Here is a 42,895-nt window from a genome sequence, read left to right as displayed (position 1 = left end):
CTTTCGCGCAAAGCCCCTTCCTAAACGACGGGACGATAGCGCTCATCATCACGCCCGAGCGGAACGCGTGCTGCTCGACAAACTTGAGGTGAATCTGATCCCGAATGTCATCGAGCTTGCACGGCGGAATTGCGAGGGATGTCTGGTGATCTCGACCATCTCGCCGCACGGCATGCCGCGCCGCATGGGCGTCACAGCCAAGGGCGCACGTCGCTGCTCGAGGCCTAAGTGACCGGAGCTTGCGTCGCGTACCTGGCCCGCACTTCAGCCGCAACGGCGTCAGCGAGAGCCTGCGGAATGGGCGATTGCGAGTTCTCCGAGGAGATCCAGTGCTGGCCGGTGAGACGGCCGTAGTCACAGAAGTCCACCTCGGCTTTCCAACTGGTCAGGCCGGTATTCGATTTGACGTGAATGGTAACGATGAGCCCGTCGACGTGAGTAGAAATCACTCGGGGAAGTTTCCGCGTGGTGTTGTTGACGAAGCCTCGGAAAGCTTCATCCGGGAATCTCGTGTCCCACTCCACGGGCGTACTGCGGCGTTTCGCCGTCTCTTTCGACGACTTGACCGCTGATCGGATTCCGAGCGCGGTCAGCGCGACAGCGCTAATTCCCATTAAAACCTGCGGAATCATTCTCTCCCCCATTGTGAGACCCGTTCAGCAGCCTATCCGCCGCGCAAGACGCTCGTGAAACGCGCACGCCGCACATTTTGCAAATAGGCGAGGACGCGTTGGCACCCCTCGGACGGCTCACCGGTGGATGTATCGTCTGGGGACCTGGATTAGCCGCCTGCCCTGGGCTGCAACAGCGCAGGAGCGGCGTACAGCGCGATACCTCGTGACCGAACAGAACGAACACAGAGTGGCGACTCCGGCGCGGAGGCCGCCCTATTCCACGGCGCGACTCTGATAGTCGGGCGAATGTGGGGGATGCGGCTGGAGCGCCCATGGCCCAGCACGACCTACCAGATCTCCGCCGCCACGATCTGACTCGCACCTGGTCGGTCGGCAAGTCGCTCGGCGAGGGTCGCTGCGCCTAGTCCAGCGGGAAGCGCTGCGGAGAACTTCAGTCCCTCGACAGTCTGCGGCGCGACCTGAGGGAGCGCCTCGTCAACCCTCAACCTGTGCAGTTTCCCCATGTCGGGACTCAGCACAAACCTGATTGCCTCGTTGTCCGCCGCGGCCGCATCAGCCAATCCACGCGGTAACGCGGCGAGCAGCGTCGAATGTGCCTTCAACCCGCCGAACGCCCACAGCACCGCTGAATCCTCGCCACGCTCCACCACCAGCCCGTCTTCGACCACATGATGACGTCGGAGCGCCCGCACTTCTGCGAGCCGTGCCACGGCGCGTTGCGACAGGCGCACCGGAGGATCAGCCCCCAGCAGGACGTCGCGCCGCGCTCGCACCATCTCGAATGACTCGGGCATCGGCACAGATCCCCAACGGACGCGGCCCTTCGTGAGGTCCTCGCGCACCACGACGACATGACGATCCCAGTCGATGGAATCGACTATCCATGCTCGCCCGGCAAGCAGCAGCGGCTTCCTGCCTTCGATTACCTGCGTGGTGAGTGACAGCGGCGCGATTGATCCAATCTCGCGGCGCCCCTCAAGCACGTTCATCTCGAGGTCTGCGATGAATGTCGACAGAAGCTCCAGGAAGTTCCGCCGTCCGAACTCTTTCTCGGCACGCGGACCGATGAACAGCCACGGTCCATCTGCCACAAGGAACTCCTGCGCGACGAGATACTCGAGCACTTCGTCAGCGCCGTCCATAACGTGCGACCCTGCCCACCACTCGTGCCACGATGCCCGAGCGAAACGTCCCTCCTGCAGAGCAAGTGCCAACAGCTGCTGAGCGGCGATGTGCCGAGGGGATGGCGGAGGAACCACCGGCTCCACGAACCCGGTCCCCCACAGATGCAGCATTCCGGCCGCACGCAGCAGCGTGTCGTTGTCGGTCGCGAGGAAGAGCGCGTTTCGCGTGGACCCGGCACGACGCCCGGTGCGCCCGAGCCGCTGGAGGAACGACGAAACAGACCTTGGCGAATCCAGCTGGATCATCCGGTCAAGGTCGCCGATGTCTATGCCGAGTTCGAGAGTCGAGGTCGCGACGATCACACAGTCGCGACCTTCAGCAAACGCGCGCTCGCTCCGCCGACGCTCGTCGACGGACAGCGACGAGTGCGACACGTATGTCTCGACCCTGTTGCTCCGCAACGCGAACGCGAGCTCTTCAGCCTGTGAGCGCGACTCGCAGAACACGAGCCGCTTCTCACCGAGGAACATCTGCGACAGCACAGTGGCCGCGTTCTCCACCGAGCCCACGAAGTCGAGCGCGACGTCCGGCTCGACTGACGAACCACCTTCACCGACCACCACTCGTGCCGGAGCGCCCACATCCGCATTCGATCCCTGCAACCACCGAAGCACGTCATCCGGATTCCCGAGGGTGGCCGAGAGTCCGATCCGCTGAATGCGCTGTCCGCACAGTCGTTGCAGACGCTCGAGCACCGCGACGAGGTGCCAACCGCGGTCGGATGCTGCAAATGCATGCACCTCGTCGGCGATGAGCGCGCGTACCGAGCGGAAGAGAAGGTGGTGCTCCACGCGCCGAGAGACGAGCATCGCCTCGAGCGACTCCGGCGTCGTCAGCAGGATGTCCGGGGGATCGCTCAGAATCCGACGACGCTCTCCATCACCGATGTCCCCGTGCCACAACGCGACGCGCCGCCCGAGCCACCCGGTGTACTGCTCGAGCCGAGGCAGCAGGTTGTTGAGTAGAGCCTTGAGCGGCGCGACGTAGATGACGCTGAGCCCCTGCCAGCCTTCGTCGACCATCCGCGACAGAACCGGAAAGGCCGCGGCCTCGGTCTTTCCACCAGCCGTCGGCGCGATCAACAGGCAATCGGCGCCCGACCGCACAGGCTCGATCGATGCCTTCTGCAGCGGTCGAAGGTCGTACCAGCCGAGCGTGTTCGCAACGTGATACTCCAGCGCACCGGTGAGATCTAAGTTCTCAGACATCGAGCTGGATGCTGTCGATCCCACCGACGGCGGCGCGCTCGTCGGCGTTGAGCTCACCGTCCGCCACGACCGCTCCTGACGGGGCGGGCGGCTGAAATTCAGGGAACTGCTCGACCTTGTCGAGGGTGTCCACGAGCTTCCGCAGATAGAGCCGCGGAGCGACACCGACCTTTCCGCCCAGCCGTCCGGCGATTGTGTCAGCGAGGCCCGCCAGATACTCGTCGGTCACCAGCGAGTCGATGCGGTCGGCCGCAGCGCTGCCGCTCGCGTAGATCTCACGCACGCGATCCCCGAGCTCCATCAAGCTCTCTCGCTGGAATCCGAGCAGCCTCACCTGTGGGGCACGAGGGTTGTCCCATCGGGGATCCCCGCTGAAGTCAACACCGATGCGCGCAGCCAGCGGCGGCAGCCGCTGCACACCTTGAGTGCCATCGAAAAATGCGGGCGTTCCGGTGATGAGCACGTAGAGACCCGGGAAGCGCCCGGCATCCACCTCGTCCAGCAGCTGACGCAGGGCGTTGAGCGACTTCTCGCGCACGTCACTGCGCACACGCTGCAGCGTCTCGACCTCGTCAAGCACGAGAACAAGTCCCCGATAGTCGGCGTCACGCAGCACTGCAAGCAAACCCTGGATGAATCCGAACGCACCGAAATGGTCAAGATCGCCGCGGATGCCGGCACCCCGGCGCACTGCCGCGGCGACGTGTGGCTGCCCGCCGAGCCAGGCGATGAGCCCGTCGGCCGTCTCGACATCTCTGCGAACTGTGGCGGCGTGATAAGCCCGCAGTGCCGCGGCGAATGCGGGCGCCGTTCGGGACACGACGGCCAGCCGCTGTTCGAGCAGCTGTTGCGTCCCCTCTGCGAGCGCGTCGCGGTCCGTCGCACTGACGCCTGCGACGACAGCGTCCTCTTCCAGCACGCGCAGCCACTCGTCGATCAGCTCGCGAAAGGCGCTTGGCGCAGTGGCCTCGGTCGCGAGGTTCTCGGTGACGCGGCGGTAGATGGTCTCCAAACGGTGCAGCGGCGTCTCGGTCTCTGAGATCTGCACTTCGGCAGTCGCGAACCCCCGCTGCTTCGCCGTCTCGAGAACCCACCGAGCGAAGAACGTCTTCCCCGCTCCATACTCACCGCGCACCGCTTTGAAGACGGCGCCTCCATCGGCGACACCTTCTAGTTCGTCGCCGAGCGCCGCCGTGAAGCGATCAAGACCGACCGCCATAACATCGAGCCCGCGCTGCGGCACCGTGCCGCGACGCAGCGCGTCGACGATCTCGCGCCGGCGTCGTGGGCTCACCGCGGTCATGGCCGACTCCCTAGCCCAAACTGCTCGCGCAGCAGCGCCTCGTCGACCGTCACCGTCACCTGATCGGCGTCGACGTCGACGACCGCGTACCCGTCGACGTTCAGCAGCCGCCGCAGCGACGCGAGCACCCCCGGAAGCGACGCCGCTGCGACGCCGGCGGCTACAGCGACCGTGTCACGGTGCGCGCGGCCCGAACCCGACACCAGCGCAGCTACGATCGCACGAACAGTCTGGTCGTCGATCGGATGCCGGCTCCCCCGGGCCTGTCGTTCGCGATAAGTCTCGCTGCGGACCAGTTGCTCATCGAGGGCGAGTGTCGGCGAGGAGTCCCCCCCCGCTTCCGGGAGCGCCTCGAAGAGCGCGGGAGCCTCCGCCACGGGCTTGCGAACTCGACGCTTCACGGGCGCAATGCGCCCGATTGGCGCAACACCGCCGGCTCCTGACCGTGCAGGTTCGTTCCACCACACCGGCTCCTGCGGCGGCGCCTCGACCCAGCCGCTAGGGTTCGCCGCACCCTTGGGCTTGGCGACGACGATCGGGATGGCGATCTCGGCGAGGGCGGCGCCACCGTGGTAGCCGGCGCGCTTCGCCGCGAACCGCACTCCGTCCGACACAGCCAGCACAGTCGCACCTCCGGGTACGAGCACGCGCGGGCCGCTCACGAGCACTTCGTCGGGCTGTACTGGGCCTGTGGATGGGTCGCGGAAGCGAGCCGCCGCGCCGGATGCACTGCGCAGTTCACTGCCGCGTTCGACCACGTGCCCGTGGTCCGAGGTCAGGATGACGACGCGCCCCGCATCCCGTGCCGCGTCCAGCAGCGCGGGCAGGTTTGCGATCTGACTCACAGGCCACCGCAGCGCATCCACTTCGGCGGTCGCGAGTGCGTCGTCGATGGTGTTGAGCACGACGCCGACGATCCTGCGTGCGGGGTCGGCGATCGCGGTCGTAACCGCGGGCGGGAGCGCGTGCCCCGCATCCGATCGGAGATCATCCTTGTGAAAGACGACTCCGCCGACGGCCGCAGCAAAGCGTGCCTTCTCGGTCTGCTGATTGCCTGCGAGCAACTCCCCCGCGAACAGGGACGTCCGAGAGTACTCCGTGATGGTTGGCAAGACCGCCACGGCGGCCCCACGTTGCAGACTCTCAGGGCGAACGAGTTCTGACCACCCGCGCTCGGGAAGCTCGGCGGCGAGCTCGGTGGCGGTCGCGAAGCTCATTCCGTCGAGCACGATGAAGAGCACGAGCTGCTGACCACTCATCGGTGCGACCGTGTGCACCAGAAGTTCTTCAGCGCCGGGAACCGCGGGGTCCGTGCCGATCGCGCCGGTCAGCAGGCGGGCCGCGGCCTGATCCTGTTCCCAGCGCGCTTGTTGCACGGCGGGGGCGAGCAGGCTGTACGCGTGCGCCAGCCCCCGGTCGTTGTCACCATCCCAGATGTCACCGAGTGCGCGCTCCACCCACGCACCATCTGTCGCATATCGCTGCACCGCCTCCGCGAAGTTGGCGGGAGACGTGCGTGGCTCACTCAGCCAGCGGACCAGCCGAACCGCCATCGCTGCCGTTCGCAGCGACCGCGCGATCGTCGGTGCTGCCTGGTGCCGCCCTACGGACGCAAAGGCGCGATCAACCTCGGCTGCGTCAGCCGGTGCGCCCGACTCTGCGGCCGCTTCGATGGCGGCGCCGAGAGAGGCGACACGCGCACGCAGGCCGGAGAGCAGGACGTCGGATGCCGCGGCGCCAGCCGCCCAGTCCAGCTCGACGCACAGCGCCTCGGCCTGCTCGAGGACCTCCCGACCGTGCACATCGTCCAGGAGCCGACCGATCAACCTCCGCGACGCGTCACCGACCCTCTGTGCCGCGACCGCGGATACCCCGGTGCCGACGTAGGGCTCGATCCGGGCGCGCGCCGCGACAGTGGCGGAATCGGGCGCCACTTCGCCCGATGACCACAACTCACCGCAGACCAACCCGACCGCGATCACCGACACGTGCCCGCCGCCGACCGCTGCTCGCAAGGCGAGTGCGAAGGCCGGGCCGAGGTGAGTGGATGCCGCGCGGACAAGCGCCTCGCGGGTCTCTGAGCCCAGCTCCCGAAGCCGCGCACGTACGCCGGGATCGTCGAGCGGCGTCAGACACGTGACCAGTTCGAGGTCGTCGAGTCTGCCAAGCCCGAGGAGCGCCACGATGAGCGCCCGCACCACGTGATCGGGGGTGAGGGACGCGCCCGGGGCCGGCGGGTAGCCTCGATCGGGCCGCACCGACATCAGCAGTCCCGGCATCCACGGCCCGAGGTCGCTCACATGGCGCGGCACGCTCGGATCGCGAACGCCGAACATCCCGGGGACCATTCTCCACTCGTCGAGTTCGCTCACGCGCTGACGATGCGCGTCGAGTACTACGGCAGACCCGAGTTCACGCTCGGTCAGCGCCGTGAGCACAACAACGACCTCATCCCGGACCGCCGTACGCATCGCGTCCAGAGCAGCCAATCCCGACACGCCCTCGACAACACGCACCGGGGTGTCGCGCACCGTAATCACAGACGGTCCCGACCATGTGGGCTGCGCGCGCACAAGCAGCGTGCGCGCTTGCCGGCTCGCCGAAGACAGCCACGCGTCGAGGTGTTGACGCAGGGCGATCTCAGAGACGGTAGGGGCTGCCATTGATCACTCGATCTTCCACGTGATGGTGACCTCGGCGCCGACGCTCGCCTTGCGGCCGATGTCGGCTTTCAGCTCCGCGAGCACACGGTCGAGGTCGGTGAGCGGTGCATGGCGCGTCCCCGAATTGCCGTCCGACACCTCCGGCGGCTCTCCCGCGCCCGGCGCCGGGTTCGGATCCCCGGACGTCACTGGCCCAGGCGTGGGCTGCGGCGCCACGGGGCCTGGATTCGGCTGCACAATGATTACCCGCGCCCTCGCGGCCACGTCCTTGAGTCTCGGCTCGAGCTGCACCACCGACTCGTCCACTGCGGCGGCGGCGCGCAGCTGGACGAGCGCCGCCTCGAACGCGTCATCCGCCCGAGACTGCGCCGCCGAGACGATGCCCCAGTCGAGTCCGCCCAGTTCGCGGGCGAGGCGTTCGGCTGACCCGAACGTGCGACCGAACGCGCTCAGCTCGCTCGGCAGATCAAAGGTCGCGATGGTCTCGACGAGATCTTTTTCGTTGCGAGTTCTCATCACCGCGGTGATGAGGTCATTCAATCGACGGGCCGTCGCGAGTCGTCCCGCGGTGGCCGATTCGGCGATGCCGAGCACGGAGCTGTGTGCGTCGAGCTGCGCGACGAGATCGGCTACGGCGCTCGTCGCGACCTCCGCCTTCACAGCGCCAGCAAACCGCGTGACGGCACGCGGCGTCAGATTCGTCTCCGGCGCCACGCCGAAGACCGCGCCTGCACGCGTCTTCGCGGCTTCCCAGTCCTCGCTCGTCGGCAGGTTCGCCTTGCGGCCGGCGGCACCGTCGGGCAGGGACTGCAGCGAGGGCTGTCCGACGCCGACGAATTCCCAGTTGCCCAGCGCCGCCCAGGTGAGCAGCACGGCGTTCTCCATCGCCGTCGTCATGCCCCAGCCGCTGAGCTTCGCACGCAGTGCCCCGACGGTGATCCCAGCTCCGAGTTCGCCCTCCCAGCGAGCGAAGTCAGCGGTCCAGCCGAAGTGCGCAGCGTCGACGACGACGACGTTCTCGTTCAGCGCACCAAGTCGGAGGGGCGCGACGATGTCGCGCGCCAGCTTCTGTTCGGCAGCCCCGAGCCCCTGCCGCCGACCGCCTGCCTCGATCGTTGCCGACACCAGCTCCATCGCGTCGCCCAGGCGGCGGAGCGTGACCTCTTCGCCACCCAGGTCGGGGTGGTCGGGAAACTCGTGCTTCCAGGCCGTGTCGAGCGCATGCTTCAGGCCTGTCAGGAGCGTCCCCGTCGGTGGCGGTGCGATCGAAAGGCCCTCGACGAGCGGCGAGAAGATCTGGTTGCCGGCGAGTTCCGTGTCGACGTTGAGGTCGTCGGGAGCGTTGACGCCGTATGCCTGCCGCAGGGCCGTGGTGAGCCCGTCGCGCAGGGTACGCTGCCGTGTCTCGAGGGTCTGTCTGGCCGGTCCTCGGTCGCCGAGCGGAAGATGGTCGGAATTCGCCTCGAACCGGCTGCCCGTGAGCAGGTAGTCAAGTAGCACGAGCTTGCCGAGATCGTCTTGCCGCGCGTCGGAGAGGAAGTTCGGGATCCACGCGATCGTGTTCGCCGTCCTCCCCTGGTCCCGCAGTTTCTGAAGCCGAACGACGTCGTACGCCGGTGAGTAGGCGCCACTGTCGTATGGAAAGTCGATGATGACCCGCCACTGCTCGTCGCCGTGGATCAGATCGCTGTCGAGCACTTCGGCCTCGTCGCGCACGTTGCCGAATTTGACTGTCACTGACCGCTTCTGGCCTCGCCACACGTGGCTCAGCGGCAGACCGACGAGACTGACGGATGCCGCCGGCAGCCCCAACTCGTCGGTGATGAGTCGGCGCACCAGCTCGCGCCGGGTCTGGAGGTTGTCTTCCGTGCTCACCCGCTCCAGGATCGAGTCGTAATCGACGCCGCTGAGCGTTGCGGTAATGATCGGGTCGTGGCCGTCGCCGATGCTGATCTCGCCGAACTCCGTCGCCCATTGGCGCACCGTGCCCAGCACCTGACCCGCCTCGTCGCCGGGGATGAAGGCCGAGATGGTGCCCCAGTTGAGCGCCGCGAGCTTGGCGGCGGTGAGATTCGTGAGCGACCGTGCTTCGGGGGCGAGGGCTGCGATGAGGACGGTCTTCGCGAGTCTGTCTTCGGTGATGAACGGATGCCCGCGGTCGAGGGCCGCGACCTGACCCTCGCTGAGCGCGTGCTTGCGCAGCAGGTAGGGACGCATCTTGTCACGGTAGAACTTCGCCGAGACGGCGAAGTGGCGCTTCATCTCATCGGTGAGCGGCTGCGAGCCGCCGAGCACAATCGGCGCATACAGGTCTCCGACCGGGATGACATCGCGCACGAGCAGAGTGTCGCGGCCATCTGCAAGCAACTCGGCCATGAGCTTGAGCGCCGTGCGCTCGCGCTGCATCAGGCTCGACAGCGCCACCATCGTGTCGACGAGTGCAGGGCTGAAGGGATAGACATCGGCGAACGCCTTCTCGTCCGAGTTCGCATCGTCAGAGAGCAGATACCCCCAAGCCGCATAGTCTCGCCTCACCTCGGCGAGCGCGGCGCCGAGCGTCTGCTTCGCCATGGAGTCGACAGGGCGAAGGAGTCGCTGCTGGACGATTTTAGGTAGGTCGGCGGCCTGCAGCCGGATCTTGTCGAACCGGTCTTCCCAGTAGGCGAACAGCTGGCCCTGTGCGACGCGCTGAGCACCGGCGACGTGCGTTCCGAGAAAGTCGCGCAGGTCACGCTGGCGAGCGAGGAACGACGTGATGGGAATCGGCAGGTTCGCTGCAGCATTTTCGGCGAGCTGCACGACCTTTTCGATCTCGTTCTGCACCCAGGCCTGGTCGGCGAGGTGCTGGCCGAGCCACAGCACGATCTCGTCGATCAGGAAGACAAGGCCTTGGTAGCCGAGACTCTTAGCGTGAGTGGTGAGCGCTCGAAGGCCATCGGCCATGGGCAGCCACTCGCCCGCACGGACATAGAACTGGTAATACGCGGCGACAAGGTCGCCAACGAGTCGATCACGATCCGGATGCCCCGGGGCGGCGTTTGCTGCCGCGTCGAAGCTTTCCGCGTCCCAGGCTGATCCCAGGTCCCCCCACGCCGCATCTCCACCGCCGAGGCCGGCGAAGAAGGCGTCGTCCCCGTCGCGCGCGCGCTGAGCCTTGGCGGCATCAAGCAGCCCATCGCTCGCATGGAGGATCGGGGCAGGAGCATCGGGATGCTTCGCCGCCACAGTCGCGAGGTACCCGCCGAACAGGGCGTCTTCGAACGACTTCGCGCCGAGCAGGTTGTAGTCCACGACCAGCAGGCGTCTCTCGAGAGTGTCCTGCCGCGCAGCGACGACGCCCTCGAGCCCCGGGATCTGGCGTGCCGCGATGTGCCCCGACAGCAGCAGATGCAGCACCGCCATGTAGTGCGACTTGCCGGAACCGAACGACCCGTCGAGGAACGCGCCGCGAGACGACTGTCTGCTCAATGAACCGGCGACGAGGTCGAGCCCTTCACCGAGAGCCTTGGCGATCGCGTCGGTCACGACGTAATCGCGGATCGTCTGCTCGTGGCGTGCGACACCCTCGTCGAGCTTGATGACGAAGTCAGCGGCCTCGACCCGCTGCGGCAAATCGATGAGATCCCGCAGCGGAGAGCTGAGCGTGAAGGTCATGCCTTCTTCCTTCCACGAGTCGCGGGGGCCGGGCGCCACGCGAGAACAGTGTCGGCACCGATACCGAGGCGACCGAGCAGCGCGGTGGTCGCGCCCGAGACCGCGGATGCCGGGCTCACACCCGAACGCGAGTCGATGTCGCTGTACCACTGATCGAGCCAGGGCTGCAGCTCGATCAACGCGCCAATCAGCGGAATGACCTGCTCATCGGGCGCGCCCGCCCTCGACAGTTCGTTGGCGAGGCGTGCGATCGCCTGTCCACGCTCGGAGTGGTCCCACCCGGCCCACCCATACAGCTCGGTGGTGTCGTCGGGGAGCCGGGCCCCAGGGAACGACAGGAATCGCTCTTTGGGCACATCAAGCTTTCCTCGCGCCGACCAGTAGCTCGTCTTCACGAAGTCTGCTTGCCCGTACTTGGGCGGCAGGGGGACCTCGACCCGCTCACCCCGGTCTTCAGCACGCTGCGACTCCCACGTACGCTCCCACGAGCGGAACTTCTCTATACCCGCGGGCTTGTACCGCAGCGGCGCGAACGTCGGGACGGCCTCTGCCGAAAGAAGCTTGCCGACCTCGATCGTCAAGTCGAAGTCAGCCCAGCCAGAGTGAATCGTCAGGAGTTCGCGCACTCGTTCGTCGCGTCGCAATTCATCCGCAACCTGCGCAGCGGAACGGACGAGGGGGCGTCCGGCTCTGTCTCGCCATAGTTCGGCAGCCTCCAGCCGGTCAAGCAGGGCATCCTTGACCGCGCTGGCGAGGAGGTCCTCCCAGGACGCACCCGCCCAACGTCGTTTGTATTCCGGGCGCTCTAGCAGCCTCAGAGCGGGGTTCTTCTGCTTGGCGATGAACCGCTCCTGCCAGAGGTCGCCGTACCAGTGCGGCCAGTTCTGGTTGGGCGCGAAAAGCGGTTCACGCCCGTGCCGTTCGAACCACGCAGTCTTCTCGGTGCCGGCGGCCACTGCACGCGCCAACCCCACATCCATGACACGCTCATTCGCATCAATGGGGACCATCTGCGTGATGGGAGGAGCCAGAGACTCGTCCGCGAGACCGTACGCAACGTAGGTCTGCCAATCGAGTTCTTCCTGGAGAAAGACGAGTGTACGGCGAGCCGCATCCCACCGCTCGTATGCCTCTGAAAGCGCTCGACGCACATCCGTTGGCGCGGAGGCAAGAACCGCTCGCGGGGAAGCCTCGACTTGAAGTCGCGCTTGCTCGTCCACCCGCGAAGCGACGCTGCGCAACAAAAGCGGTGGAAGCGGAAACTCCTGGAGCTTAGTGGCCGTGAACTCGTAGGTGTTCTTCCACGCCTCGTCACCACCGGCGGCGTATCCCGCATCGACTCTGGCCCCGCCCCCCTCGCCCTTGTTGTGACTGACTTGCTTGAGCCAGAAGCAGGCGGTAGAGGAATTGAGCACGCCGAGTAGGTCGAAGTGGTCGTCCTCGGTGGCACCCTCCGGCAACTTGATCACCGGCGCCGAACGGTTGAACACCTTGCCACCCCGGTCCAGCACGAAGTGGTTGTGCGTCGCCACGAACGCGAACGTGATTAGAAAATCAGCCGACAGCCTCCGTGGGTTCGGCAGGATGTAGGTTCCCCACCACGCACCGCGATCCTCGCGAGTCTGTTGGAACGCAAGCCCTGCGCGAAGTGTCGATCGGAAAGGCCAATATGTCTTCGCTGACTGCTGAGCTTCGGATACCGGATATGGATAGATAGCCTGCGAATCTGCGGAGACACTGAAATCACGCACTGTGTCACCTTCCACGAACAGGCGCATCGGCGTGCGTTCCCATCGCGTGGAGCCCACCCGCCGACGGCGAACGAAGAATTCATCGTCCCCAGTGATCGCGGCGAACCCCATCGACTCGACGACCTCGGCGAGATCTCTGCGGGACGCGGACTCGATAGCTTTTTTCAGATCTCCCGCTCCGCCACCAGATAGGGACCACGGGAAGCTGGCGAACCGCTCGCGGGGTATGTCAGCGACCGTCACGAACGGCCCGTCGTAGCCGGGCCGTTCGACATGGTCGACGATGTCGCGCCACACCAGGCCTTGTGCAGGCTCTGCGGGCTGTCCCGGCTCGCCGCGCACGCCAAGCACCGCCCGCACGTTGTCGGCCTGAGGCTTGCGGGGTCGGCCTGCGAGGATAACCGTCGGCGTTCCGTGGCCGGGGATGTAAGCACCCGACGTATCGATGATGTGACTGAGGTCGACGTACGACGGTCGCGTCCTACCGGTGTAGGCGCCGGAGAGGAACTGCTCGATGAGCTTTTTTCCGAACTCCCGCTTCATGAACGCGTTCGACGTGATCTGCCCGACGTGCCCCGCGCCGCCAGCGGCATCCGGTTGCTTCGCGAGCCGGAACAACAGCTCCATAAACGGCACGGAGAGTGCGTACTTGCCGTGACAGGTCTTGTACAGCTGCCGGTACGTGTCACGCAGTGCAGCATCGGGCGGCTGGATGTACGGCGGGTTCGCCACCACCACGTGGTACTGGCCGGGAGCGAGTATGTTCGCGTGCTCCTGTAGGTCTTCCGCCTGATAGGCGAACACCTCGCCGTCTCCCATGTCGAGCTTCGCCTCGGGGCTCTGCCCGCCGAGCAGGGAGTCTCCGATCGCGAGGTGATAGCGGAAGGCTGGCGCGGCAACCAGGGTGCGGATCCCGGCGGCCTTGATCGCGGCGACTGTTAGACGGAAGCGTGCGATCGCGATGGCGAACGGGTTGAGGTCGACGCCGTGGATCGTGTCCAGTGCACGCTGGGCGCGGTCACCTCTGTCGAGTCCCGGCGCTGCGGTCGACCACTCGGCCATGAGCCGATCGAAGGCACCGAGCAGGAAGTGGCCTGAACCGCACGCCGGGTCGATCAGCTTGAGCCCGGTGAGGCCGAACTCCTTGATCGCGGGCGTGAGGGTGAGATCGAGGATGAAATCCTCGACGAAGTCGGGAGTCTGCAGCAGAGCGAACGTCTTCCTCGCGTAGTCGGAGAGGTCTTGGTACAGGTCACCGAGGAAGCGCGTGCCGAGGGCGGGATCGCTGAAGTCGTGCACGAGCGCGCCGTCGGGAGTCGTGCGTCGAAAAAAGTCGCGCAGCCCGTCCGAAGCCGTCGCCGAGATCTCGGCGTTCCACACGGCCGAGTGATTCCGGTCGACCAGAGGTCCCCCGGCGGGGAGATCGACGAGCGTACCGAACGCCTGCTGCAGCCAGTCGCGCGAGGTCATCGTCGGCGCCGCGGCGTAGAACGCGGCCTCGTTCTCGACGGCTCGCTCCAGTCCATCGCCCGGAGCTGCGATCCAGGGCTGAGCGACCGGGTGGCCATCCTTGATCGCACCGACGAGAAGGTCGTTGTCTTCGCAGAACCGGATGAACACCGCGGCGATGATCCAAGCGACCCCGGCCTGTGCCACCTCGCCGTCGCGCCAGTCGATCCAGGCAAGTCCCGTGCGCTCACGTGCCTGTGCGCGCTGATACTCGTCCCGGAGGCGTGCGCCCCACGCCGAGTCGACGTCTTCTGCGCGCACGCGCAGATCGACCTCGAGCGTCTTGAGTTCGCGTTTGAGGTCGGCGAGAAGTGCGGCGGAGTCGATCACGAGTTGCCGGCCTTTCGGGTGAGAGCGGTACGGCCGTCGGCGATGGTCGGCGTGTGATTTGCTGCGGTACCGGACGGTGCGACGGCATCGACCGAGAGTTCCAGCCAGCCATCGGCCCCATACGGCATCGGCACGCCGTCGAGGTCGGGTGTGCTACCTGTCAGCGGACGGGGGAGAAGGAACCAGCGGGCAGCTGCACGCGAGGTGGACATGTCCATCACCGAGGTGATGAGGTCGACCAGTCCGAGGCGAGCAAGCACCGCCGCGTTAGTGAAAACGATCGGCTGCGACGAGTTCATGAACTCGTTCCACACCGGCACGATCGCGAGGCGCGCGAGCTGCTGCAGGTTGCGGTGGGCGCTAGTGCCGGCATCCGCTCTGTCGGCATCGAGCACCACCTGCCAGTCGATGCGCTTGTCGGCCGCCGTCGCTCGCAGTGCGTCGAGCGCGACATCCGCCAGGTCGACGACCCGCAGGTCGTACCCGTGGGCGAGCATCGTCGTCGCGAGCGACAACGGCCGTCGCCGAGAGACGACGAGCGCAAGTGCACTTCGGTCGCGAATGGACGCCTGTAGCCGGGCAGCCACGGCAGGATCGCCGGCCGCGCGTCCCCACGTCGTCGACGATCCAGTAGCAGTCGCGGACGCCGCATCAGTGGAACGCAGCGCGTACTTACCAAGCTCTGCACGCCACTCGAGGTGTGGCATCGCCGCCTTCACCGCGGCATCAAGTTCGGGGCGCGGCGGGATTCTGTCAATGGCAGGGAATCGAACGCGCACACGCTGCTCAATGGTCACCACCGCGACTTCACGCGTGGCGGCTGACCGCAAGGCATGCTCGACCGCCCGCGCAGGCGACAAGTCCGCCCGGTACGCCTCGCCCATCGACGACATCCGCCCGCGCGTCGATAGTCCGATCGCAAGTTGAGCGACGCGTGGGTCACTCAACCGCAACGGATTCTCGTCATCGGTTCGCAAGGCCTCCCGCAGGCGTGACGCGGTCACGACGTCGTCGGCCGCGAGCAGCATGTCCACGACCGCTGCACGGTTCAGAAGCGTCTCGAGATGCGTCTCTGCGTCGTCGAAGCTCATGCCTGAGCCGTCTTCGGGTGCATAGGCGACAACGATCCGGGCGCGATCCGCTGCCCGCTGGAAGACGAACTTCGGGTCTCGGTAGCGAGCATCAAGCTCAAGAATCGCCTGCACGACCGCGGTTGCGACCTTCGTGCGCTGCTGCTCGTCATCGATCGAAGATCCGTATTCGCGAAGCAGCTTCGCCGCAAGTTCGTCCACTGTTGCGATGGCTTCGAGATCGCGTAGCCAACGGGCCACATCGTCGGCCGCGGTCTTGAGCGTTCCGCCCTTGCGCAGGCGCTTGAAACGCTCATCGGGCGACTCGCCTGGCTTGGACGAAATGCCGCTGAGGAAGTTCTCGACCGCGCGCCGCCCGCTGCCTGTCGGAACCTCGGCTGTCGTGGTGGTGTGAGCGAGGCGGTCGCGCCACTGCCTGATGCGCGAGCTGATCTCACGACGCACCTGCTCGCCGCTCCCGCGGATCTGGTTGATCACCATGGGCGGCACGCCGAGCAGTTCACCGACGGTCGTCGCGTTGACGCGCGACACCACCGACAAGGCGCGCGCACTGAGACCGGCCTCGGCGAGCGGCGTGTCGAGGGACGCGGCATCCGCCCTTGCATCGTTCGCTTCTGCGACATCGTCGCCGAACGCGGCTCCGGCGAGCGCCGTCACCCAGGCGGCTCGCATCGCATCCAACGACGGATGCCGATCGGCCGCCTCGGGCGAGAGCGCCGTGCGGAAGAACGAGACGAGCCCGTCCGCCACGCCCGCGTTGAACATGCTGGATTGCACCACTGGGGCATCTGTGGCGCCCGCCGGCGCATCACCCGCCGGCCACCACACGGGATCGCCCGACGCCAGTTCGAACAACGTCGCGGCGATCGCGAACCGCTCAGCCGCCGAGTCGTATTGTCGACGCGCGCCCACGCCCAGGTAGGGGTCGAGGTAGGGCCGTGACCCCGACCTGATGTTCGCCAGTGGTTCTTCGGCGAGCGAGAAGTCGAACAGCGTGAGGCGCGGCTTGCGGGTGCCCGGGTCGGGCTTGACGGCGAGGTTGGACGGCTTGATATCGCGGTGGAACACACCGCGCTGCTCGAGATGCGCGACGGCCTCGAAAAGATCGGCGCCGTATCGCTCCAGCTGTTCAATCGTGGCGCGGCCCTCGAGCCGGATGCGGTCGGAGAGCGTCTCGGTGCCGGCATCCGTCATCAGCAAGCCCTGGCGGGTGCCGACGGCCACGGGGCCGTCAAGCCGCTTCACGATGCGCGGGTGATCAAGCCGGTCGAGCACCGTCGCCTCAAGCTGCAGGCGCGCGGCGGCCGCGTCGTCCTTCGCGAGCTTGAGGATGTCGCCTTCGCGGCCAGCCTCGTAGTCGAGCACCTCAAGCGCCACGCCCGTCGAACCGGCTCCGCGACGGCGGGCGATCTCGAAGCGGCCGCCGATGATCTCCCCCACCGACGCGTCCAGTGGGTCGGTCTGCACAGCGACCGGCTCGTCGTGGCTGGTGTCGCGTCTCGCATCCTCGAACGCGGACTGGAAGTCGGCGATATCCAATGTGCGGTGGATCTCGTCGAACGCCGTCGCCTGCGCGATGACGCCGGCCAGCCGGTCAGAGATCTCGGGCATCACCGAGCGCGGGTCGAGTCCCGAGGCATCCGACGCCACCAGCGCTTCGAGCGCCGGCAGATTCAGCGCCGGCGGCTTACCGGTCAACACCGTGAAGGCAACCGCGCCCGCACCGTAGACGTCAAGCGTCTGAGCTGAGGCGGGGGTAGCGTTTCGCAGGGTCTCGGGTGCAAGGTACAGCAGCGCGGCGGGATCGACGACTCCGACCAGATCGGTGATGCCCCGTGAGACCACCGTCGCGGTCGTGGTGCCGGAGTCGGGTCGACGCGCCAAGTCCCAATCACGGATGCGAACCGTGACAGAGCCATCACCGGTGTCTCGTATGCGCACACTCACGGGAGAAAGCGCCCGGTGCGTGAGCCGCTGGCCGTGCGCGAAGCGCACGAGCTCGGCGAGGTCCTGCACGATACGCTCGCGAGCCTCGAACGGGAGGTCGTTGGAGTGCTGCGCGAGGTAATCCTCGAGGCTCAGCTCGTCGGGGTCGTAAGCGAAGAGAAGCGCGGGGCCCTCCTCGGGGGTAAGCAAATCGAGGGGGCCGATAATCCCGGGGTGGACGACCCCGTCGGTAAGACGGAACTCGCGCCGGGCGCGCAGGTCCACGGCGGCGCGTGTATCGCGATCCGCGCCCTTCGGGTAGGGGAACAGCCGGATGCGGCGCTTCGTCACACCGTCGGGGTGCGTGACGAGGAAGTCCTGCCAGCCGGGGCCTTCGCCGAGCGGCTCGGCCGAATCGAGAGCGTACTGGCCGATCATGCGCTGGCGGGGACGCGGCAGCAGACCCGCGGCATCCATCAACGCATCGATCTGCCTCGCGCGCGGGAGGTCAATCGCTTCGCGCGTCGGCGGCTGCGCGAGGAGGACTGAAAACGCGCGATCGGGCGCCAACCCCTGAACGTCGAAACCGTTAAGCGCCCATACAGACTCAGCGCCGAACCGGTCGAGTCGAATCCGCGACCGGCGGCCATGCATGACGACCGACTCATTGACGAAGGGAACAACACTCGTGGGGAGGTTCGAGGTGCGCGCGAGATCCGTCAGCACGGAGCGCAGGCGTTTCGCCTTGTCGTTCGCCAGGAGGCGCGGATTCTTTTCGATTCGGTTCCCAAGGCTCCAAGTTCGCTGGTCACCGGTGATGTTGCCGTGCCAGCCTTTCAGCTCGACTAGGAACAGGCCGGTGCGGGTGAGCAGGAGGACATCGACCTCGTTGAGTCGCCCCTGGGTGTCAGTGAAGGTGACGTTCGCCCAGGCTCGAGCGATCCCGTCATCGGGGAGTAGTTGGCGAATCTTGTCCAGCGCCTCGGCTTCTTGCGCCTGGGCGGCATCGCCCATGACGCGCCACAGTGGTGAATCAACCCGCATCTACGCAGCACACCCCCAAGACAGCGACTCCTCCACAATATCCGGGACCACTCTGACACCCGCGGTTTAGGTTCGCGAGACGGGCGGGATCTCGAGGGCGACCAAATGTTGCGGGCGAGCAGGCCGGCCGAGCGCCCAAAGTACGGGTTGTCGAGCGGAACGCGGCCGTTGCTCGGATTGAGGGCGACCACACCCGTCTATGCGGCGGGCATACGCACCAAACCGTCGATGTCGGCGCCCAGGTGCACGACGCCGAAGCCGCCCGCGGCGGCCCTTCCGCGCCCGAGATCGAGCCGTCGACCGTCCACTCAAGTTCTATGAGCTGCGGGTGATGCCCGACAGGCGCGACACCCCGACGAGAACACGCGCTACTTGGGCATGGTGCTCGACCCGACGATGACGGCGCCCTGCTTGAGCACGCACATCCCCCTCACCGGAGAGTTTCGTTTAGGCACGACACTCGGTGGTCCCGCCCCCCATGTGGTCGAAGAGCGGCGCGTGCCGAGTCCTACCGCGCGCCGCCCCTCGCTCTCAGGCCCCTCGCCGCCGCTACTCGCCAGCGCCCAGCCCCAACAACCTCTCCAGCCCCTCCTCCGTAACGATCGGAATCCCCCAGGCCCGCGCCTGCCGCGCCTTCCCCGACATCGAATCGGGGTCGGCGGCCACGAGCACTTTGGCCTTCTTCACCATGCTGTCCTTTGGAATCAGACCGCGCTGGGTAAGGATGTCGAACCATGCCGCTCGATCTCGGCGCGTGTCGCCGGTGATCACGACGGTGTCACCCGGCGACAGGCGGAAGCCGGTGGTAAGGGTCGGCGCCGCGGCATCCGGTTTCGAGGCGGCGCTGGCGATCGTTTGCGCGTCGATCTCGAGCAAGCTACCGATCTTCTGGATATCAGCCCACTCGTCAGCGGTGAGCTGGTCGTCCGCCCAGGCCGCCGAGACCAACCCGTCGAAGTAGGCGCGGTGGATTCGGCGGACTGCCGTGCTCGAAAGGTTCAGGTCGGCGGCGAAACGGATCAGGTCATCGGTCTCCGTCGCGGACATGTACCGATCGAGGAGGACGCGATCGAGCAGAGCGAGGTAATCGAGATTCAGGGCGCCGTCGTCAACAGCGGCGTCAGTCGCGACGTCCACGTGCAACCGCTCGAGAACCGACCGCGGCGCCGTGTCCGAGTCCGTGCGCGCCAGCCAGGCCGTCGTATCGAACGGCTCATCCGGCCACTCACCCGGGGTCGCGAGCCACCCATCCCACCAGGCGGGATCGTGACCCGCACCGATGTAAGCGCGAAGGAGCGCCGCCGCGGCGAGGGCGTCGGCCGAGGCCCGGTGAGCGTTCTGCATCGCGTATCCGATCGCAGCGCTGCAGTCGGCGAGACTCCGATTGCCCGGCAGGAATGTTCCCGCGAGCTGCATCGTGCACATCCAGTAAGCGAAATCGGGACACGCCAGGCCGGCCTGCTCCATCGAGTGAGCCAAGAACCGTGCGTCGAAACTGGCGTTGTGCGCAACAGGCACCCGCCCGCGCAAGAGCGAAGCAATGGACGGGGCGAGAGCGCCGAACTCCGGAGCGCGCGCGGCCGCGGCGGCGCTGATGCCGTGGATACGCTGCGCGCCCATGTCGCGCATTGGATTGACGAGTGTTTCCCAGACTCCCTCGACGACACCGGTGGGCGACACGTGCACGATCGCCACCTCGACGATGCGATCGTGTTTCTGCGGAAACAGACCCGTCGTTTCGAGATCGACGACGGCGAACCCTCGCCCCATAATGCGCTCCTCACGGTGATCGACGTCACTCTAGCCGTCGGCTGAACGCGATCGTCGCCGCTCAGAAACGGGCGACATAGGCTCCCGACGGCGCAAGCTCGACCCGTCGGGTGGCCACCGCCACCGTCAGAGCCTCGGCAAGTCGCTCGGAGATCTGCGTCGTCATCCGCTTCCCACCGAACAGCCGCAGAGCTTCTCGCTTGATCTCGTCCTCGCGCACCCCACCGCCGAGCTCAGCGACAACGGCCATCGCGTTCGCGATCTCCTCCAGGGCCACGGACTCGAGCGGTCGGCTCTCCCCCGAAGCGCTCGTCCGGACATCTCGCCAGGTGGCGACATCCAGGTCCACCGGCCAGACGAACTGCTCGTCACCCTGGCGGGTGTGAGCATCCGGGATCAGCCGAAGAATCGACGCAGCCCGGGGCCCCGACACACGAGACAGTCCGAACGATTCCGCCACCAGCCTCACCAAGCGTGCTCGCGAGATTGGTCCCTCGGCGACGATCGCCTCCACGAGGACGGAGCGAACCCGCTGAGCAGCAGATGGACTCGGAAGCGCATCAAGCACGGCGACTCCCCCCGACGCGGTGGACGTCCAGGGCACGAAGGGGCGGACGTGCGGATGCGTCACAGTGACGGCATCCTCGTCGTCCTGTCCTGCCGGCATTGCCCCGCGCGGAGGCTCAAACGGCTCCTCCGCCGGAAGCGCGTCAAGATTCTCGACCCGCTCCACCGGCGCGTCTGACACAGACCGGACGCCGGCCTTGGCGGCCTCAACCGCCGCGACGAGCCGGTCGGCCGTGGCATCCGGATCATCCAGGCATTCCGGCAGCCACACCCTTTCGACCCCCGGCCACCGCATCAACCTGCCGAGGACATCAACGGGCAGGCCATCGCGGTCGGCCACCGTGCGGCGCGCGCGCCAGCCCTCACCGTCGAGCAGAACGGCGATGAGCGGCTGGGCGGGGTCGGACGCGGATGCCAGCGTGAGATCGATACGGAAGTCCGAGAGCCCGACGTCCGTCTTCACGACGAGTCCGCGCTCGGTCAGGACCGCGGCGATCTCGTCGCGGTGGCGATCGATCACGGGCGCACGAGACGTGGAGTCATCGGTCGGCGCGACTCCGCGCGCGGCGAGCTCGAGGTAGGACTTCAGGTCTTTGAGTCCCCGGGCGGAGGTCTGCTCAGCCCGGAGCTCAGCGGGATCGAAGCTCGCGTACAGCACGACCTGTCGCCGCGCACGAGTGACCGCGACGTTCAGCCGGCGTTCTCCCCCTGCGCGGGACAGTGGTCCGAAGTTCAGCGGAAGCATTCCGCGGTCGTTCTTGCTGAAGGCGACCGAGAACAGAATCGTGTCGCGCTCGTCACCCTGTACGCTCTCGAGGTTCTTCACGAACAATCCATCGCGCTCGTCGAGTGCGCGGCCGATGCGTTCATCCGGAGCGTCTCGCAGCATGTTGTCGATGAGGTCGCGCTGCTGGACGTTGAACGTGATGATGCCGATCGACGGCGCGGTGTCGCCGGCAGCGGCGAACCGCCGGATCACCTCATCGACGATCGTCTGCGCTTCGACGCGGTTTGTCCGAAGAACTCCGCGCGCGCCCGAACGCTCGAACCGACCGTCGACGCGCACGAGCGAAACTCCGTAGTCGGGCTTCGTCGCGGCGAGCGCGCCGGGTGTGGACGCGGTGAAGTCACGCAGTGGGGCCGGGAACGACGACAGACGGCTTTCGTAGTACTGGTGGTTGCTGAAGGCGATGAGCGCTTCATCTTGGCTGCGGTAGTGCCACGACAGCCACTTGCTCGGAACCCGTGCTTGGGTGCACTCCGTGAGGATGGATTCCTCATCTGCCACGAGACCAGCATCCGCCTCCGCCTCATCGACGTCGGCCGTCACCTCCGCGAAGGTCGATGGAGGCATCTGCTTGGAGTCTCCGACAACCACGACCGATCGCGCTCGCCCCATCGCTCCGACGGCATCCGCGACGCGGATCTGCGAAGCCTCGTCGAACACCACGATGTCGAACATCCCGGCTCGAGCCGGGAAGAATCGCGCGACGGATTCCGGGCTCATGAGCATGCACGGCGTGATCTGGGTGATCAGCTCGCCGTACTTGTCCATGAGCGTCCGCACGCTGTCCCCACCCCGCTGCCGCGAGAGCTGACGTTTGAGCGCGCCCATGTCGCCGCCGTCGAAGGTCGGGTCGAACCGCCGCTGGGAGAGGATGTCAGCTGGCAGAGCCCGCGGAAGCTCGCCGCGGATGGCTGCCGAGCTCGCAGCGAACCGTTCGATCGTCCGGTTATGCGCCGCGGGATCGAAGTCGCTGAGCGCGGTCGCGTCTTCGCGTTCACCGAGGGACGCCGCCGCGACGCCCTTGTCGAAGGCGAGCGCCGCGTCGTCGGCACGGATGCGCCCGGCCAGAATCGCCTCCCGCGCCACATTCATCCCCTGGCGCCGAAGGGGCTCCACGTGCCGGAGCAGGTCGATCCAGCGGCCGAGGGTGACAGGTTGGGTCGTCGCCAGGTTGCGCGCCGCACGTGTGCGTTCCCAGGTCGATGCGACTCCTTCATCTCCGGCCCAGGCGGCGAGCTGGTCAGGCGACGCGCGACCTCCCGCAGCAGCGACTGTCGCCCGCCACGCCGCAGCGAGCGCCGCGTACCGCTCAGCCGCCGCCACATCCGGGGTCGTCGTCTCATACACCCGGCGCAGGTCCAAGCGGAGATCTCCGGCAGTCGAGGCATCGGATGCGAGCGTTGTCGAAAGCCAACCCACCCACCTGAGGGCGGCCACGACCTGGTCGGCTGTGCCCGGCATGTAGGGATTGACGTCGGGGGCCGCGACGACGACGGGCAGTCGCTGCAGCTCACCACGTATCTCGTCGACCTGGGCGGCCGTCTCGGCCATGGCGCCGGTCAGTGCCGACAGGCTGCGCAGGTCGATCGCGGCCTGCTCGACGCGCAGGTCGGTCGCGAACTGGGCGAGTACCGCACGCCGACGCTTCTTGCGACCGAAGAACGACGACTCATCCGCGGCCAGGGCGGCTGCGTGAATCTCGCGAACGTCCCGCGAGAGCACCCGCGGATCGACCTGGCCGAGCCATGCAGGCGGCTGCGCTGCGGCCGCTGCCAGCCGCCGAAGGAGGTCATCAATCGACTGGAGCTGGACACGGTCGAGGGCACTGAGAGGATGGCGCGGCGCACGAGCGACACCCGCCCACGCTTCGAGCTGCTGCGGATCGCGCACGCGAGACAGCAGTTCGCTCAGACCGACGGCCGCGAGCGCGTCGTCGAAAGTGCGCGCCGCGCTATGCAGCGAGACCGCGTCGATATCGGGATCGTCGACGAACCCCCACGGATGCGTCGCTGCCGGGCGGGCGAGATCGCTGACCGCCGGCAGCTCTCGCAGAAGTGTGCGCAGCTGGTCGATGTGATCGCCCGACGCAACCAGGGAATGCGGCACATCCAAGGGCGGGATGTCCGCGGCGGATGCCAACATCTGCGATCGAGCCGAGTACAGGGACAGACCCGCCGCGTTCGGTTCGTGAACCCGCTGCGCGTAGCGCGACAGCGCGCCCCGACTGGACTCCGCCGCCTCGCGCTGCGCGGACAGCGCCGCTCGATCGGGCCGGGCGGTGGCGTCGAGCGCTGCCCTGAGCTGCTCGCGCACGGCATTCGGCCGCGCGCCCTTGTCGTGCAGGTCGAGTGAGAAGGCGCCGAGCCCGACGGCATCCAATCGATCCTTCACGACCTCCAGCGCCGCGCGCTTCTCCGCGACGAAGAGCACGCGCTTGCCGGAAGCCAACGACCGAGCCAGCAGGTTCGTGATGGTCTGCGATTTGCCGGTGCCCGGAGGACCTTCGAGCACGAACGTGCGGCCCTCCACGGCCTCAACAACGGCCTCGAGTTGCGAAGAGTCCGCGGAGACGGGAACCTGCGCCGAGAGCGCGTCGAGATCGACGTCGACCGGCGCCGGTACAGCGTCGACGTACGCCTCATTCGGCGAACTGATGAGGTGGGTGACGAGCGAGTTCGTCGCGAGCTCTTCCCAGTTGTCGTCGAGATCTTTCCACAGGCGGAACTTCGCGAACTGCAGGATGCCGAGGTGCACGGTGTCTTCGACGACGAAGGGCCGCTTGGCGTCGATCATCGCCTGGCGCACCGCATCGAACGCGGCGCCGAGGTCGATCCCCGCGGCATCCGTCGTCGGATTCGCGAGCCCGGGGACCTCGATGCCGAAGCTCACCTTCAGCTTCTCGAGGAGGCAGTAGTTCGGCGTGGACGCGCCCGCCTCGTCGAGGACGAGACGGAAGGACTGTCCACGCGACACACTTTCCAACGTCACCGGGACGAGAATGAGCGGCGATTGCAGCTGCCGGTCGTTGAACTCCCAGCGCAGGGTGCCGAACGCGAGGTACAGGTTGTTTGCGCCGGTCTCTTCGGTGACGGTCTTTGCCTTCGCGGCCAGTGCACGCAGCCTCGTTGTGTAGGCCGCTTGTGTGACATCGGTCAGGTGCGCCTGCCTCTTGTCGGCCAGAAGCGCCTCTCGTTCGGCCTCGTCGCGGTCGCGACCGAAGCGGATGCCACGCTCTCGCGCGATCTCGGGAACATCGTCGGACGCGAGAAGAGTGACGCTCGCGCCTCCGTTGATCATGTCCTCGAGCCGACCGAGTGCCGTGCCCGGCACCGCGAGTTGGTACCCGGCACGGCTCGTGAAGTTGATGAGCCGGTTGCGCAGACTCAGGTCGAGCAGAGCGTTCTTCCACTGCGCCACCCGCGGCGGAGCCAGTGGGCGACCCTGCGCATCGCGCTGGTCGGCGACGAACGGCACCAGGACGCGATCCGGCGGTCGATACTCGACGACGGTCACCTCACCATCGGGACCCACGGTACGACTGGGCAGTGGGAAGATGCCGTTCTCACGGGCGGCGCGCACGTCGGTGATGCCGAGGATCTCGTCCCGACGCGCTTCGAGGTACACCTGGGGCGCGGCGCGGGCGACGTCGAACGTGGCGGATGCTGGACCGCCGGTCACCTTCGTCGTCTCGAGCAACGAGATCCGGCCCAGCTTCGTGAGGTTGACCGCTTCTTCGCTGTCGGTGGTCGCGGGCAGTCCGAGGCTGCCGTTCTCCCGCCAGTACCCGAGGAAGATGTGTCCGTTCACCATCCACAGCGTCGAGTTGATCCCGATCTGCTCGAGCAGCGCGGCGAGCGTCAGCGTCGTGTCGAGACACGTTCCGAGTCGCCCTTCGAGCACCTCTTGCGGCGTGCGGATCTTCTGACCGCGCAGGCCCCAGCTCGCCGGAGGCTCCGCATAGCGGATGTCACGTTCGCGCACGGCATCCCAGATGGCCGCCACCATGGCATCCACCCTCGCCGGGTTGTCGCTCTGGTAACCGTCGAGCTCCGTGCGACCGCTCGACTGCCCCAGCAGGTCCGAGGCACGCTGCAGGACGGGCGTCAGCGCGGCCGCCTGCGGCTGAGCGAAGGATGCCAGGAGCTCGAGGCCGAGGTGCAGCTCCCGGGCGATCCACTGATTCGCGGCGAGCACAGTGACCGGATGCCGATGCTCGGCGATCAATCCGCCGTCCGGTCCGCGCAGAGTGAGAGTGATGGAGCCAGGCTGTTCCGTGTCAACCTGAAGCATCGGAGCGGGATCGAGGGAGAGCAGGTCGAGCCCCGCGAGTGTCTTGAGACCGGGCGCGAGGTCGAGGATCACGACTTTGGGAGCCCCCAGGGATCCACTGGCCGTCGCGGCCTCGATCTCGAGCGACGCTCCGCGAAGCTCGGGCCCGGCGTACGAGACCCGTACCTCCTGCACGGGCACGATGCGGGCGTGCGCCATGGCATAGCTGAGCTCGCTGACCGCGTCGAGCGAAAGACGCGCGCTCGGCGTCGGCGCAGGTGCGGGCACCGACGCGTCCGTCTCGGGCTGCTCGCGCAACTGACGGCGGGTGAGCGGCGGTGTCGCTGACTCTGTGGGCCGCGCGGTGGTGGCCACCGGCTCGGCCGACGACGGGAGGGGAACAGCCGGTGGCGCGGGAAGGGGCGCGCTCGGCGGCGCGGGAAGGGTGTGGCCGGTGGATCCACCGCCCAGCGCCGACAGCACCGTCGGCTTGCGCGCCGCGATCCGCTGCGCTTCGTCGGCCGCGCCCACTTCGCGAAGGAGCAACTCCGCCGAATCAAGAGCCCGATAGGTTTCGGCGGGGCTGAACTCGACCTGGTGCGCATGTTTGTTGCGCACCTCGCGCATCTCACTCGCCCAGTTCGTCGCTTGCCGCGAAAGATGCCCGTCGAAGGGGTAGCCGAGGTTGCCCAACTTCTCGGTCATCACTCGCAGCATCAGTCCGACATCGTTCGCGTGATGGTGTGAGGCGGGTCTGCCCGCGAGCTCGTCTTTGTGAGCGATGACCTGTACCCACGACGGCCCCTGAGGGAGACGCTCCGTGAACACCCGCTCGATGAACGGACGGAGGCCTTCTGCCAGGTCGTCGATGGAATCGCCGATGATCTGGCGTGTATCGATGGTCATGACATCCCCCTGAGGCCCGTTGTGGCTCGGCCGTGGTATCGGAGCCTAGATGATCGTGAGCGGCCGTTTGGGAACGCACGCTCAACTGTCTTGGCGCACAGCGGGGTGGTCGAAGAGAACACCAGAAGTGCCACCGCCAGCGTCTACTCACGCCTGTACTGGCGCAGCTTGTGGACTATGACACCGACCTGAGGCGCTCGAGGATTGCTCTGACCCATGTCCGACCCCCGGAGTACCCTCCCCACCATGACCCCAGCTACCCTCTTTCTCGACGCCGATTCCGCGCTGCGCGAGGTCATCGACCAGCTCGATCCCGCTGACTTCTCCGCCCCCGTGCCGAAGGAGTGGAGCCAGCTCGAGTCGCCCACGCTGCTGGGCATCCTCGGGCGACACGCGTACGACGAAGCGTGAATCCCTGACGTCATCGCGGGCCGCGCGACGGCCGACGGCGACCCCCACGCCGATGCCGAACTTCTGGGCGACGACCCCATCGCCTCCTACGACGCGCTCAACGACACGGCGACGGCAGCCGTGAAGGCGGGCGACATCGCCGAGACCTTCCGCTTCACCTACGGCGACTACCCGGCCGGCGAAGGCTTCGCGCACCTCGCGACCTACCGCGCGTTCCAGGGGTACTCGATCGCGAAGCACTTAGGCATCCCGTTCCACCTGTCCCCCGAGCTGGTCGCCGGCTTCAACGAGCACGTGGTCCCACACGCTGACGAGTGGCGGCAGTGGGGCGTGTTCCCGCCAGCCATCGAGCCGCCCGCGGATGCCGATGACGAGACGCGGCTGCTCTGCGCTCTGGGGTTCTGGGCTTCCTAGGTAGGAGCGGCAATCCGCTCTGTGCCCGGTGGCTCCAACGTCGCGATAAGTATGATCGCGATCATGACGACTGTTCCTGCTCAAAGGCACTCGTGATCACCGAAGAGCCCTGGTACTCGCAGCTTCGAGCTCGCTGGAAGCCGGAGCATGTGAAGCTCCTGATGATTGCGGAGAGCGCCCCCGACGACCGCGGCGACCTCAGCAATCGCCGGTTCTTCTACGCGGATAGGCTCGGCGCCGACAATCTGTTCCGAGGCGTCGTTGAGGCGATGTACGGAGTCGCAAAGGACGATCTCAAGCGAACAGGAAAGGGCCCGTGGCTCGAGCGGCTCCAATCTGATGGTTTCTTTCTGATCGACCTGGCCCCGCATCCTGTCAACGCTCTCACCGGCCAAGAACGACGGCGTTCCCTGATTCAGTCAGTGCCAAACTGCGTGGCGCGCGCGGCTCAGCTGAATCCCGATGGTGTGGTGGTCGTCAAGGCGGACCTCTACCCAATGCTCGCAAGCCCCCTACGCGACGCGGGGCTCACGCTGCTCCAGGATGGTCCGATCGCCTTCCCCTTGGGCAACACCCGTGCAGAGTTCGTTGCCAGCTTCAATCGAGCTCGCGGCAACCTCGAGGCGTAGCTGAACATACAGCGCGAGCCGAAACCGCCAACAGCTGGGGTCAATCCATTGCCTCGAACATGTGGATCCGGGTCGAGCGCGGAGTGCTCGGTGAAGCGACTCGGAGGCCTCAGACGATTCGCAACGGCTTCCCCGTCTGAGCGCTCGCATCCAGAGCGGCATCCATCACCGCAGAAGCTGCCGCCCATCGGCCGTCACGAAGTAGTCGCCGAGCGAGGTGATCGTCTCGGCGATGTCACTCCCCCACGGCGGAACGAGGCCCGGCTTGTCGATATCCCAGACCACGCCGACGGGCGGGTGCTGCCGCAGCTCGCGCTCGACGTTCACCAGTTCCGCGCGCGCGAGCTCGGCGGCATCCGGAGACAACTCACCATCCCGGTAGAGAGTCGCGAGCGTCGGAAACCGCGAGCCGCGAGCACCGCCCTCGAGCCGAACCGTGACGGTGTCGAAGAACGACCCGAGGAAGTCAGCGCGGCCGACCGGATACGCGATCGGACCCACCCGCAGATTCACGCTCATGGCAAGAGCTTAGGAAAGCTCAGTCCACGTACGACGGCACGGGGTTCTCGATCAGGTTCAACTGCGTGCCGTCGATGTCGATCAGGTTCCCGATCCGCAAACCCGACGGCTGCGTCGCCACCGGGTGAACGCGCGGGAACCCGACCGTCTTCTCGACGACGCCGGCCGCCGTGATCCGCCGGTACAACTCGTCGACGTCGTCGACGCGGATGCTGCACATGAACGAGCTGCTGGCGGGATCGAGGTCGGCGAAAGGGAAGAACTCCAGCGAGAGCTCGCCGCGCCGGAGGATCAGCCAGCCCTCGTCCCGGTAGTCCTGCTCGAAGCCGAACCCGCCGTAGAACGCGATGGTGGCGTCGAAGTCGCGGGACGGCAGGTTCGGGACGGCGCGATCGGTCATGCCGGTGACCCTATCGGGCCACTCGGCTGGGCGGAGAGGTCCGCAGCGACAGGCTCCCGGAACCCGCGGACGATGAGCAGGATCGCGAGCCAGACCTCGAACGCGAACACCGGCAGTGCCGCCACCCCGGCGACCGGCCCATTGAGAGGGATGACCGCCCACAGCTGGCAGAGGTTGCTCGCGAGCACGAGCGCGCCTCCGACGAGGCCCAGCGCGGCGAGCGCGCGGGGCACGACGCGCGCGTCCCACAGCAGCCACCCCAGCACGATCGTATTGACGCTGATCACCAAGCCCTGACCCACGAGGAACGAGGCGGTGTGCATCGCGGATGCCACCTCCGCCACCGCGCCCCCAGCCGACGGCGCCCACATCATCGCGAGCATCGGCAGCGTCCCGGCGATGATGACCGCCGCCTCGACCGCGCGAAGCAGAGCGAAGGTCGCGGCGCGGACCGGCCCAAAGGCGCGCAGGAGGTGCCAGAGCAGCACCCCCGTCCCCGCGCACCCGATCGCGAGGGCGAACTCGAGCGTGATTCCCGCCGGGAGAAGCCCGGCACCATACGCGACCACGGCGACGACCGACGTCACGTGGGTCACCAAGTAGAGGATGCCGGCGGCGCGGGCGTGCTGGCGCGGGGTGTGCCGCGAAACGGATGGAGGAGCGTCGGTATATACGGTGTATGCCTGCATGATCGAGAGTATGGATATACGCTGTACATATGTCAACTCTGCCGCGCCTCGACAGGGAGCGCGTCGTCGAGGCCGCGGTCGCGATGGCCGACGAGCAGGGACTCGATCGGACGAGCATGCGGGCCCTCGCCGACCAGCTGAAGGTCACCCCGATGGCGCTGTATAACCACGTCGCCAACCGTTCCGAGCTGATCGACAACATGCTCGACCACGTGATCGCCGGCATCCCCGACGTCGACGCCGAAGGCGACTGGATGCACGCGACCCGGGCGCGGATCTTCGCGGCCCGAGCGGCGTTCGCCGCGCACCCCTGGGCTCGAGAAGCGATCGAGACGCGCCCGCTCGCGACCCCGCTGACCCTGCGGCACATGGACGCCCTCATGGCGGGCATGTTCGCCGGCGGGCTCTCGGCCGACCTCGTGCATCACACGATGCACGCCCTCTCGACACGCATGTGGGGCTTCACGCGCGACGTGCTGCCGACCCCCCAACCGCCCAGCGATCCCGACGAACGTGCGCGCGCGATGGCAGCCTTCGCCGCGTCGTATCCCGCGATCGTGCGCATGACCACCACCTCTCCGCACGCGGGAGAGGCCTGCGACGACGACGCCGAGTTCGGCTTCGCCCTCGACCTGATCCTCACCGGGACGCAGCGGCTGCACGAGCAGGGCTGGACCCGCGCGATGCCCGTCGACCACGCCCTCCGGGGCTGATCGAGCCCCCGGCTAAGCCCCGCCTGCGAAGTGCTCCCAGTGCCCCTCCGACACCACGCGCACCTCATCGCCCTCGACCATGAGGGCCGTCTCGTCGTCGATCGCGTAGGCCGGCACGCCGATCTTCGACGCCCATCGCCGCCCGCTCTCCGTGGTGTTCGACGACCAGCCCGGGTAGTCGAGGTGAGGGAAGATCGAGAACCCGACGAGACCGAGAGTCTCGTTGGTGCCGTCCGGCTGCCACTCGACGAACTCCGGCCCGATGCGCGGCGTCAGCACCATGCTGCCGGCACTCACCCCGACCCACACCGTGTCTGACAGTGACGGAAGCAGGTCAGCGAGCCCCGACTCGCGCAGCCAGTGCGCGAGGTACATCGCCTCGCCTCCGTCGACGAGGAGGACATCGGCCTCTCGCACCCACGGCTCCCAGCGCTCGCGACGCATGGTGGGCAGAGCGAGGAGCTCGAGGACCCCGACAGACTCCCAGCCCAGCTCGACGAGACGCGTCCTCCCCGAAACGGTCCGCCACAGACTCTCGGGCGTGCACATCGGGTGACCCCACTGCGCCGTCGGGATCACCAACGCGCGCGACTCCTCGATCGGCTCGCCGAGCAGCTCGACGAGAGCGGCACGGATGCTGTCGTTCGTGACACCACCGGAGGTCAGCAGAAGCTTCATGGTTCACCGACACGCGTGATCATCGAGCGCTCCTTCATCCCCGGGGGCCGAACCGGTGCAACGGATCGAGATTCTTCCCGAGAATCGCGGTGATCCGCGAGAGGTGAGCCAGATCTTCCGGCGAGAGCGCGTCGATCACGAGCCGGCGCGCGGTGGCGATGTGTCGAGGCGTCGCGCGAATCAACTCCCGTCGCCCCGCCGCGGTCAGAGTGGCCATGCTGACGCGTCGATCGGCGGCCGAGATCGACTTCTCGACCAGCCCCCGCCCCTCCAACCGCCGGCACACGTGCGACACCCGCGGAAGGGTGGCGTTCGTGGCCTCGGCGATTTCGGTCATGGATGCCGTCGACTCGGGCATCGCGCGCAGGTACGACATGAGGCCGAACTCGTAATGCGTCATCCCGGAGTCGCGCGACAACTGCGCATCGAGCTCGCTCGGCAACAGATTGCAGACGCGCAAGAGTCCGAGCCAGGCTTCGCCCTCTTCGGGGGTCATGCGCGGAACGGCGTAGGTCATCAGGTACTCCGAACGTCGGGAGCGGGAGGGCTACCGCGCCCTCACGCTACCCCGAGGTCGAGGTGGTGGCCGGTGTGATCGCGCTTCGCCCGCAGATAGCGAGCGTTCGCCGCCGTCAGGTGCACTCCGGTCGGCACGACGCCATGGACGGTGATCCCGAGCGCGGTCAGCTGCGCGACCTTGTCGGGATTGTTCGTCAGAAGCCGGATGCCGCGGAGTCCGACCGCATCGAGCATCTGCGCGGCCGCGGTGTAATCGCGTTCGTCTTCCCCGTGCCCCAGGGCGGTGTTCGCCTCGTAGGTGTCGAGTCCGGCATCCTGCAACGCGTACGCGTCGAGCTTCGCGTACAGCCCGATGCCACGGCCCTCCTGCCGCAGGTAGAGCAGCGCGCCACCCTCGATCGACAGCCGCTCGACGGCTTCGCGCAGCTGCGGGCCGCAGTCGCACCGCTCCGAACCGAACACGTCGCCCGTGAGGCACTCGCTGTGCAGCCGCACCAGGGGAACGTCGTCGCTCGGTGAGGTTCCGTCGAACGACAGGAGCAGGTGCTCGGCACCGTCGGCGAGGTGACGGAAGGTCGACACCCGCGCGGTGGTCTCGAAGCCGTCGGCGAATCGCAGCGGGATACGCACCTCGGTGCGCACCTCCGCGCGCGGAAGGAGAGAGATCGCCGCGTTCATGCCGCACCTTTTTCCGGCGTGACGGTCAACAGGGTTCCCCAGGGGTCGCGGAGCCGGAGACTCCGCCCGTCGTCCTCCGTGGCGATGCCAGCGTGGCGTGCACGATCGGCGAGGGCGAGCACGTCACTGCGCTCTGGCATCCGGAGACGGACATCGCCCAGGCCGAGCGAGACCGCACGGGGGCCGGCGCCGGCGCTGTGCCACGTGTTCATGCCGATGTGGTGGTGGTAGCCGCCGGCGGAGATGAACAGCGCGGACCCGAGGTCCATGACGACGTCGAAGCCGAGGGTGTCGACGTAGAAGCGGCGCGCCGTCGCGATGTCGCCGACCTGCAGGTGCACGTGGCCGATCGTGGCCTCGTCGGTGCTCTCGCGCGAGGGGTCGAAGTGCTCGCGGAGGAACGCGTTCGGGTCGATCGCCAGGTTCTGCGGCATCCATCCGGCGGGCTTGTTCTGCCAGACCTCGACCGGGCGATCCCAGTAGAGCTCGATGCCGTTGCCCTCGGGGTCGTGGAAGTAGAAGGCGTTGCTGAACGTGTGATCGGTCGCGCCCTCGTACAGATGCCCCGCGTGACGGGCCATCGACATGACCGCCGCGGCGAGCGCCGCGCGATCGGGGAACGCGATGGCCGTGTGGTACAGCCCGGCATCGTGCCGGCGGAAGGGCGGCAGGTCGGGCGTGTGGGTGAGGGTCACGATCGGGATACCGTCACGCCCGAGGGTTGCGCGCGGACCGGACTGGTCGAGCACGTCGAGAGTGACAGCGCGGCGGTAGAACTCCGTCTGCGCGTCGAGGTCTCCGACGAGGAGTTCGACCGTGTCCATGCGCGTGGCGTCGGCCGCCGCGCCGACGGTGTGAAGGGGAGACGGGCGCCAGGTCAGCGCGAAAGCGGTCATCGAACACGTCCTTCGGCCTGCGGATCGGACGGTCCGACCGCGGTTAGTTGACGCAACAACTAACTGGGGCAACTCATTCCGGCCCCAGCTGCGAGATTGCCGACCTCACCTCGAATTGCCCGCTCACGCCTATCGCGAACCGCATCCGATCTCCCGTACCAACAATGGCAAGTGTTACGATTTAGGTAACATACGTAGATGCAGCTGCGGTACGCGAACGCCGACCTCGAGCGAGTCTGCACTGACGAACGTCAGATGCAGAAGCGTTTCGGGGTGCCCGTCGCGAAGGCGCTGAAGCTGCGCCTGTTCGACCTCCGAGCAACGACTGACATGCCACTACTCCTCCAGGGTCGCGGCCGCTGGGAAGAGCTTCATGGCAATCGAGCCGGACAGTGGTCAGCGCGACTGTCCCCGAATTGGCGACTGATCGTCGACCCGGACGGAGACGACGCCACCGTACTGATCGTCGAGATCGTCGACTATCACCGCAAGTAACCATCCGAGCAGGAAAGGAGCCGTCATGACCGCCACCCCGAACTACATCGTCACCACTGGCGACTTCATCGCCGAGTGGATGGAGGACGAAGACCTCAATGCAGCTGAGCTCGCGCGCCGGCTGGGCACCTCGCGCAAGCATGTAAGCGAGCTGCTGAGCGGCAAGGCTCCCCTGTCCCATCAGGTGGCACTCGATCTCGAGCGTGTCACCGGGATTCCGGCGCGGCTCTGGAACCTTTACGAGTCGACCTATCGTGGAGACCTGGCGCGCCTCGCCTCCGAGCAAGAGCTGGCTGCGCAGTATGACCGGGCCAAAGCCTTTCCCCTGCAGTACCTTCGCAAGTTCGGCTACGTCACGGCCAACGCACGAGATCGAGCAGGTACCGTACGGCAACTCCTCGAGATCCTCCGTGTCGCTGATCTGGACGCGTTTTGGACGACCTGGCGCCACGGAAGTGTCGCTTACCGCCGGACAGCGACAGCGCGTGACGACGTAGCCAAGCTCGCGACGTGGCTCGCTCTCGCGGAGAACAGCTCCGGCGAGCGCAGTGACGGGCCGCCATTCGATCGTCCCGGGCTACACGCGCTCCTGCCGGAGTTGCGCGCACTCACTGCGTCAGACGAGCCTCTCGATGCCGTACGCACCGCTATCGACAGCCTCCATGCTGTGGGGGTCGTCCTGTGTTTCATCCCTGCCGTGCCCGGTCTCGGCATCCACGGTGCGACGCGCTGGATAGGGGGCCGCCCACTAATCCAGCTCTCGCTTCTCTGGAAATCCGACGACCAGCTTTGGTTCACCCTGTTCCACGAGCTCGGGCACGTCCTCCTGCACGGAGACAAAGACCTGTATCTAAGCGGCGATCACACCACAGCGGAAGACGAGGCCAACACGTGGGCGTCCGACCTCCTCATCTCGCCCGCGATCGCAGCGACCCTACCCAGGGGCAGAGACATCGCCGCCGTGCAGGAGATTGCCGCTGATCTCGGCATTGCCCCCAGCATTGTCCTGGGGCGCATTCAGCGCGAGACGAAGGACTACGCCTGGGGCCATTCTCTGAAACGAAAGTTCGAGTTCTCCGCGTGAGCCCCACACGGACGCCGCTCTAGGCAGTTGCAGGAACCGCTCGGACAATTCCCTGCCGCCCGCGCAGTTCCAAGACCAACCGTGCCCTGAACCGGTTCGTGCCGCTGCCTTAGGAGGCGGACTGGACGAGCCTCCCCGAGGCCGTGCCCGGCGCCTGCGCGAAGAGCCGTCTGCCGGCGTCGCATGACGCTACTCGGTGAATGGGCAGTGGCATGATCGCTACGTCGCGCCGTCGACCACGGGCTTCCTCTGATGCATGGCCACAGCCACAATCCCGAGACCGGCCTCGGGCACCGAGTGTCCACATCGGCGTTGATGCTTTCGCGATCGCGCCAATCTCATTGCTCTCGTTGACGCATGGTTCGGAGGCCTTCATGGGGGAGAGGAGCCGATTGCGGTCATCGTCCGGGAGCGCTCCGCGGCGGGACCGAGCACGTCGCTTCCGAGGTCGCGCGCCGGCGCGGTAATGGAGGGGTCACGGACGACTGTGCTCAGTTCCGACGTTCGAGGAGTACTTCGGTGATCGGACCACCGGCGACTCCCGGCTCGATGGCGAGCACCGGTCGGTAGCGGGGACCGCTGATCGTGTCGCCGTCCCATTCGTAGGCGATGGTGCGAAGCGTATTGAGGTACCGCCCGACAAGCACGGCCATAGGGAAGGGGCCGTGGAAGGCGAGATGTACTTCGGCCCGCCCATGATCTGCAGACAGGCGCTTGAGGTGCTGAGCGACGGATTGCCCGAGGCTCCCCGCTTCCCGGGGATCGATCCGACCGGAGCTTGTGAGGGAGACGATCTCCACGCTCACGAAGCCCTCTAGGGATTCGCGCACGAGGCGCTCGAACGCCGTGAGGTCCGGGGCCGCGGTGAGCGTTACGAAGACCGCGACTCGGTCCGCCCCGGTGCTCGGCTGGGTGACCTCTGTGGCGAGCGACTCCACGTTGAGTTGGGTCGCGCCCGGATCGTTGCTCGTTGGTGTGGACTCCCAGGCATTGTTCTGCACATCGAGAACCGTGACGTTGCCGATCTTGGTTTCGGGCAAAGCCGCTCCGAGGGCGAGTCCGATTGAGAGGTGTGCTCCGCCGGAGATCTGCACGCGCTGCGCGCCTGCTGCGAACACAGCGTCACCGGTCAGCGGGAGCGTTCGCCGGAGGAGCTCGAGGCCGTGGGGCGACGGGAGCCGTCCTTCGGTGGCCTCCTTGATCCGCATGTGAAGGTCGTCGTGGTCGGCATCCACGGCGGACGGAGCAGGGCGGCTCTGTACTCGAATGGTGAGATCTCGGCCCCCGGCGCGGATCTCAGGTCGGCGTTGTTCGATGCGGTGCATGAGGAGGTCGCGAGTGATTTCGAGCTCGCCTGCGGGGTCGAGAACGTTGGCTTGCTTCTTGTCGGCCATAATTCGTGCTGGCGAGAGTCTCAGCAGTCGGTCGGGGGCGTCGTAGTCGCATTTCGACCCGCTTCCCGCCCGTGCGATCTTGTTGGCGATGCACAGACTGAACGCGGGATCCTCGTCGAGCTGGAGAAGTCGGGGGAGTTCGCGTTCGCGGACGATCTCGCTGTCGACGATGTCGGGAGTTACGACGAGCACGCCTGCCGAAAGTCCTTCGGTGAGCGCTTGCTCGAGCCGGTCGGTGGTCGTCCCTGGTCGCAGGTCTACGCGATCTCTCCAAACGACGACACCCGCAGCTCTGAGCAGGTTCTCGAAGGACTCCGCTTGCTGTGTCCCGTCGGACTGTCGATACGAGATGAACACGGGCCCATCACCTCGAACTGCGCCGTAAGGAAGCGGACCGAGCGCACCGAATCGAGGCGCGGGGAGGGTCACGTTCGCATCACGCGTGACGACTCGGCCGAGTCGCTGACGTCGTGCGATCAGGCCGAAGTACGCGCCAGTTTCGCCAGGCGTGAATATGACGAGCGCGACGGGGCCGTCAGCGGCTTTGGCGGCGGCCCGCATTGCGTTGCGGTCGATTGTGCTCGGGCCGGACGGTGCGGGATGGCTGTGCCACTCACCGACGTAGCCGATTGGGTCGTCCTCTGCTCTATCCGAGAGGAACTTTGCGAGCTGTTCATTCGCCTCAACGTCGTCGCGGACGTAACGGTCCTTTGTCGCGCCGCCGCCATCAACCACGAGGGCGTGAGTGATCACGACGTTGTCTATCTCGCGGTACCCGAGGAGGATGCCGCCGGTTTCGAGGGGTAGCCGTTTCGCCGTCGCGGATGCGATCGTCTCGTGCGCGTCAGCGCGCATGTCGATGCTCGGAGCGGATCGAGTCATTAGGGAGTCCTTGCTAGGTCGACCAGGTTTCGTACTTCCCCTGAGGAGTGGACGGGACTTCCGGTGAGGAGACCGATGACGTGACGGACGGTCACAGATGCCGCCTCGACCACGACGTGGGGTGGTGTTGGCGAGATCGGGCTGCCACATCCGGCTTCGAACGCTGCGGCCGGCTGCTGGTCGACGTCGACGCTCGAGCTCGGAAGCGGGTCGGCGCCCTCGAGTGGCGGGAGCAGGTCGACGCGGTAGGTGGCGCCGTCGTTCTGAATCGAGGCAGAGACGATTCGTTTCCGCGCGGACCTGGCCGCGACATGCAGGAGCGCGGTCGTGGCGAAGTCGGCGCTGGTATCCACGACGAGATCGTGACTCGTCAGAAGTTCCATGGCGACGTCCCCGGACAAGACAGCATCGTCGAGCTCTTCAATGTCGTCTGCGGCGATCTCATGCCGGGCGATGAGATGTCGTCTGACCGCGGTGACTTTCGACAACCCGACCATCTCCGGCCCGACGAGGTGGCGGATGACGTTACCGGGCATGACGATGTCGTCGTCGACAAGCGTCAAGTGGCGCACGCCGGCGCGCACGAGCAGATCGGCCGTGAAGGAGCCAAGCGCGCCGACGCCGACGATCGCGACCCGAGCTTCGTGGAGCAGAGGCGCAACTGCCCCTGCGCGGGCCGTCTTCGCCGCGATGGTGTCGGATGCCGCGCGGAGGCGCCGGACGGCGGTGCCCCCATCTTTCGTCGGCCATACTTCGAGGACGATCGCCCCGTCATGCATGCCGCGACGGTAGATGAGCACGACGATGTCGACCAGGTGGTTCCGGATCCGCCGGTCGAGGTCCACGTCGGGGGCGACGCGAGCTGCGACGTCCTGCCAGGATCGCGGTGGAACGTCTATGTCGCCGAGATCGGCAATATAGCCAAAGCGGTCCTTGCTGTGCTTGGACGCCTTCGGCGGGCGGGTGCCGCTTCCAATCCGCATCGTGTTGTTGCTACCTGGGCGGAATCGCACGAAGCCGTTGGGGTACCCGGCAAGGTCGTCGTAGAGATAAAGGCGCCCGTCTTCAGATGAGCGGAAGTATCGCTCGAGATCCAGATCGGGCCGATCATTTGGCCACCCAGCATCCGCCTGCTCGAACCACGCGGTCACGTGCTCCAGGAAGGCCGACGCCTCTGTCCACCACAGGTCGTCGTGGTCGTCTTCCGCGACCAAACAGAGCGCGCCGTCCAGCTCTCGATGCCAGGACCAGGTGACGCTGTCTGGGTCGACGGGAACGACGCGCGGCGGGTGGAACGGAAAACGGGCACGAAACGAGATCACGACCTCTGTCGACCCGTCCGGATGCGCGATCGTGCCTCGCCACCCGGTTTCGCCCTCGACGAAGCCCGCGCGAATCAAGCCTTCTTCGAAGTGCTGAAGGGAGTAGGCGACGTACTCGTCGTACTCGGCGATCGTCAACCGAAGGTCCTGCTGCCCGCCGGCACGGTCCGTTCACCAGCGGAGATCGCGAACTCCCGTTTCGACCCGTCATCGTTGAAGCCTGGCGGCATCGGGAAGACGGTGTCGTCGTCTCCGTTCTTGCCGAGCAGCTTCTGGAACGCGAGGGCGGCTTTGCCCTCGTCCTCCTCCTGTAGCGCGTCCTGTGCGTCGGCGGCGGCGCCGACGAAGCGACTCCGAGCTGCCTCCAGTTCGTCTTCCGTCGCGCGGATGCGGATGGTGTGCCCAGGAAGTGTGGGGTCGCTGATCGCGATGCCGTATGTGACGAAGTTCTCGACAATCTTGCTCACCTCGTTGAGCGCCGACACGTAATACTCCGCGTGATCACTGCCCGTCACCAGACCCGAGGCGAAGGCCTGGTAGGTCGCGACCTCGAAGAAGAAACCCCCCGGCTTCTTCTTGCCGAGGAGCGCGCGCCGCGTCTGGCGAAGCATCTTCACCGTCGGGACGTAAAAGCCGTCGTGCGCGGTGTTCATCGCCGTCGATAGCGACGTCAGCGCTTCGGGGTTGGTGCGCACCCACTGGTTATCGTCGCCCTTCTGCGGGATCTCCCACGTCTCGCCGTCCCAATGCGAACGCGCGGGAACGGCATCGACGTAGAGGCCGTAGTCGGGGAACGAGACCTGCAGACTTCGATCCTGTCGCTTGGTCCGCTGACGGCCGTCGTCATCACGCCCGAACTCGGCATGGAGGACGGTGAAGAACCGGTCGAGGATTTCCTTCGAGGTGACGTCGCTAGGCAGATCGGGGAGACGGACGAACACGTCAACGTCCTTCACCCGCTTGATCGACACGCTTCGCTTGTAGGAACCGATCAACACCGGGTTCACTCCGTACTCGGAGAGCTTGGCGTCAGCCAGGAGAGCTCCGCGGACTAACCGATGCGCCTCCGGTGCATTGGCTTTGTCAACGCCAGGCTCGATGGAACTCAACGCATCCTTGAACTGCTGTTTCAGGTGAGCCATCGTGGCGTACTCCGCTTTCGGTCGGGCTTTTCTATCGAGTGTACGAAGGGGGTCCGACATCGCCGCCCGATGCTCGGGGACGCCAGCCTTCTCCGGCTCACCGAGTGCACGGCTGTCCCGCGGGGCGTCGATTCGCCCTCGACGCGGCTGCCCAGATCGACCGACGGCGCCCTACGAGAAGTCCGCGTTGTCCGCGCTGACCTCCTCGTACATGCCGTGGTCGATGTAGCGCTTGAACTTGTCAGCGTCGGCAGCGGGCGATAGATCACAACCGCCGAAGTGTCCATTTGGACACCGCGCAGGCGTTCCACCCGCGAAATGGACATTCCAGAACAATCTCTACAACCGATCGATTACATCCCCGGCGCCATATCCGCGAATCGCGAATAGTGCCCCTGGAACGCCACCGTGATCGTGTCGGTCGGACCGTTACGGTGCTTCGCCACGATCAGATCCGCCTCGCCGGCGCGCGGGGAGTCCTTCTCGTACGCGGCCTCGCGGTGCAGCAGCACGACCATGTCGGCATCCTGCTCGATCGAGCCCGACTCACGCAGGTCGCTCAGGGCGGGCTTCTTGTCGGCGCGCTGCTCGGCACCACGATTCAGCTGCGAGAGCGCGATGACGGGAACCTGCAGCTCCTTCGCCATCAGCTTCAGCGCACGCGAGAACTCACTGACCTCCTGCTGGCGCGACTCCACGCGCTTACCGCTCGTAAGCAGCTGCAGGTAATCGATGACGACCATCTTCAGACCCTCGCGCTGCTTCAGGCGACGGCACTTCGCGCGGATCTCGACGAGCGTCATGTTCGGGCTGTCGTCGATGTAGAGGGGCGCGTCGTTGATGCGGCCGCGGGTGGCGGCGACGGTGGTCCAGTCGCGCGAGTCGAGCGTGCCCTTGCGCATGCTCTGCAGCGGGATGGCGCCTTCGGCACTGAGCAGGCGCATCGCGATCTCGGACCGGCCCATCTCGAGCGAGAAGAAGATGCAGGGCGCGTTCGACTTGATCGCGGCCGCGCGGGCGAAGTCGAGCGCGAGCGTCGACTTACCCATTGCGGGACGCGCGGCGAGCACGATCATCTGACCCGGGTGCAGACCGTTGGTCAGCTGGTCGAGACCGGCGAAGCCGGTGGGGATGCCGGTCATCGACCCGTCGCGGCCACGGGCGGCCTCGATCTCGTCGACGGCGGCATCCACCGCGACCGTCAGGGGGATGTAGTCCTCGGCGCTGTCGTCGCCCGAGACGTTGTAGATCTCGGCCTGCGCGCTGTTGACGAGCTCGGTCGGGTCGCCCTCGCCGGCGTACCCCATCTGCACGATGCGGGTGCCGGCCTCGACGAGGCGGCGGAGCAGAGCGCGCTCGGCGACGATCGACGCGTAGTAACCGGCGTTCGCGGCGGTCGGGACGATCGAGGTGAGGGTGTGGAGATAGTCGGGCCCGCCGGCGCGCTGCAGCTCGCCGGTCTTGATGAGCTCGTCGGTGACGGCGACGACGTCGGTCGGCTCACCGTGCGAGTAGAGGGTGAGGATCGCCTCGAAGATCAGCTCGTGCTTCGGCACGTAGAAGTCGGGGCCGCGAAGGGTCTCGATGACATCTGCCACGGCATCCTTCGACAGGAGCATGCCGCCCAGAGCGCTCTGCTCGGCGAGCATGTCGTGCGGCGGGGTGCGCTCGGGGCGCGGGGCTTTTCCGAGACGCTCTTCGGCGATGTCAGCGATCGACACGTGCTCTCCTTCAGTGCTCCGACGCCCCCTCACCTCCTCGCGCGCGCGCGTGGGAAGGTCGGGAACGCTGCGGGTGGGACGATCTCGCCAGCATGAAATCACCAACATCCGACATCGACGCGCGCCGGTGGTGAGGGGGATGCCCGAGGGGCTGCCCCCACGCTAGATACCACTGTCTCCACATGCAAACAGACCTGTGGATAACTCTGTGGAGAGTTTGCGGGAAACGCCGCCACGTCTGTGCACAACTACTGTGGACAACTAGGTGGATGGATACGAATTTTGGGCAAAAATAGCCCTCCAACCAGGGATAAATCTCTCCACAGCTTTTCTGTTTGAAACCTGCGTGAACTTCGGCTTGAAGGTTGTGCGCTACGGGGTTCGCATGTGCACAACTCGGGGGATAACTCGCCGGACGCCTAGCCATCCAAGGTCCCGGCTGTCAAATCATTTTTCCCATCCGGCGTGTCGCCCGTCATCCCGCGGTTACTTACCGACTACCGAGATTTCACCCCCGCCCTATCGAACCCGCCGACGCAGGCGTACCGTTGCCGCCGCAGAGTCGCTCACGATTCTTTGGGGGTGCATCGATGGATGCCACGGCGAAGCGGGGAGTGTCGCACACGCTGCGATTGCTCATCGCCGGCGCCTGCGCGGCATTCGCCCTCGCGCTCCTCTCGCTCATCCTCTCGGTGACGTCCGCGTCGGCCGATGACGGCGGGGGATCCGGTCTGCTCGGCGGAATCGCCTCGACCGTCGACGACGCGACCGATGCGGTCGCCGACGTCGCCCGCCCCGTCACCGATGCCGTCGAACCTGTCACCGATCACGTCGCCGACACCGCGGCATCCGTCTCCGACACCGTCTCCGAAGCGCTGCCCGAGCCCGTCGCGGCCCCGGTCACCGAGATCACCGACACGGTGACCGACACCGTCACCGACACGGCGAGCGCCGTCTCCGACACGGCGGGTGACGTCACCGGTGGAGCACTCGGCACGGTCGACGCCATCATCGACGACGCGACGCAGGGGGTGTCCGATGTCGTCGACTCAGGCGTGGGCGGCACGATCGTCGAGCCCGTCGTCGACACCGTCGAGGCGCTGCCCGTGGTCGGACCCATCGTCGACGACACGGGCCTCGGGGGCGTCGTCACCGACGTGGGCGACACGGTCGACGGCACGGTTCCAGTGATCGTCGGCGAGCTTCCCTCCGTCGACCCCGTCGCTCCGGTGACGCCCATCATCCCCTCGATTCCGGTCGTGCCGACGGTTCCGATGCCCGTAGAGCCGGTCGACCCGGGCGGAGTCGTCACGCCCCCGGCCGCGCCGGTGGCGACTGACCCCGCGTCCCCGCTGCTGGTGGACGCATCGTCGACGGCTCCCCCGGCCAACCCCACCGACGCGCTCATCGTGCACGCTCGCGCGACCGCCGCGTTCTTCACCGCCGCTGCGCACTCCGCGCCGCCGACGCAGATCGCCGCCCCCGCGTCCCCCGCGGTTCCCGCCGACGCTCCGACGCCCCTCGCCACACAGAGCGTGTCGGGCGTCCCGGCCTCGTCGTCGGCATCCGGGAGCTCCGCCGCCGCGCCCTCCCCCGTCGCAACGCCCGCCGACGCCGCCTTCGGCGCCGGGATGCTGCTTCTCGCTCTGCGCCACGACGTCGACGACGACCTGCCGGGGAGCCCCGTCTTCGCCACCGACGTCTCTCCTGA

29 protein-coding genes are annotated in these 42,895 nt (G+C 66.8%); 9 read left to right on the top strand and 20 right to left on the bottom strand.

The window, feature by feature from the left end:
• Nucleotides 1-232, top strand: a 232-nt coding sequence (locus tag P2P98_RS16580; RefSeq protein ID WP_275801363.1) for a hypothetical protein, incomplete at its 5' end; no start/stop codon positions are given.
• Here P2P98_RS16580 and P2P98_RS16575 read toward each other — a convergent pair.
• The 8 genes from P2P98_RS16575 to P2P98_RS16540 form a co-directional block, all read right to left on the bottom strand.
• The gene (locus P2P98_RS16575; RefSeq protein WP_275801362.1) at nucleotides 225-632 is read right to left on the bottom strand and encodes a hypothetical protein; all 408 of its coding nucleotides are present in this window, start codon (nucleotides 630-632) and stop codon (nucleotides 225-227) included. The two genes, P2P98_RS16580 and P2P98_RS16575, sit on opposite strands and share 8 nt — an antisense overlap.
• A gap of 329 nt (nucleotides 633-961) precedes the next feature.
• Nucleotides 962-3,028 (bottom strand): DEAD/DEAH box helicase, encoded by a 2,067-nt coding sequence (locus tag P2P98_RS16570; protein WP_275801361.1) that lies wholly within the window; start codon nucleotides 3,026-3,028, stop codon nucleotides 962-964.
• On the bottom strand, nucleotides 3,021-4,331 hold the full coding sequence (brxD, locus tag P2P98_RS16565) for a BREX system ATP-binding protein BrxD (RefSeq protein WP_275801360.1): 1,311 nt from the start codon (nucleotides 4,329-4,331) through the stop codon (nucleotides 3,021-3,023). Before brxD ends, P2P98_RS16570 begins: the two co-directional genes overlap by 8 nt.
• Nucleotides 4,328-6,994, bottom strand: coding sequence for a BREX-2 system phosphatase PglZ (pglZ, locus tag P2P98_RS16560; RefSeq protein WP_275801359.1), 2,667 nt, complete (start codon nucleotides 6,992-6,994; stop codon nucleotides 4,328-4,330). The genes brxD and pglZ overlap by 4 nt, the downstream gene beginning before the upstream one ends.
• Before the next feature lie 3 nt (nucleotides 6,995-6,997).
• The gene (locus P2P98_RS16555; RefSeq protein ID WP_275801358.1) at nucleotides 6,998-10,648 is read right to left on the bottom strand and encodes a hypothetical protein; all 3,651 of its coding nucleotides are present in this window, start codon (nucleotides 10,646-10,648) and stop codon (nucleotides 6,998-7,000) included.
• Nucleotides 10,645-14,238: a BREX-2 system adenine-specific DNA-methyltransferase PglX gene (pglX, locus tag P2P98_RS16550; protein WP_275801357.1), complete on the bottom strand. Its 3,594-nt coding sequence runs from the start codon at nucleotides 14,236-14,238 to the stop codon at nucleotides 10,645-10,647. Before pglX ends, P2P98_RS16555 begins: the two co-directional genes overlap by 4 nt.
• On the bottom strand, nucleotides 14,235-18,269 hold the full coding sequence (locus P2P98_RS16545) for an NERD domain-containing protein (protein WP_275801356.1): 4,035 nt from the start codon (nucleotides 18,267-18,269) through the stop codon (nucleotides 14,235-14,237). The genes pglX and P2P98_RS16545 overlap by 4 nt, the downstream gene beginning before the upstream one ends.
• A gap of 579 nt (nucleotides 18,270-18,848) precedes the next feature.
• Complete coding sequence (locus P2P98_RS16540; RefSeq protein ID WP_275801364.1) at nucleotides 18,849-19,994, bottom strand: 3'-5' exonuclease; 1,146 nt, start codon at nucleotides 19,992-19,994, stop codon at nucleotides 18,849-18,851.
• On the opposite strand from P2P98_RS16540, the gene P2P98_RS16535 reads away from it, so the two are divergent.
• Nucleotides 19,899-20,114 (top strand): hypothetical protein, encoded by a 216-nt coding sequence (locus P2P98_RS16535; protein ID WP_275801365.1) that lies wholly within the window; start codon nucleotides 19,899-19,901, stop codon nucleotides 20,112-20,114. The genes P2P98_RS16540 and P2P98_RS16535 overlap by 96 nt on opposite strands.
• A gap of 16 nt (nucleotides 20,115-20,130) precedes the next feature.
• Here P2P98_RS16535 and P2P98_RS16530 read toward each other — a convergent pair whose 3' ends face one another.
• The gene (locus P2P98_RS16530; protein WP_275801355.1) at nucleotides 20,131-26,598 is read right to left on the bottom strand and encodes a DUF3320 domain-containing protein; all 6,468 of its coding nucleotides are present in this window, start codon (nucleotides 26,596-26,598) and stop codon (nucleotides 20,131-20,133) included.
• A gap of 246 nt (nucleotides 26,599-26,844) precedes the next feature.
• Between P2P98_RS16530 and P2P98_RS16525 the strand changes: the two genes are divergently transcribed.
• The 3 genes from P2P98_RS16525 to P2P98_RS16515 all read left to right on the top strand — a co-directional run bounded on the left by P2P98_RS16525 (nucleotide 26,845) and on the right by P2P98_RS16515 (nucleotide 28,052).
• Nucleotides 26,845-27,009, top strand: a complete 165-nt coding sequence (locus tag P2P98_RS16525) for a hypothetical protein (RefSeq protein WP_275801354.1) — start codon at nucleotides 26,845-26,847, stop codon at nucleotides 27,007-27,009.
• A gap of 120 nt (nucleotides 27,010-27,129) precedes the next feature.
• Nucleotides 27,130-27,423 carry a hypothetical protein gene (locus P2P98_RS16520; protein WP_275801353.1) on the top strand — a complete coding sequence of 98 codons (294 nt, stop codon included), beginning with the start codon at nucleotides 27,130-27,132 and terminating at the stop codon, nucleotides 27,421-27,423.
• Nucleotides 27,424-27,515: 92 nt separating this feature from the next.
• Nucleotides 27,516-28,052: a hypothetical protein gene (locus P2P98_RS16515; RefSeq protein ID WP_275801352.1), complete on the top strand. Its 537-nt coding sequence runs from the start codon at nucleotides 27,516-27,518 to the stop codon at nucleotides 28,050-28,052.
• Nucleotides 28,053-28,217: 165 nt separating this feature from the next.
• Here P2P98_RS16515 and P2P98_RS16510 read toward each other — a convergent pair whose 3' ends face one another.
• The 3 genes from P2P98_RS16510 to P2P98_RS16500 are packed head-to-tail and all read right to left on the bottom strand — an operon-like array spanning nucleotide 28,218 to nucleotide 29,660.
• On the bottom strand, nucleotides 28,218-28,571 hold the full coding sequence (locus P2P98_RS16510; protein ID WP_275801351.1) for an Imm70 family immunity protein: 354 nt from the start codon (nucleotides 28,569-28,571) through the stop codon (nucleotides 28,218-28,220).
• 19 nt (nucleotides 28,572-28,590) lie between these two features.
• Nucleotides 28,591-28,971, bottom strand: coding sequence for a bleomycin resistance protein (locus P2P98_RS16505; protein ID WP_275801350.1), 381 nt, complete (start codon nucleotides 28,969-28,971; stop codon nucleotides 28,591-28,593).
• Nucleotides 28,968-29,660, bottom strand: coding sequence for a DUF4386 domain-containing protein (locus tag P2P98_RS16500; protein ID WP_275801349.1), 693 nt, complete (start codon nucleotides 29,658-29,660; stop codon nucleotides 28,968-28,970). The genes P2P98_RS16505 and P2P98_RS16500 overlap by 4 nt, the downstream gene beginning before the upstream one ends.
• A gap of 29 nt (nucleotides 29,661-29,689) precedes the next feature.
• On the opposite strand from P2P98_RS16500, the gene P2P98_RS16495 reads away from it, so the two are divergent.
• Complete coding sequence (locus tag P2P98_RS16495) at nucleotides 29,690-30,373, top strand: TetR/AcrR family transcriptional regulator C-terminal domain-containing protein (RefSeq protein WP_275801348.1); 684 nt, start codon at nucleotides 29,690-29,692, stop codon at nucleotides 30,371-30,373.
• Nucleotides 30,374-30,385: 12 nt separating this feature from the next.
• Here the strand turns inward: P2P98_RS16495 and P2P98_RS16490 are convergent, their stop codons facing one another.
• The 4 genes from P2P98_RS16490 to P2P98_RS16475 are packed head-to-tail and all read right to left on the bottom strand — an operon-like array spanning nucleotide 30,386 to nucleotide 33,144.
• On the bottom strand, nucleotides 30,386-31,051 hold the full coding sequence (locus tag P2P98_RS16490) for a Type 1 glutamine amidotransferase-like domain-containing protein (protein ID WP_275801347.1): 666 nt from the start codon (nucleotides 31,049-31,051) through the stop codon (nucleotides 30,386-30,388).
• A 34-nt stretch (nucleotides 31,052-31,085) separates the two neighbouring features.
• On the bottom strand, nucleotides 31,086-31,568 hold the full coding sequence (locus tag P2P98_RS16485) for a MarR family winged helix-turn-helix transcriptional regulator (protein WP_275801346.1): 483 nt from the start codon (nucleotides 31,566-31,568) through the stop codon (nucleotides 31,086-31,088).
• A gap of 41 nt (nucleotides 31,569-31,609) precedes the next feature.
• The gene (ribA, locus tag P2P98_RS16480; protein WP_275801345.1) at nucleotides 31,610-32,248 is read right to left on the bottom strand and encodes a GTP cyclohydrolase II; all 639 of its coding nucleotides are present in this window, start codon (nucleotides 32,246-32,248) and stop codon (nucleotides 31,610-31,612) included.
• Nucleotides 32,245-33,144 carry a VOC family protein gene (locus tag P2P98_RS16475; protein WP_275801343.1) on the bottom strand — a complete coding sequence of 300 codons (900 nt, stop codon included), beginning with the start codon at nucleotides 33,142-33,144 and terminating at the stop codon, nucleotides 32,245-32,247. The genes ribA and P2P98_RS16475 overlap by 4 nt, the downstream gene beginning before the upstream one ends.
• Before the next feature lie 198 nt (nucleotides 33,145-33,342).
• Between P2P98_RS16475 and P2P98_RS16470 the strand changes: the two genes are divergently transcribed.
• A complete protein-coding gene (locus tag P2P98_RS16470; protein WP_275801342.1) occupies nucleotides 33,343-33,639 on the top strand; it encodes a type II toxin-antitoxin system RelE/ParE family toxin in 297 nt (98 codons plus the stop codon).
• A gap of 25 nt (nucleotides 33,640-33,664) precedes the next feature.
• Complete coding sequence (locus P2P98_RS16465; protein WP_275801341.1) at nucleotides 33,665-34,723, top strand: ImmA/IrrE family metallo-endopeptidase; 1,059 nt, start codon at nucleotides 33,665-33,667, stop codon at nucleotides 34,721-34,723.
• Between the two features lie 491 nt (nucleotides 34,724-35,214).
• Here the strand turns inward: P2P98_RS16465 and P2P98_RS16460 are convergent, their stop codons facing one another.
• The 4 genes from P2P98_RS16460 to dnaB form a co-directional block, all read right to left on the bottom strand.
• Nucleotides 35,215-36,999 (bottom strand): SAVED domain-containing protein, encoded by a 1,785-nt coding sequence (locus P2P98_RS16460; protein ID WP_275801340.1) that lies wholly within the window; start codon nucleotides 36,997-36,999, stop codon nucleotides 35,215-35,217.
• A complete protein-coding gene (locus P2P98_RS16455) occupies nucleotides 36,999-38,459 on the bottom strand; it encodes a ThiF family adenylyltransferase (protein ID WP_275801339.1) in 1,461 nt (486 codons plus the stop codon). Before P2P98_RS16455 ends, P2P98_RS16460 begins: the two co-directional genes overlap by 1 nt.
• Nucleotides 38,456-39,463 (bottom strand): nucleotidyltransferase, encoded by a 1,008-nt coding sequence (locus tag P2P98_RS16450; RefSeq protein ID WP_275801338.1) that lies wholly within the window; start codon nucleotides 39,461-39,463, stop codon nucleotides 38,456-38,458. Before P2P98_RS16450 ends, P2P98_RS16455 begins: the two co-directional genes overlap by 4 nt.
• A 353-nt stretch (nucleotides 39,464-39,816) precedes the next feature.
• The gene (gene dnaB, locus P2P98_RS16445) at nucleotides 39,817-41,184 is read right to left on the bottom strand and encodes a replicative DNA helicase (protein ID WP_058596991.1); all 1,368 of its coding nucleotides are present in this window, start codon (nucleotides 41,182-41,184) and stop codon (nucleotides 39,817-39,819) included.
• A 590-nt stretch (nucleotides 41,185-41,774) separates the two neighbouring features.
• Here dnaB and P2P98_RS16440 point away from each other — a divergent pair.
• Nucleotides 41,775-42,895, top strand: a 1,121-nt coding sequence (locus P2P98_RS16440) for a hypothetical protein (RefSeq protein WP_275801337.1), incomplete at its 3' end; no start/stop codon positions are given.

The sequence above is a fragment of the Microbacterium sp. Kw_RZR3 genome (assembly GCF_029222405.1).
GTDB lineage: Bacteria > Actinomycetota > Actinomycetes > Actinomycetales > Microbacteriaceae > Microbacterium.
This window is presented reverse-complemented; position numbering and strand designations above follow the sequence as displayed.

Excerpts from the sequence above, each read along its gene's own strand:
- ribA (WP_275801345.1), bottom strand. The coding sequence starts at position 32,248 with ATGAACGCGGCGATCTCTCTCCTTCCGCGCGCGGAGGTGCGCACCGAG.
- P2P98_RS16490 (WP_275801347.1), bottom strand. The coding sequence starts at position 31,051 with ATGAAGCTTCTGCTGACCTCCGGTGGTGTCACGAACGACAGCATCCGT.
- P2P98_RS16450 (WP_275801338.1), bottom strand. The coding sequence starts at position 39,463 with ATGGCTCACCTGAAACAGCAGTTCAAGGATGCGTTGAGTTCCATCGAG.
- P2P98_RS16485 (WP_275801346.1), bottom strand. The coding sequence starts at position 31,568 with ATGACCTACGCCGTTCCGCGCATGACCCCCGAAGAGGGCGAAGCCTGG.
- P2P98_RS16530 (WP_275801355.1), bottom strand. The coding sequence starts at position 26,598 with ATGACCATCGATACACGCCAGATCATCGGCGATTCCATCGACGACCTG.
- P2P98_RS16465 (WP_275801341.1), top strand. The coding sequence starts at position 33,665 with ATGACCGCCACCCCGAACTACATCGTCACCACTGGCGACTTCATCGCC.
- P2P98_RS16475 (WP_275801343.1), bottom strand. The coding sequence starts at position 33,144 with ATGACCGCTTTCGCGCTGACCTGGCGCCCGTCTCCCCTTCACACCGTC.
- P2P98_RS16545 (WP_275801356.1), bottom strand. The coding sequence starts at position 18,269 with ATGGGCGATGCCGCCCAGGCGCAAGAAGCCGAGGCGCTGGACAAGATT.
- P2P98_RS16510 (WP_275801351.1), bottom strand. The coding sequence starts at position 28,571 with ATGAGCGTGAATCTGCGGGTGGGTCCGATCGCGTATCCGGTCGGCCGC.
- P2P98_RS16555 (WP_275801358.1), bottom strand. The coding sequence starts at position 10,648 with ATGACCTTCACGCTCAGCTCTCCGCTGCGGGATCTCATCGATTTGCCG.
- P2P98_RS16495 (WP_275801348.1), top strand. The coding sequence starts at position 29,690 with ATGTCAACTCTGCCGCGCCTCGACAGGGAGCGCGTCGTCGAGGCCGCG.
- P2P98_RS16525 (WP_275801354.1), top strand. The coding sequence starts at position 26,845 with ATGACCCCAGCTACCCTCTTTCTCGACGCCGATTCCGCGCTGCGCGAG.
- P2P98_RS16505 (WP_275801350.1), bottom strand. The coding sequence starts at position 28,971 with ATGACCGATCGCGCCGTCCCGAACCTGCCGTCCCGCGACTTCGACGCC.
- brxD (WP_275801360.1), bottom strand. The coding sequence starts at position 4,331 with ATGACCGCGGTGAGCCCACGACGCCGGCGCGAGATCGTCGACGCGCTG.
- P2P98_RS16500 (WP_275801349.1), bottom strand. The coding sequence starts at position 29,660 with ATGCAGGCATACACCGTATATACCGACGCTCCTCCATCCGTTTCGCGG.
- P2P98_RS16460 (WP_275801340.1), bottom strand. The coding sequence starts at position 36,999 with ATGACTCGATCCGCTCCGAGCATCGACATGCGCGCTGACGCGCACGAG.
- P2P98_RS16470 (WP_275801342.1), top strand. The coding sequence starts at position 33,343 with ATGCAGCTGCGGTACGCGAACGCCGACCTCGAGCGAGTCTGCACTGAC.
- P2P98_RS16575 (WP_275801362.1), bottom strand. The coding sequence starts at position 632 with ATGATTCCGCAGGTTTTAATGGGAATTAGCGCTGTCGCGCTGACCGCG.
- pglZ (WP_275801359.1), bottom strand. The coding sequence starts at position 6,994 with ATGGCAGCCCCTACCGTCTCTGAGATCGCCCTGCGTCAACACCTCGAC.
- P2P98_RS16570 (WP_275801361.1), bottom strand. The coding sequence starts at position 3,028 with ATGTCTGAGAACTTAGATCTCACCGGTGCGCTGGAGTATCACGTTGCG.